The sequence below is a fragment of the Bradyrhizobium canariense genome (assembly GCF_019402665.1).
Lineage (GTDB): Bacteria > Pseudomonadota > Alphaproteobacteria > Rhizobiales > Xanthobacteraceae > Bradyrhizobium > Bradyrhizobium canariense.
Map to the genome: position 1 here is coordinate 1 of NZ_VSST01000007.1, position 54,573 is coordinate 54,573.

Here is a 54,573-nt window from a genome sequence, read left to right on the forward strand (position 1 = left end):
TCGTCGATCTCGACGTCGATAGCGAGCGCAGTGGAGCAGCAGGGCGCGGCGACGCAGGAAATCGCGCGCAGCGTCCAGACCGTCGCGCAGGGCACTCAGACCGCTGCCACCGACATCGGCCAGGTCAACCGCGGTGCCGCCGAAACCGGCTCGGCTTCGGAAGAGGTGCTGCATTCGGCCAAGACGCTGTCGTCCGAAAGCACCCGCCTGCGCGCCGAGCTCGACCGCTTCATGGGGAATATCCGCGCGGCGTAAGGCCCGAAGCGCGCCACGCACTCCGCCGTCGTCCTGGCGAAAGCCAGGACCCATTACCCCAAGGAGGAGTTGTCGGGCGAACTGCTAACCCCGAGTCATCGCCAACTGCTCACTGGGGTAATAGGTCCTGGATCGGCGCTGCGCTTGTCCAGGATGACCTGGCGCTCACTCCCTCCCGAACGCCCGCTTCAGCTCCACCTTTGCCCGCTCCAGCCGGGTGCGCTGCGTCTGCGGCAGCGTCTTGCCGGCGCGGTTGATGTAGAACGTCAGCATCGACAGCGCCGAGCGGTAGGCGCCGGTCTTGCGGCGCGCGCTGTGCTCGGCCGAGCGCTTCAACGAAGTCGCGATTTTCTTCGCGCTGGTCAGCTTGAACACGCCTTGTTTGAGGTCGAGCGCGTCGCTCTCCTTCGTCACGCGCTGTGACCAGCGCTTCGGTGCGGCGCGTCTGGTGCTCTTGCGCGCCGATGTTTTGCGAGAATGTGTCGTCTTTCTGGCATGAGCCATGCGTCAACTCCTTGCGGCTCCACCGAAAACCAGCGGCGCCAACGGTCGTTCCACCGGGAACCTGCCCTCGCCGCAGACGTTGTCGCAGGTGGCAGGCGGAATGCCGCACCCCCTTGATCGGATCGCCCCTGTCCACGCCATGTGAACCGGGGCCATGTCCATTGGTCAGATGCAACAACGCGATGGAATTGCAGCGAAGCCTAGCGCCGGACGATGGACCTGTGGTCTCCAAGGCGGTCGCGAAGGCGGCCGCGGGCGACCGCATCATCGAAACCAGCATTCCCGCGCGACTTGACGTGCTGCCGTGGAGCGGGTTTCACACCCGCGTCGTGCTCGCGCTCGGCATCACCTGGATTCTGGATGGCCTCGAGGTGACGTTGGCCGGCGCGCTCTCCGGCGCGCTGAAGCAGAGTCCCTCGCTGCATTTCTCCAATCTCGATCTCGGCATTGCCAATTCCGCCTATCTCGCAGGCGCGGTGCTCGGCGCGCTCGGCTTCGGCTGGCTCACCGACCGCATCGGTCGCAAGAAGCTGTTCTTCATCACACTCGCGCTCTATCTCTCGGCGACGGCCGCGACGGCTCTGTCATGGAATGTCGCGAGCTACGCACTGTTTCGCTTTCTCACCGGCGCCGGCATCGGCGGCGAATATACCGCGATCAACTCGACCATCCAGGAACTGGTGCCGGCGCGCTATCGCGGCTGGACTGATCTCGTCATCAACGGCAGCTTCTGGATCGGTGCCGCGATGGGTGCCGTAGCGGCCATTGTGCTGCTCGATCCCGCAGTGATCGGCCCTGATCTCGGCTGGCGCCTCGCTTATCTCATCGGCGCGGCCATCGGCCTCGTCGTGCTCTTGATGCGGATGTGGATTCCGGAGAGTCCGCGCTGGCTGATGATCCACGGCCGTCCCGACCAGGCCCACGCCATCGTCGACGAGATCGAACGCTCGGTGCTCGGACACGACCAGGATACGACCGACGGCCGCTTCGCCAGGATCCGCCTGAAAATGCGGAGCCACACGCCGATCCGCGAGGTCGTGCACACGCTGTTCTCGGTCTATCGCCAGCGGGCGATGGTCGGCCTCGTGCTGATGATCGCGCAGGCCTTCTTCTACAACGCCATCTTCTTCACCTTTGCGCTGGTGTTGACCGATTTTTACGGCATCAGCGCCGATCATGTCGGCTGGTATCTGCTCCCCTTCGCCGCCGGCAATTTCCTCGGCCCGCTGCTGCTCGGCCGCCTGTTCGATACGCTCGGCCGCCGGACCATGATCATGTTCACCTATGGCGCGTCGGGCCTGTTGCTGGCGCTGTCGGGCTATCTGTTCTCGATTGGCGCCTTGAGCGCGCAGGGGCAGACCATCGCCTGGATGGTGATCTTCTTCTTTGCCTCGCCCGCCGCGAGCGCCGCCTATCTCACCGTCAGCGAGACGTTTCCCTTGGAAGTCCGCGCGCTCGCGATCGCCGTGTTCTACGCGGTCGGCACCGGTATCGGCGGCGTGATCGGCCCCGCGCTGTTCGGTGCGCTGATCGACACAGGGTCACGCACCAGCGTGTTCGCAGGCTATTTGCTGGGGGCCTTCCTGATGATCGCAGCCGCGATCGTGGCGTGGCGCTATGCCATCTCGGCGGAACGCAGATCGCTCGAAGAAATCGCGCGGCCGCTTGCTTCCATGGAGTAGACTATGAAATCGGAACTGGCTGAATTGGATCAAGAGCGCACCATGGTCGACGATGAAGCGCCCGATGCGGTGCCGGTGCCCCACGCGCTCGTGCCGCATCTCAATGAAACAGCGATCCTGCTCGACATCGACGGGACGCTGCTCGACCTGATGCCGACGCCGCGCGAGGTGTGGGTGCCGCCCGGCCTGTCGGAAACGCTGAACCGGTTGACGGAGCGCACCTCGGGCGCACTGGCGATGGTCAGCGGCCGTTCGCTCAACGACATCGACCTGATCTTCGCGCCCGATGTCTTTCGCGCCGTCGCCGGCCACGGCGCGGAGATGCGGCTTTCGGTGGACAACGAAGCCGATGCCGTCAGCGCGCCGCCGCTGGACAAGGAATTGAAGCGGCGGCTCGCGGCGGTCGCCAAGCTCAGTCCAGGCATTCTGCTTGAGGACAAGGGCTATTCGCTGGCGCTGCACTACCGTCTTGCGCCGCATGCGGAGAAAGCGATCTATGAATCCGTCTCGTTGATCCGCGCCGACCTGCCCAATGCACCGATCGAGGTGCTGCCGGGCAAGTTCGTTTGCGAGATCAAGCATTCCGGTTTCACCAAGGCGACCGGCGTGCGCGAGTTGATGAAGCACGAACCTTTCAAGGGACGCCGTCCGATTTTCATCGGCGATGACGTCACCGACGAGACCGTATTCGCGATCATGCCCGACATGAACGGGCTCGCTTTCTCGGTCGGCCGCCGCGCTATGGGTGTCAACGGGCACTTCGACGCGCCGAACGACGTGCGCACGTTCCTCGCGCGGCTGCTCGACGACTCAAGGTTGGAATAAGGCACCGACATCTCGGAGCCACATATCGCGCGCGTAATTCCCCAGCGCGCCCGTTTCATGCTGTGCGCGCCACGGTAACCCAAACCGACTTTGTGTAGCGAAATCGTCGGGTTCCCTGGAGGTAAACCGGTTCCAACGCGCACGCCCGATTTTGGTTTCAATTGGTGCAAAGGATGATCAGGAACCATATTGATGAACGGCAGTTAAACGGGTGGAATGAAACAGGAGGGGACGACCTGTGAACTTAGTCGTCGTTTCGAATCGCGTCGCACGCGGCAAACCCAACGAGCCCATGACGGGCGGTCTCGCGGCGGCCTTGTTACCCGTCGTGGAACATTCGGGCGCGATCTGGGTGGGTTCCTCGGGCCGTGTGCGTGACGGTCATCAAAAGGAGCCGTTCGCCGAAATCGAAGCATTAGGTTCGGGCGCGATCGCGACGCTGGATCTGCCGGCGGCACACTATGGCGGGTATTACGAGGGTTTTGCCAATTCGGCGCTGTGGCCGGCGCTGCACTCGCGCAGCGATCTGATCCGCGTCTCGCGTGACGACTATGTCAGCTATCGCGAGGTCAACGCCTTCATGGCGCGCGCCTTGATGCGCTTCCGGAAAGCACAAACCGCGTTCTGGGTGCAGGATTATCATTTCCTCGCACTCGGCGCGGAGCTGCGGGATCTGGGCGTCGACGATCCGATCGGCTTCTTCCTCCATACGCCATGGCCTGTCGCCGCGGTGATGCAGGGCGTGCCCAATCATCGCGAGCTGATCACGGCGATGCTGGCCTACGATCTGATCGGCTTCCAGACCCATGACGACTGCCAGAATTTTCTCGGCTATGTCGCGGGCGAACTCGGCCTCGCCGTCGAAGACGGCGTTGCGATCTCGCAGCATGGCCGAACGCGCTGCGAGGTGTTTCCGATCGGCATCGACGCCGAGAAGTTCGCGCAATACGCGGCGAAGTCGGCGTCGCATCCGGACGTGTCGCGGCTGCGCCGCAGCCTCAACGGTGAGCGACTCGCGATCGGCGTCGACCGGCTCGACTATTCCAAGGGCCTCGTCAACCGCATCAGCGCGTTCGATCGACTCTGGACCGAGCATCCGCAGTTCTCGCGCAGCATTTCGCTGTTGCAGATCGCAAATCCCTCGCGCGGCGCCATCGAAGCCTATGGCAATTTGCAGAACGAGGTCGCGCGGCTCGTGTCCGATGTCAACGGCCGCCACGGTGAGGCCGACTGGACACCGATCCGCTATCTCAACAAGGGCTTTAGCCAGGCCGTGCTCGCGGGACTCTACCGCACCGCGCAGATCGGCGTGGTGACGCCGCTGCACGACGGCATGAACCTGGTCGCCAAGGAATATGTCGCCGCACAAAACCCGGCCGATCCCGGCGTGCTGGTGTTGTCGAAATTCGCCGGCGCGGCCAACGAACTCGACGCCGCGCTGCTGGTCAATCCGCACGACATCGACGGCATGGCGCGCGCGATCGCGGTCGCGGCCGCGATGCCGCTCACCGAGCGCAAGATGCGCTGGGATGCGATGATGAAGAAGCTGCGCGGCCACACCATCCAGCAATGGTCGGCGGATTTCGTCGCAGAACTGGAGAAGTGCCGGACGGAGAAGGCCGCGGTTGCGCCGCTCGCCAACCAGCCGCCGCAAGCGCTGCGCTGGCTCAAGTCGGCGATATCGGGCGTGCGGCTGATCTAGTCTCCTTCCCCGTTCATTTCGGGGAGGGCAGGGGCGAAGACGAGAGCCTCAATAGCAATACGACACGCCTTCCAGAATCGCGCACTGCCGCTTGTTCGGCGCGTTCGGATCGTCGAGCGGCACCATGCCCTTGCCCTGGCCGACGAACACGCCGGGCCCGACATGCACCGAGCTCTTGTTACCGATGATGACGCTCTGATGCGGCGTCGCGCTCGAACGCGTGCCGTCCGGCCAGAGGATGGCATCGCCCGAAAGCATCCCGCGCCGTCCGTCGTCACAGCTGACGTCGCCCCCTTGCCGGGTGCAGACCTGTGCGGCGGCGGGCCCCGCGAAGGCGGCGGCAAGGGCCGAAACCAGGCTCAGCACGGCGATGGTGTTGCGGACGGTCATGGTGCCCCCGGACGTGTTTGACGGTCTTGAGTGAATCGTCGCACCAAACCCGCCGCCGGTTCAGCCAGCAGGCGGTTCCGAGCGTTAGCGTTGCGCCTGATATTGTCTATAAAATACAATATCTTACGGAAAAATCACCCGATTTCCCCGCGATCCCTTGCAAAATCATCGGCGCCCCTTCAAGAGAGTGCGCTCCGGAGAGATGGCCGAGTGGCTTAAGGCGCACGCTTGGAAAGCGTGTGTGCGGGAAACCGTACCGTGGGTTCGAATCCCACTCTCTCCGCCATTGCACGATTTTGTACGCCAATCTTCGATATTGGACTTTTCTGCGCACCATCGTGCGCTGTTGCCCCGGTCAGGCGCCCCAGAGTAGCTGACAATTACATTAGCCGGCGCAGATTTGCGGTGATGACAACAACGGCTAAGTAATTTCTCGCCGTCTTTCCTAGACGACAAAACCGGAATCGCGCACGCCCTTGCGGTGGCCTGTCCGGTGCCGGACGAGGTTTCCGTGACGATCGCGGTCCTGCGAATGTCTCCCGTTTGCTGGCTTGTCACAGACACTCTCTGTTTCATGTCGGCCGACCCGCGTGCTTGTCGGCGCGTGGCGTCTGACATCCGTGTGGAGTCCCGTTGCTGCACCAAGCAACCCCGCCCAAGCCCGCAGGCCGCCTCCGCGAGCGGCATTACCGCTCGATGTCCTGATCGCTTAACGCGCATGACGTCCGTCCCTTTGATCCGCCAGTATCATCGCTGCCAGCGGTGCTGCGACGTAGTGGCCAAGTTCGATCACCTTGACACCCGCGAGTGGACGATCGGTCGTCCCGGTGATGCGAAACCTCGTAAGGTCCTTTGAAGGCAGCAATTTGGTAAATGCAGCGACTGCTAGTCTTGTTTTCGCGGAGCGAAAATCACGCAAGTCGTTGTGCCGTGCGCAAGAAGCTTGCCCGTGTCATCGACGATGCGACCCTCGGCAGTAGCGCCTTGTCTGCCGCGGTGAACTACGACGCCCGAGGCGATAACAGGGCCCGGTCCCGGCTTTAGCGGACGGGTGAGATTCACAGTAAAGTTCGTTGTCGTATAACCCTCGCCTTCATCAAGTGTCGTATGGACGGCACAGGACATCGCCGAGCTCAAAATCACGGCGAGGTAACCACCGTGCACAACCCCTCCTGGGTTTGCGAACTGTGGTCCGGGCCAACCAGTAAACTCTGTGCTGCCGTGCTCTGCCGCGGACAACTGGAAATTCAGTGGCATGCAGATGGGAGCGGCTGGCGCGCCTGTGCGCAAAAGCTCGCGGAAGAGCGCTAGCCCTCCATTCTCTCGCGATGCGGGACGCTCGTCGCTCATCGTCATGGTTTCCTCCCTTTTCAAGACAGCCGGCCTGCCATCTTCGGTTCCGACATATCGGCGGCGTGCTGCGTGCCGCCGTTGATACATGGCGCTGCTTAGCTCAAGGGGCGGTCAGCGACGGCTTGAGCACGTATTTTCCCGTCGCCTGCCGCGCTTCCATGATGCGGTGAGCTTCGGTGGCCCCTTCGAGTGGCAGCCGCCCGGCAACCTCCACATGAAGGCGCTGTTCGATCACGAATCCTGCAACGGTGTCGAAGGCCTTCTGCGCTTGATCCGGCCGAGCCTTGAACCAGTGGCTGACGTAGTAGCCAATCACGGCTTGGTTCATCGGCATCAGGCGTTGGGCGATGAAAGAAGAGGGCTTCCTGCTGGCGGTCCCATAGACGACGAGGCGCCCGAATGGTGCGAGCGCGGCCAGAGCCTGGTCGAAAAATGCGCCTCCGACCATATCGAGAACCACATCGGCCCCGCGTCCGCCGGTGAGCCGCTTCACCTCGCGCGGCCAATCATCGGTGGTAGAGTCGATGGCGTGGTCGGCGCCCCGCGCCAAGGCTTGCTGCCGGCGTTCGGGTGTGCTGGCGCCGGCAATGACGCAGCCGGCGCCCAAAATCTTGGCGAGCTGAATTGCGTAGTTGCCAACGCCTCCGGCGCCGCCGGGAATGAAGACAGATTCGCCGGGCTTGAGCCGTCCAGCGTCCTTGAGCATTTGAAAAGCAGTCACGCCGGCAACGACAAGCGTGGAAGCGACGTCAAAATCGAGTCTTGGGTCCAGTTTGATGACGTTGTCGACGCCGGCGAGGGCGTACTCAGCGTAGCCGCCAAGACCGTCTCCGCCGAAAAACGCGAACACCCGATCACCGGGATGCAGCGTTGTGACACCCTCGCCAACGGCGTCGACGACACCGGCGGCTTCGCTGCCGAGGATCGCCGGCAAAGGTGTCCGCAGTGGATAGGGATCACCGCGCCGACGCACGATGTCGGCGTAGTTGACGCTCGCCGCTTCGATCCGGATGAGCACTTCGTCAGCCCCGGGCTGCGGTTTCAAAACCTCTTCCACCCGAAGCGCCTCAGCATCGCCGTAGGCATGCAACAATACCGCCTTCATAGATCCCCACCCTCTATTATGACACTTGTCCTAACGTCTCTACGTCTATAGATAAGACGATCGTCCTAGTCAAACGCCCATGACAGCCCATTCACCGCGCGAACAGATGATTTTGGCCGCCATGTCTCTCTTTCAGAGAGAGGGCTATGCCGCGGCCTCATGGCGGCGGCTGGTCCAGGAGTCGGGAGCGCCCTGGGGTTCCGCCTATCACTATTTTCCGGATGGTAAGGAGCAGGTTGGAGTCGCCGCTCTCGAATGGGCTGCACAAAATGTCGCTGGGGGCATCGCGCAGTGCTTCCCCGAAGGCGGCCGCGCTGCGGAGGGTGTCCGCAAGTTGTTTGCGGGGAGCGCGGCACAGTTGGCAAAGTCCGGGTTCACCGCTGGCTGCCCCGTGTGCACCGTTGCATTGGAAACTGCACCCCAATCTCAGGCGCTCACCAAGGCATGCAAGAACGCTTTCGGTCTCTGGCACCAAACGATTGCTGATGGTTTGATCCGATGCGGAATGGCCCCGAAGAATGCGGAGACGCTCGCGCCAGTAATCTTGGCCGCCTTTGAAGGTGCTCTCATTCAGGCGCGCGTGGCGCAATCGCAGGAGCCTATGCGCGCGTGTGGAGCTCAGATTGCCCGGCTTTGCAATTGAGAGCTTCGACTGAAGCTCTACGTCCGTCGAGGGTCACGGCCGGGGAGGGCTGCTTCTTGCGCGAAGGGGAGACGAGTGCTCTGATGGCAAAGTTTTCCGATGTATTTCCAGTGTTGACGCACGGGACCGTTTGACCTTCTGGTCTCGATTAGGGCTTTCTCCAACTCTTCTGCCCGTCTCCAGCCCTTGGTAAGGCAATTGGTCCGTGGTAGCGCTCCCGCTACCACCTCCCGTCCCTCGCGCACGCCCGCGACGCCCCCTTCCATCGGCGATCGCCACCGACATGGGATGCTGTGTGGCTGTAGGCAAACGTCCCAATTTGTCACTCTCCAAACGGCGACGTCAAAAACCCGCTCGCGATGCCGCAATCTGGCGGCAGTTCATTCCATCATTCAACCGATACATGCGTCACGGGAGACGACCTCATGAGCGTCTCGCGCGCCTTCGGCCGCCACAACGCGCCCCGACGCCGCGCCATGCAGAAACGCGCCTGCACACGGTCGTGTGAGCTCCATAACTTCGGCAGCGCAATTTGAGGAGATGCGACGTGGCGAAGAAGACGGCGACCAGGAAGAAAAGTGCTGCAAAGAAAGCAGCGAAGACCTCCAGCAAGAAAAGCGCCGTTCGCAAGAGCAAGGTCGCGAAGGCTGCAACGAAGCCGGTGAAGCGGGCCCCCCAGCGCAAATCATCAGCACCACGCCGCCCAAAAGGCCCGGCCTGGCAATGGTCGGCGGTCGAGACCGCAGCCGCAATCCGCTCCGGCGCCATCTCCGCGGTCGAGACTGCCGAGGCGCATCTGGAGCGCATGCGTGCAGTCAACCCGAGGCTGAACGCCGTCGTCGTCGATCTCTCGGAGGAGGCGCTGGCTGCGGCCCATGCGGCCGACAAGCGGCGCGCCAAGGGCGGCGAGCTCGGCCTTCTGCACGGCGTACCGATCACGATCAAGGAGAATGTCGATTACGAAGGCCGTCCCAATTTCAACGGCGTGCCGGCCAACAAGGATCTCATCGCGCCGTCGGATTCGCCCGTGGTGCGCAACCTGAAGAAGGCCGGCGCGATCGTTATCGGCCTCACCAACACGCCGGAATTCTCCTTCCGCGGCTTCACCGACAATCCCTTGCACGGGCTGACGCTCAATCCCTGGGATCCTGATATCACCTGCGGCGGCTCCTCGGGCGGTGCGGGTTCGGCCGTCGCGGCTGGCATCGGCACCATCGCGCACGGCAACGACATCGGCGGCTCGCTGCGCTGGCCGGCGCATTGCAACGGTGTTGCAACCATCAAGCCGACGCAGGGGCGTATTCCTGCGTTCAACGCGAGCGCAACCGCCGAGCGGCCGATGCTGGCGCATCTGATGTCGGCGCAGGGGCCGCTCGCCCGCCACGTCGCCGACGTCAGGCTCGCGCTCGAGGTGATGAGCCAGCGCGATCCGCGCGATCCCTGGTGGGTGCCGGCGCCGCTGGTCGGGCCGAAGCCGAAGGGGCCGATCAAGGTCGCGCTCGCCAGGATTCCTGAAGACATGGACGTCGATCCGCACGTCGCGGCGGCGTTGCGCCAGGCCGCCGATCATCTGGAGCGTTCCGGCTATCGTGTCAGCGAGGTCGACGTGCCCGACATCGACGGCGTCTGGCAGACCTGGTGCGACATCATCACCAACGAGACGATGGTGATGCAGGAAGCCGGCATGCTGAAGGTGACGTCCGAAGACTTCCACAAGGCGTGGGGCGGCATGAAAGCCAAGGCCAACGTGCTCGACCTCAAGGCCTGGATGCAGGCGACCGCCGCGCGCAACGGCCACATCCGCGCCTGGCAATTGTTCTTCGAGGAATATCCGGTGGTACTGGCACCGACCACGGTGAAGTCGATTCCAGGCCCGCGCGAGGACACGGTTAGCCCCGAGCGCGTGCGCGAGATTTTCTGGGGCGAGATCCGCTTCATCTCCGCGATCAACGTGCTGGGCCTGCCTGGCGCCGTGGTGCCGGTGATGCTGCACGATGGCAAGCCGATCGGCGTGCAGCTCATTGCCGGGCGCTATCGCGAGGACCTCGCGCTCGATGCAGCGGCTGCGATCGAGAAGCGGGCTGGTGTGCTCGCTCGTCGGCTATGGGAACAGATGGACTGATAGGGCAGCGAAGTTTGTTTCCCTCTCCCTTTGTGGGAGAGGGTGGCGCGCCGCGCAGCGGCGAGACGGGTGAGGAGTCTCTCTCCGCTAACGCAAGCTTGGCCGTATGGATAGAGACCCCTCATCCGGCGCTTCGCGCCACCTTCTCCCACAAGGGGGAAGGGAGTGCAGCGTGGTTGCCGCCGCAAACCACAAAACTTCATTAATCCAATTTGACTTGAATTTTAGCCAATTCCCCAACAAGCGTTAGGGTTACTTCCTCGATCTCTAGACGAATTATTGTCCGCTTTACCACCCGCCTCTAACAGAGGGACGGCGGACAACGCACATGCCTCATACAGGCCAATAAGTGCGGCCCGCTCCACGCGGAGGTGGCACGATGCGCAACGAGACGATCGCTATTCACGCCGGCTACGAGCCCGAAGCCACCACGCACGCTGTTGCCGTGCCGATCTACCAGACCGCGGCCTACGCCTTCGACAGCGCCGATCACGGCGCGGCGCTCTTCAATCTCGAGACCGAAGGCTATCGCTACAGCCGCATCGCCAATCCGACCAGCGCGGTGTTGGAGAAACGTATCGCCGAGCTCGAGGGCGGCGTCGGCGCGCTTGCGGTCGCGACCGGGCAGGCCGCGCTGCATTTCGCCTTCGTCAACGTCGCCGATCACGGCGGCAACATCGTTTCCGTGCCGCAGCTCTACGGCACCACGCATACGCTGCTCTCGCACATCCTGCCGCGGCAGGGCATCACCGGCCGCTTCGCCGAGAGCGACAAGCCCGAGGCGATCGAAAAGCTGATCGACGAGAACACCCGCGCCGTGTTCGCCGAAACCATCGGCAATCCCGCCGGCAATGTCTGCGACATCGAGGCACTGGCGAAGATCGCCCATGCCCATGGCGTGCCGCTGATCGTCGACAATACCGTTGCAACCCCCATCCTGCTCAAGCCGTTCGATTACGGCGCCGACATCGCCGTGCATTCGCTGACGAAATTCCTGGGTGGCCATGGTACCACGCTCGGCGGCGCCATCGTCGATTCCGGAAATTTCCCCTGGGCCAAGCACGTCGATCGCTTCCCCGGCTACAACAAGCCGGACGCCTCCTATCACGGCCTCGTCTATGCCGAGCGCTTCGGCAAGACGGCGTACATTGAGCGCGCGCGCAGCATCTATCAGCGCACCATGGGTTCGGTGCTGTCGCCGTTCAACGCCTTCCTGCTGCTCCAGGGCATCGAGACCGTCGCGCTGCGCATGGAGCGCCACTGCGAGAATGCCCGCAAGGTCGCCGAATTCCTGCGCAAGGATCCGCGCGTGGCCTGGGTCAATTACACCGGTTTCCCGGACAGTCCTTATTATCCGCTGGTCCAGAAATATCTCGACGGCAACGCCTCGTCGCTGTTCACCTTCGGCATCAAGGGCGGCATGGAAGCCGGCAAGTCCTTCTACGATGCGTTGAAGCTGATCACGCGCCTCGTCAATATCGGCGATGCCAAGTCGCTGGCCTGCCATCCGGCCTCGACGACGCACCGGCAGATGTCTGCCGAGCAGCAGCGGGTCGCCGGCGTTTTGCCGGAAACGATCCGCTTGTCGATCGGCATCGAGCATTGCCAGGACATCATCGAGGACCTCGACCAGGCCCTGGAAAAGGCCTGCCGGTCCGCGCGCCTCCAGGCCGCGGAGTAGGCGGCGGCGCCGATGACGATCCTGATCGACAGGGATCAAGGCATATCGAGCCCGGCGCTGGTGCCGGGGGCGGGCGATCTGGCGCGCGAGCACGGCGACACAGAGCTCACCATCGGATTGATCAACAACATGCCGGATCCGGCGCTGAAGGCGACCGAGCGGCAGTTCATGAAGCTGCTGCAAGCCGCAGCAGGTCCGCGCCGCATCCGCTTTCACTGCTTCTCGCTGCCCTCGGTCAAGCGCTCGCCGGAAGCGAAGTGGCATGTCGAGAGCGAATATTCGGAACTCACCGAGCTCAGGCGCCACAGGTTCGACGGCCTGATCGTGACCGGCGCCGAGCCGATCGCGCCCGAGCTCGACCAGGAACCGTACTGGCGCGACCTCACCGAGCTGATCGACTGGGCCAAGGTCAACACGCGCTCGACGATCTGGTCGTGCCTCGCTGCGCACGCCGCGGTGCTGCATCTCGACCGCATCGAACGGCGGCCGCTCGCCGCCAAATGTCACGGCATTTTCGACTGCGAAGCCGTGACCGGCGATCCGCTGACGCGGGCCGCGCCTGCGCCGCTCAAGGTCTCGCATTCGCGCCTGAACGAGATCGCCGAGAGCGACCTCGCGCAGGCCGGCTACCAGGTGCTGACGCGTTCGGCAAAGGCCGGCGTCGACATCTTCGTCCGGCAATATGCCAGCCGCTTCGTGTTCTTCCAGGGCCATCCGGAATATGACGCGCTGTCGCTTCAGCGTGAATATCTGCGCGACATCGGCCGTTATCTCGCGCGTGAGCGCGACAATTATCCGCATTTGCCCGTGAGCTATTTTGACGCTGCGACGGAAGAGAAGCTGGTCCGCTTCGAGAAGCAGGCAAGGCACCAGCGCCACCCCGCGCTCAGCAACGAGCTGCCCGCGCTGAATTTGCGCACCGATATCGCCGCTGGCAGCGCCGCGGCGGCATTGTTCCGGAACTGGCTGCAATATCTCGGCGCGGGGACCGATGCGTCGGTGCTTGCGCGTTAGGTCGGGACGACGAGCTCGACGTTAGGACTAACGAAGTGTGAAGCTTGCCTCGAGCAGCGTACGAATGCTTCAGTGAGGGGCGGGACAGACAGGAAATGCGAGTCGTGTGGTCGGCACTCCAGGGACGCGTGAGCAATCGGCTGGCCCGGCATTTCCGCGTCGCGCCGCATCGGCTGCCCGCGAATGCGCCCATGGTGAGCTTCACCTTCGACGATGCCCCCGATAGCGCCGCAGGCGAGGGCGCCGGGCTTCTGGAGCAGCATGGCGGTCGCGGTACCTTCTATCTCGCCGGCAGCCTGGTCGATCGTCCCTCGGACCACTGGCACGGCCTGTCGAACGACGCCATCGTGCGGCTTCACCGGGCCGGACACGAGATTGCCTGCCACACCTTCTCGCACCAGAGCGCGGTCGGTCTCGACGAGACCGCCATGGCCCGGGAGATCGAGCGAAACCGCAGCCATTTTCGCGGCATTGATTCCTCGATCACGCTGGAAAATTTCGCTTACCCCTACGGCATCGCGTCGGTGTGGCGCAAGCCGCAGCTCGCCAAGACCTTCCGCTCGGCGCGCGGCATCCTTCCCGGAGTCAATCGCGACGTCATCGACCTCCAGTTCCTGCGCGCCTCGCCCCTGGTCGATCGCGAGATCAATACGACGGGTGTCGATCGCTATTTCGACGAGGCGGTCGAGAGCGGCGGATGGCTGATCTTCTACGGTCATGACGTCGCCGACGCGCCGAGCCCATATGGCTGCACGCCGCACCTGATGCGCCATGCGCTGCAGGCCGCCGGGAAGCGCGACATGCCGATCGTGACGGTCGCGGAAGCGCTGCGACGGATCGGCGCGTAAGAAAGTTTTCTTCCCACAAAGGGTGGGGGAAGGCGGCGTCCGGCGGAGCAAACGGTCTTGCCACGCCTGCGCGGTCATGCGACTGGCCTTGGGACGAATCTCACGGCCTCACCCCGACATGCCCATGTCCTCTCCTTCCACCGCTCCGCTGTCCGCGCCGGCCCAGGGCCGCGATGCGTTGTCGGTGCTGCGTTCGGTGTTCGGCCTGCCCGGGTTCCGCGGCGCGCAGGGTGAGATCATCCGGCACGTCACGGACGGCGGCAATTGCCTGGTGTTGATGCCGACCGGCGGCGGCAAGTCGCTGTGCTATCAATTGCCGGCACTGCTGCGCGAAGGCTGCGGTGTCGTGGTGTCGCCCTTGATTGCGCTGATGCGCGATCAGGTCGCCGCCATGCTCGAAGCAGGAGTCAACGCCGCCGCGCTGAACTCGTCGCTGACCCCGCAGGAAGCGTCCGACATCGAGCGGCGCCTGATCGCGGGTGATCTCGACCTGCTCTATGTCGCGCCGGAACGGCTGCTGACGCCGCGCTGCCTGGCGCTGCTGGCGCGGGCGAAGGTGGCGCTGTTCGCTATCGACGAGGCGCATTGCGTCTCGCAATGGGGCCATGATTTCCGCCCCGAATATGTCGGCCTGTCGGTCATCGCCGAGCGTTTTCCCGACGTTCCCCGCATCGCGCTGACCGCGACTGCCGACGAATTGACCCGCAAGGAGATCGTCGAGCGGCTTGCGCTTGCAGACAGTCCGCACTTCGTCTCCAGCTTCGATCGTCCCAACATCCGTTACGAGATCGTCGACAAGCGCAACGCGGTGTCGCAGCTCAAGGATTTCATCCGGGAGCGTCACGCGGGAGATGCGGGCGTCGTCTATTGCCTGTCCCGCAAACGGGTCGAGGAGGTCGCCGCCGCGTTCGACGACGCCGGCATTGCCGCGTTGCCTTATCACGCCGGGCTCGACAGCAGCGTGCGCTCGCGCAACCAGGACCGCTTCCTCAACGAGGACGGCATCGTCATCGTCGCGACCATCGCTTTTGGCATGGGCATCGACAAGGCCGACGTGCGCTTCGTCGCGCATCTCGATCTGCCCAAGAGCATCGAGGCCTATTACCAGGAGACAGGACGCGCCGGCCGTGACGGCAAGCCGTCGGCGGCCTGGATGGCCTACGGTCTCTCGGACATCGTGCAGCAGCGCCGTATGATCGACGAGTCGAGCGGCTCCGACGAATTCAAGCGGGTCTCGATCGGCAAGCTCGATGCGCTTGTTGGCCTGGCCGAAACGCCGCACTGCCGGCGCCGGCGGCTGCTCGCCTATTTCGGCGAGATCGTGATGGGCGAGGGCTGCGGCAATTGCGACAATTGCCTGATGCCGCCGAAAATGCGCGACGGCAAGGTGCTGGCGCAAAAACTGCTATCCTGTGCCTATCGCACCGGGCAGCGCTTCGGCGCGATGCACCTCATCGACGTGCTGATCGGACGGCTCACCGAGAAGGTGACGCAGTTCGGTCACGACAAGCTCACCGTCTTCGGCATCGGACGCGAGCTCAACGAGAAGCAGTGGCGCACGGTGCTGCGGCAGCTCGTGGCGATGGGACATTTGCTGAGTGACAGCGAAGCGTTCGGCGCGCTTAAGCTGACGGATTCGTCGCGCGGCGTGCTGCGGGGCGAAACGGAAGTGTGGCTGCGCGAAGAAGCGCCCGGCGCCCGGATCCGTTCAAGCCGCGCCAAGTCCCGCCGCGGTGATCTTGCGCCTGCGGCCGGCGCGGCGCAGGGCGATGTCGATCCTGAATTGCGCGCGCGGCTACGAGCATGGCGCTCGGAGATTGCCCGCGCACGTGGCGTGCCGGCCTACGTCGTGCTGCACGACGCCACCATCGACGGCATCGTTCGCGCATGGCCGACCACGCTGGACGAGCTGCGCAATGTGCCCGGCATCGGCGACAAGAAGCTCGAGCATTACGGCGACGAGCTGCTGCAGATTGTCAGGACGCGGTAGGGCGCGCCACACCCCCGCCGTCATCCCGGACAAGCGCAGCGAAGCGGAGCGCCGATCCGGGATCCATAGCCACAGGCCGTAGGAAAAGGCACGCTGACTGCCTCAGCGTGTTTCAACAATTGGCAGTCGGGGTAATGGGTCCTGGCTTTCGCCAGGACGACACTCGTGGGGAGGTGCGCGCCGCCTCACATCACCGACGCGCTAGCCGTTCCGGAACGCATACCCATAGCCGTTCAGCGCCGGCGCGCCGCCGAGATGGGCGTAGAGGATCTTCGCGCCTTTCTCGAAATAGCCCTTTTGCGTAAGGTCGATCAGGCCCTGCATCGACTTGCCCTCGTAGACGGGATCGGTGATCATGGCTTCGAGACGCGCGCTGAGGCGGATCGCCTCCTTGGTCTCTTCCGACGGCACGCCGTAGGCTGGATAAGCGTAATCCTCGATCAGCACGACGTCGTCGGCGACGAGATCCTGGCCGAGTTCGACAAGCTTGGCCGTGTTCTGCGCGATCGAGAGCACCTGCGCCTTGGTCTGCGCCGGGGTGAACGACGCGTCGATGCCGATCACCTTTCGCGCGCGGCCATCGGCGGCGAAGCCGACCAGCATGCCGGCATGGGTGGAGCCGGTGACGGTGCAGACCACGATGTAGTCGAACTTGAAGCCGAGCTCGGCTTCCTGCTTGCGCACTTCTTCGGCGAAGCCGACATAGCCGAGCCCGCCGAATTTGTGCACGGAGGCGCCGGCGGGAATCGCGTAGGGCTTGCCGCCCGCCGCCTTCACCTCCTCGATCGCTTCCTCCCAGCTCTTGCGGATGCCGATGTCGAAGCCGTCGTCCACCAGGCGCACGTCGGCGCCCATGATGCGCGACAGCATGATGTTGCCGACGCGGTCATAGACGGCGTCCTCGTGCGGCACCCAGGCTTCCTGCACCAGGCGGCACTTCATGCCGATCTTGGCAGCGACCGCCGCGATCATGCGGGTGTGGTTGGACTGCACGCCGCCGATCGAGACCAGCGTGTCGGCGTTCGAGGCGATCGCGTCGGGGATGATGTATTCGAGCTTGCGCAGCTTGTTGCCGCCATAGGCGAGCCCGGAATTGCAGTCCTCGCGCTTGGCGTAGACCTCGACATTGCCGCCGAGATGCTTCGAGAGCCGCTCCAGCTTCTCGATGGGCGTCGGACCAAAGGTCAGCGGATAGCGCGCGAATTTTTCGAGCATCGTCAGGTCATCCCGATTGGCGTTAAATGTCTGCGAAAACACTAACATCGCGCCGCAAAAAGGTGCTTTCAAATATTGCGCGTTTATTGCGCTCGATCTTGCGATAAGGGCGCCAATATGTGCTATTCCTTCCGGAATAGACGCTCGCAACGGAAGCTTCTTCCATGTCCGCCCGCCTCGACCGTATCGACCTTAAGATGTTGCGATTGCTGCAAAATAACGGCCGGCTCAGCAACGCCGAGCTGGCCGAAACCGTCGCCATCAGTCCCGCCACCTGTCATCGCCGCACCCAACGCCTGTTCGAGCACGGCTTCATCGCCGCCGTCCGCGCCATGGTCGCGCCGAAGAAGGTGGCAAAGGGCACGCTGGTGATGGTCGGCGTCGTGCTCGACCGTTCGACGCCGGAGAGCTTTGCGATCTTCGAGCAGGCGATCACCAGGCTGAAATTCGTGCTCGACTGCCACCTCGTCGCCGGCGACTTCGACTATTTCCTCAAGATCCGCGTCGGCGACATGGAGGACTTCAACCGTATCCATGGCGAGCAGCTGATCGCGCTGCCCGGCGTGCGCCAGACCCGCACCTTTTTCGTGATGAAGGAAGTCGTCGACAACGCACCGCTGGAGTTTTGAACGGCCTCACAACGCCTGTTCGACGATGCCGTCCGCGACCTGCTCCCGTCCGGCGTCCTCCGGTCGCATCGCGATCACCGCGATCAGCCCGAGGCCGACGCCGATCATCACATAGAAGATCGGCGCCAGCGGGGAGCCGGTGAGCGCGATCAGCCATGTCACGAAGAACTGGGCAAAGCCGCCGAATACCAGCACCGCGACATTGTTGACGATGGCAAGCGCGGTCGAGCGGACGCGGATCGGGAACAGCTCGACCAGCGTGGTGCAGTAGACGCCGAGGAAGAAGGCGCTGAAGAAGCCGATGACGACCTGGGCGACCAGGAGCCTTGCGATCGACGGCTCGGAGATCACCCAGCTATAGAGCGGATACAGCGAGACGAAATAGCCAATGAGCGAGACCAGCAGCAGCGGCCTGCGCGGGTAGCGGTCGGAGACGGCGCCGGCAACGGGAACGACGATCACCATCACGATCGCCGCGATCATCTGAACCAGGAAGCTCTGCATCAGCGGCAGCTTCAGCACCTCCTTGGCGTAGGTCACGGTGTAGCCGAAGGTGACGTAGAACGACACGGCGCTTGCCACCACCATGCCCATGCCGATCAGGAAATTGCGGCCGGGATTCTTCAGCGCGGCGATGAAATCTTCCTTGTGCACCGTCGCCATGCTGCGCCGGGACGCTTCGGGCTCGATGACGCTGGCGCGCATATAAAGCAGGATCGGAACGATCACGAGGCCGACGAAGAAGGGGATACGCCAGGCGCCGGCGGCAAGCTGCTCCTGCGTGAAGGTCAGCGTCAGGGCGGCGCCCAGCACTGCGCCGAGCACGTTGGCCATGAGCTGGCCGGCGATTTGCCACGAGCCATAGAAGCCGGTGCGGCCGGGAGGCGCCGCTTCGATCAGATAGGCGGTCGAGGTACCGAACTCGCCGCCGACCGAAAAGCCCTGTAACAGCCGCGCCAGCAGCACGATCAGGGGTGCCCCAATGCCGGCTGTCGCGTAGGTCGGCGTCAATGCCAACAGCGCGACCGACAGCGCCATGATGCCCATGCCGAGCGTCATCGCCGCCTTCCGCCCCTTGCGATCGCCGAAATAGCCGAGCACGAGGCCGCCGATCGGCCGCATGAAGAAACCGGTGCCGAACAGCGCGGTCGTCAGCAGCAGCGCGTTGATCTCACTGCCCGGAATTTTGGGGTCGACCGGAAAGAACAGGTTCTTGATGACCGGTGTCATCAGCGCGAACACGGTGAAGTCGTACCACTCCATTGCGTTGCCGGCGACCGCGGCCACGATGGCCTTCCTGTTCGTCTGCATCTCTCGCTTGCCTGTCCGGTTGTGCCTATTCGGCGGGTTGATGGGTGGCGTCGGCATCCTGCCATTCGTCGCCGGCGAGTTCCGGCGTTGCGAAGGCCTTGAGGTTGGCGAAATGAATCTCGCGATCCTCGACGAAGAGGCGGCGGACGATGCCGCGCGCGAGCCGGTCGGCGCCCTCGCTGATCGCGGGAATATCGCCGGAAAGCTTTCCGTGGCTCAGCGTCGCCGGATAGTTGAAACAGTGCAGCCGTGCCAGCATCGGGCAGGCGCCTGACTGCTTCTCCAGGAACTGAAAGCTGTCGCCGAGGTCGGGCGAGTTTTCCAGCTCTGCATTGTTCATGCCGTCAGGCGTCGGGAAGCGGTCGCTCCAGAAGCGGATATGCGGCGCGAACGCGGCAAGCTCGTCGCGCAACGCGAGGTCGACCTTGAAGCCGGTGCCGAAGATGATGAAGTCGGTCGCATAGCGGCCCTTCGGTGTCGTCACCATGAGATGATCCTCTTTGACGACGAGATCATCGATCGGGCTTGCGAGATGGAAATGAGCCTGCGGATAGGCGGAGACGCGCAGCACGCTCTGCCGCGGCGGCGGCGTCTGCGCTTTCAGCGTGTGATCGAGGAAGCGCCATTTCCAGTCGTCCGTCAGGCCGGCAAAGCCGTGCACGACCCCCTGGCTGCCGATGCCGGTGAATTTGTTGACGCGCGGGATGTCTGCGCGCCGGATGAAGAGATCGAGGCGCGCGGCGCCCGCCTCCAGCGCCATCGCCGCGTTGTCCATCGCGGATGCGCCCGCGCCGACGACGGCCACGCGCCTGCCGCGAATCTTTTCGAAGTCGATCGGGTCGGAGGAATGGGCCCAGAAGCGCCGGTCGATGCCGTCGGCGAGCGGCGGCACGTAAGCGCCGCCGAGGCCGTCGCGCCCCGTCGCCAGCACGACATGCCGCGCGAGAATGTGTCGCGACGTGCCACCTTCGCTGATTTCGAGCGCGAACAATTCATCGGGGCGCGCGTGGATACGCTCAACCGAGACCCCGTTGCGGACTGGAAGGCCCAGCACTTTGCGGTACCATATCAAGTAATCCATCCATACCGTGCGCGGCGCGCGGTCGAGCGCCTGCCAGGCTGGCTCGCCATATTGCGCCTCGTAGAAGGCGCGGAAGGTCAGCGCCGGCATGCCCATCGCGGGGCCGGTCAATTCCTTGGGTGAGCGCAGCGTCCGCATCCGCGCGAACGTGACCCAGGGACCTTCCTCGCCTGCGCACGCGCGGTCGAGCACGAGCTGGTTGTCGACGCCGAGACGCTTGAGCATGGCGGAGGCGACGAGGCCGGCCATGCCGGCACCGACGATGACGACGTCGACGACGCCCTCGCCATCGACGACGCGGCGGGGCACCCATGACTTGGCCGGCAGTTCGAGCCAGGCCAGATCCTGCTTCAGGCGCGCTTCAAGTGCCCCGAGGCCCGCCGCACCAGGTGTCATCGTCATGAGGAAGCTTTCTCGAATTTAGTGGTTTCGTCGCCGGCCTCGGCTAGCGCGGTGGCGCCGCTATGGAGCCTTGCGCCAGGCATCAGCGCGACCGCGGCGCGCAGAGCGCCGTTGAGCGCGGCAACCGTCGGCGTCAGCTCGCGCCCGGTCGGCGCAATCGCGGCGAACAGGAACGAAATGGACACATCCAACGGCCGGGTGACGACGCCTTCAACCGGCAGGCTGGAAGTCAGCACCGGCTCGACCACGGCGATGCCGAGCGTCTGCTTGGCCATGGCAATCGCCGTCAGTGAAGCGTTGGTGTCGATGACCTCAGCGGGCACGACACCTTCACGCTCCAGCGCCTCCTCCACGCGGCGGCGAAGCCGGTAGGGGTTGGCCATCGTCAGCAGCCGGACGCCACTAAGATCCTTCAGGCGAATGACCTTCTTCTTCGCCAGCGGGTGATCCATCGCGAGGCACGCAACGCACGGCACCTCGCAGACCCACTGCACATCGAGTCCGGGATGCTGGATCGGCAGGCTCGCAAGACCGAAATCGACCGACTGCGACAGCACCGATTGAACCACATTCTCGGCCGAGAGCGCCTGCACGTGGATCTGGCTTGGTAGCAACTCGCGTTCGAGCGCTGCGAGCGCAGCCGGGACGAAGCCGGCCGCCAGCGCCGGGATCGCCGCCAGGCTGAGCACGGGAAGCGCACCCGCGCCGATCGCGTTGGCACGCTGGCGGATGTGCTTCAGGCCCATCAGAAGCCGCTCGACCTCAGCATGAAACAGGAGGCCTTTCGGTGTCGGGCTGATGCGCGGGCCATTCCGGGTGAACAGGAGATAGCCGACGTCAGCCTCGAGATCCTGGATCTGACGCGTCGTGACCGGCTGCGAACGGCCGAGCAACCGCGCCGCACCGGTGATGCTGCCGGCCGACATCACGGCGGCGAAGGCCTCGAGAAGGCGAATGTCGATAACGTCCTGGTTCATGGTCTGGTTGTCCGAATTATGCGAATATAGAATGAACAATATTTCTTGATGTGCAATAGGTATTATGAGAAGTTGAGGTCATGTCGATGGAGCCAAACCCCTTGCGCCACCACAATCCGGCCGGACCGGCTTATCGGCGCGGCTGGGTCGATGAGGCCGTGGCGGCGATCGAAGCCGACCAGTGCCGCACGGCCGACACGCATCTGATCCGGCTGATCGTGCCGGCGCTATCAGGCATCGACATCTATCTGAAGGACGAGTCCACGCATCCGACCGGCAGCCTGAAGCACCGGCTCGCGCGCTCGCTCTTCCTTTACGCGCTCTGCAACGGCCACATCCGCGAAGGCACGCCCGTCGTCGAAGCCTCGTCGGGATCGACCGCGGTGTCGGAAGCCTATTTCGCACAGATGATCGGCGTGCCCTTCTATGCCGTGATGCCGCGCACGACCTCGGCAGAGAAGATCGCCGCGATCGAGCATTACGGCGGCAACTGCCATCTGATCGATGACGGCCGTGCACTCTATGCGGAAGCGGCGGCGCTCGCCGCCCGGCTGAACGGCCACTATATGGACCAGTTCACTTTCGCCGAGCGCGCCACCGACTGGCGCGGCAACAACAACATCGCCGAATCGATCTTTACGCAATTGAAGGGCGAGACGCGTCCGTTGCCGGACTGGATCGTGATGGGGGCGGGCACCGGTGGCACCTCGGCCACGCTCGGACGCTATCTGCGCTATCGCCAGTACCCGACGCGGCTGTGCGTTGCCGATGTCGAGCATTCCGCCTTCTTCGACTGCTTCCGCTCGCAGGACCGCTCCCATGTCTGCGAGCGGCCTTCGCTGATCGAAGGCGTCGGTCGGCCCCGCTGCGAACCCTCCTTCGTGCCGGGCGTCGTCGATCGCATGATGAAGATCCCGGATGTCGCAACGATCGCAGCGATGAACGTGCTGTCGCGCCGGCTGCGCCGGCCAGTTGGCGGCTCGACCGGCACCAATTTCCTGGCGCTCTGCCGCATTGCCTCGGAGATGAGCACCGCCGGCAAAACCGGATCGTTGGTCACGCTGATCTGCGATTCCGGCGAGCGCTACCGGCAGACCTATTATGATCCCACGTGGCTAAAAGCTCGCGGCCTTGATCCGATGCCGATCGAGGCTGCCCTGTCGGCGTTTCTCGATACGGCGCAGCCGCCGGCGCTCGCCGTCGAGGACGTCGCCAATCCACAGAGCTTGCGGAGCAGTGCTTGACCACGCTGATCGAAACCATTGTCGGGGTGCCCGCGGCGTCGCGGCTCGGCCACGCTCTGAACGCCCGCACCGAGATTTTGCGCCTCAGCGAAGCAGCCCATGACGCGGTGCTGCTGCCGCGCGAGCCCGGCGGTCTGAGCCACGGCTTGCGGGCGGCACTCGCGGCGCGGATGTGCCGGCATGTCGGCGACGAGGCGCTGACCGCGCACTACGACTCCTATCTGGCGCATTCGAGCGATCTTGACTTCGCCGTGCTCGCCCGGCCCGGCGGTGTGTGTGGCGATCCCCTGCACGATGCCATGGCCCGCCACGCCGATCTGCTGACGCTTTCGCCGCGCGAGTCGACGCGACAGGACATCGCGGCGCTGAAGGCGGCCGGCGTCAGCGAGGCCGATATCGTGCGGCTGTCCGAGCTTGGCGCCTTCGTGAACTACCAGCTGCGGGTCCTTGCCGGCCTCAGGCTCCTGAAAGAGATCGAAGCCTGATGAGCGAGGTCGTCCACAACTTCACTAGCACGATCCCGACCTGGTCGCCTTATGTCACGCCGGTCGAGCTCGCCTCGGCGACGCCCGAGCAGCTCGCGGCGATGAAGGTCACCCCCTCCAACAAGGGCGTCTCGCCTTACGTGCTGACGCTGGCGCATGACCCGGAGTCGCTCGCGGTGCGCTCGCCGCTGTTCAACCTCATTATGTATGGCAAGGACGGACTGTCCCCGGCGGAGCGCGAGCTCGGCGCGCTGAGTGCCTCGGTCGTCAACCGCTGCATCTATTGCGCCGCCGTGCACGCCTCACGCTTCATCAATTACTCCGGGCGCAAAGAGGTCGTCGAGGAGATCTTTACCGACGAGCGCGATTCCACGCTGGAGGCACGCGAGCAGGCCCTGTTCAATTTCGCTACAAAACTCTCGACGACTCCGATCGAAGCGAGCGCAGACGATGCGCGCGCACTTGGCGAGGCCGGGCTCAGCGAGCTTGAGCAGCTCGACCTGGTGCTGTCGGCCGCGATCTTCGGCTGGGCCAACCGGCTGATGCATACGCTGGGCGAGCCGCTGGTGCGGCCGGAGGCATCGTAACCGACGCCATCGGGTCGCTCGCCCCGAACCGAATGTCACGGCAACTTCACTTGCCTTGCGCGTGCGTGCGGGCGAGTTTCGCGGCTTCTCAACGAGGAGACCTGCCGTGCGCCTTCCCATTCTCGATCCGAAAGACCTGAGTGCCGAACAGAAGCCGCTCTACGACGACATGCGAGCCGGCATCAAGGACCACTTCAAGGGCTTTGTGAACATGCGCGACGATGGCGCGCTGCTCGGGCCCTGGAATCCATGGATCCGCGAGCCGCGGTTCGGCAAGCCAGTGTGGGAGCTGGTCAAGGCGATCGCGGCGAACCCGCTGCTGCCGGCGCCGGTGCGTGAGGTCGCGATCCTTGTCACCGGCTCGCATTTCCGCTCCGGCTACGAGCTCTATGCGCATGTGCTGGTCGCCGAGCAGCGCGGCCTCTCCGACGAGAAGCTCGCGACCATCGTCGCCGGACAGCGGCCGGTCGATCTCACCAAGCAGGAGGCGGTCGCCTACGATGTGGCGTCCGCATTGGTCAGCGGCGGCGTGCTGCCGGAACTGACTTATCGGGCCGCCGTCAAGGAATTCGGCGAGCACGGCGCGGCCGAACTGTCCTATCTCGTCGGCATTTACTGCATGGTGTCGGTGACGCTCAACACGTTCGACGTGCCGGTGCCAGACTGACCACGCTGGCCCAGCTGCTGGACTGGACGGAGGCGTCACGGTACCCTGCCGCCGCCATGGCGACGCATCGCCGGTCACGATCGAAGTGCAATGAAGAGGGAACGACAGCCATGGACACGTCACGCCGCATCCTGCTCGCCGGACTGGCGGGACTCGCCGTTGCGCCGACCGCCGCAGGAGCCGCGTCCTCGGCCGCGTCCGACGACGTGACGGTCGCCGAAGAGCGCTTTGCGCGCATGATCGCGGCTGCGCATGCGCCCGACGTCACCTGCGCGCGACAGGCCGAGCGTTATGCGGATGCGCATTGGCCAAACTACGTCGCGGCGGCGCGTTCCGTCATCGAGGCGAGAGCGTGAGGCATTCTCTTTCCTCTTCCGTTGCGGGAGACGGCAACACGAGGTGCTTCACGTCCCCACCGCCCGCCTGACCTGCTCACCGATCTGCGACAGCACAAGCTGCGCCTGCGGCAGGATTGCGCCCATGGCGTGGAAATTGTGGACCATGCCCTCGTGGCAGACGTGCTCGACCGTGACGCCCGCAGCGAGCAGCTTGCGGGCATAGGCATTGCCCTCGTCGCGCATCGGGTCGAACTCGGCGGTGTGGATGATGGCGGTCGGCAGGCCCGCAAGCCGTGTCGCGCGCAAGGGCGAGATGCGCGGATCGGCAGCATCAAGGTCCTCGGGCAGATAATCGGCGAGATCGGCTTCGATCGTGACGCGGTCGATCAGGTGCCCCTCGGCGAACGCCTGCCGCGACGGCGAGGCCTCCTCGAAATCCAGCACCGGGCAGATCAGGCATTGCGCGACGATGGAAAGGCCAGCTGTCTGCGCCGCCTCCTGACACACGATCGCGGCGAGCGTTGCACCGGCGGAATCGCCGCCGAGCACCAGACGTCCGGCGTCGATGCCGAGCGATGCGGCCTCGCGCGCCACCCATTCGGTGGCAGCAACCGCATCGTCCACGGCGGCGGGGAATTTGTGCTCGGGCGCCAGCCGGTAATCGACCGAGACGAGGCGGCAGCCGGTCGCATGTGCCAGCGCCGCCGCGATGCGGTCATGCGTGGCAATGCTGCCGGCAACGAGCCCGCCGCCGTGAAAGAACACGAAGCCGGGCGCGCGATCATCGGCGCCTGCCGGTGAATAGAGGCGATAGGGCAGCGCGCCGCCGGGACCAGGCAGCATGCCGTCGGACGTCGTCACGTCAGGCGCATCGGCGCGCGCAAACTGCATCAGCTTTGCCAATGATTGCCGCCGTGCCTCCACGCTGGGCCGGCTCCGTGCCTGCGGCGCAGCCGCAGCCATCATGGTCAACAAACGCTTTGCGAGCGGATCGAGCGGCATGGTGCTTCCTTTCCCCGTCCGGGAGGGTAACTCACCATTTTCCCGCAGGGAATCATTTAGAAATTGCGCCCAATAGTGGCGCTATAATGCGGCACCACGCCAAGGGAGAGGCCGGTCATGGCCGAGATCAAAAAGCCCATTGCATATTCGCCAAGTTGGACCTTCTTCGAGGGCAAATGGCATGACGGCAATGTGCCGATCATGGGTCCGCGCACGCATGCGGCCTGGCTCGGCTCGGTCGTGTTCGACGGCGCGCGGGTGTTCGAAGGCGTCGCGCCCGATCTCGACCGCCACGTTGCCCGCGCCAATCAGTCCGCCATCAACTTTGGGCTGAAGCCGGTGGTCGATACCGGAACCTGGATGACACTCGCAAATGAGGGCATCGCGCGCTTCGCGCCGAATGCCGAGCTCTACGTCCGTCCGATGTATTGGGCGCAGAACGGCTCGGGCGGCGGCGTGCTGTTCGATCCCGAGACCACTGATTGGTGCCTATGCATCTACGAGGCGCCAATGCCGAAACCCGTCGGCAATGCGATCACGCTGTCGCCGTTCCGCAGGCCCACCGCCGAGTGCGCGCCGGTCGAGGCCAAGGCCGCCTGTCTCTATCCGAACAATTCGCGCGCGCTTGCCGAGGCCGCCTCGCGCGGCTTCCAGAACGCGCTGATGCTCGACATGCTCGGCAACGTCGCGGAGTTCGGCAATTCCAACGTGTTCATGGCCAAGGACGGCGTGGTCTACACACCGGCGCCGAACGGCACTTTTCTCAACGGCGTCACCCGCCAGCGCGTCATCAGCCTGCTTCGCGCCGACGGCGTCACCGTGGTCGAGAAGACGCTGCGCTATGCCGACTTCCTCGCCGCCGACGAGATCTTTTCCACCGGCAATTTCGCAAAAGTCGCGCCGGTGATCCGCATTGACGATCGCGAGCTGCAGCCGGGCCCGCTCTACATTCGCGCGCGCAAGCTCTATTGGGACTTTGCCCATGCCGTGAAGCTGGCGGCTTGAATAGCACTGTCCTAGCTGCGTCGCTTGAACCGGCTGAACTGAAACGCCTGCATCGAATTCCACGGCGTCTGGTGCGCCTCGTTGCGCGTTTCGACGAGCTCGAATCCCGGCCCGAGCTCCGCCGCAAGACTCGCGCTGTCATGACGCTGCACCGGCAGGCCGCTGCATTTCTCGGGGCCGTCGAGTGCAAACGTCGCAATGATGACGTGGCCGCCGGGCGCAACCGCCGACCGCAGCCGCTCGATGTATGCGGTCCTGTCGCGGGAGTCGGTCAGGAAGTGAAACGCCGCCCGATCGTGCCATAGATCGTAGGTCTTTGCCGGGCGCCATGTCGTGGCGTCGGCAACGATCCAGTCGACCGTCGACGCGGCTGCGCCGATTCGCTTCTTTGCAGCGTCAAGCGCATTGGCAGAGAGATCCAGCACGGCGACGTCGCGATATCCGTCCAGCAGGAGAGCATCGACAAGTCGCGATGCGCCGCCGCCGATGTCGAGGATGGCGGCCGCGCGGTCCGGATTGGCCGCCCGGATCATTGCAAGCGAAGTCGCCGGACTGCTCTGAAACCAGCTGACCTCGGCTTCGCCCCTGGTGGCGTAAACATTGTCCCAATGGGTGCTTCGGTCGGACATGCGCGTCCTCCGGCTTGCCGGGAGCCGGCGCAGAGGGACGATCTACTCGTCCTTCTTCGACATCCGCTCGAGGCGTTCCTGCATGTCCTTCATCTGCTGGCGCAGATCGTCGATGTTGCTGTCCTTCGGCGCTTCGGCAGTCGCCTCGGGGGCCGGCTCCGCGGAGCCCGCGGGGCGGGCTGCGCCGGGCGCGAAAGGCTTGAACATCGAGAAGGTCTGCTGGAACAGCTCCATGTTGCGGCGGACCTGTTCCTCCAGCGGCGCAAACGGGGTTCCGGACAGGGAGGTGGCGATCTGTTTGCGGAACTTCTCCTGCTCCTGCGTCAGCGACGCGATGGCCTGCTCCAGATATTTCGGCACCACCATCTGCATGCTGTCGCCGTAGAAGCGGATCAGCTGGCGCAGGAAGGTGGTCGGGAGCAGGTTCTGGCCGGCCTTGTTCTCCTGCTCGAAGATGATCTGGGCAAGCACGGAGCGGGTGATGTCGTCGCCGGTCTTGGCGTCGTAGACCAGGAAATCTTCGCCGTCCTTGACCATGGAGGCGAGGTCTTCCAGCGTCACGTAAGTGCTCGTTCCGGTGTTATAGAGCCGGCGGTTCGCGTATTTCTTGATGGTGGTGGGTTGGTCTGATTTCGCCATGGGCTCTCACTTGCAAGCGCGGAGAACGGGAACCTGTCGGGCTATGCCGCAGGGCGGGAAGAGTACGCAACGCAACAAAATAAGCATTTTCAAAGGGGTCACGCTACCGTTTTGTGCGCCACGGTTAATCGGGCAGCAAAAACGTGCTTGCGAAAGCGCCAAGAACGCTATTTTGAATGCGCTGCGGGATGAATTCGGCCGCCGGCCGATTGACATGCCTCAACGACGTTAACAGGATGCCGTCCGAGACTGGCGAGCCGTTTCCCCAGCCCCCTCTGCCCCCATTCAACCCAGGAGATGCCCATGTCAGACGATGTCGTCATCGTCAGCGCCGCCCGCACCCCGGTCGGAAGCTTCAACGGAGCGTTCGCAACCCTTCCCGCCCATGATCTCGGGGCCATCGCCATCAAGGCCGCGCTGGAGCGCGGCGGCATCGAGCCCGGCCGGGTCTCCGAAGTCATCATGGGCCAGATCCTGACCGCCGCCCAAGGCCAGAACCCGGCTCGCCAGGCTTCGATCAATGCCGGCATTCCGGTCGAGAGCCCGGCCTGGGGCGTCAACCAGCTCTGCGGTTCGGGCCTGCGCACTGTTGCGCTCGGCTATCAGGCGCTGCTCAACGGCGATTCCGAGATCGTGGTGGCCGGCGGCCAGGAATCCATGAGCATGGCTCCGCACGCCCAGTATCTGCGCGGCGGCGTCAAGATGGGCGCGGTCGAATTCATCGACACCATGATCAAGGACGGCCTGTGGGACGCCTTCAACGGCTATCACATGGGCAACACCGCCGAGAACGTCGCGCGGCAGTGGCAGATCACCCGCGCCCAGCAGGACGAGTTCGCGGTCGCCTCGCAGCAGAAGGCCGAGGCCGCGCAGAAGGCCGGTAGATTCAACGACGAAATCGTTCCCGTCACCATCAAGGGACGCAAGGGCGATGTCGTCGTCAGCGCCGACGAATATCCGCGCCATGGCGCAACGGTCGACGCGATGGCGAAGCTCCGTCCCGCCTTCGAGAAGGACGGCACGGTCACCGCGGGTTCGGCCTCCGGCATCAATGACGGCGCCGCCGTCGTGGTGCTGATGACCGCCAAACAGGCCGCCAAGGAAGGCAAGACGCCGCTCGCGCGCATCGTGTCCTGGGCGCAGGCGGGCGTCGATCCGAAGATCATGGGCTCGGGCCCGATCCCGGCCTCGCGCGCCGCGCTGAAGAAGGCCGGCTGGAACGTCGGCGATCTCGACCTGATCGAAGCTAACGAAGCCTTCGCGGCGCAGGCTTGTGCCGTCAACAAGGATCTCGGCTGGGATACCTCGAAGGTCAATGTCAACGGCGGCGCGATCGCGATCGGCCATCCGGTCGGTGCCTCCGGCGCCCGCGTGCTGGTGACGCTGCTCCACGAAATGCAGAAGCGGGATTCGAAGAAGGGTCTCGCCACGCTGTGCATCGGCGGCGGCATGGGTATCGCGATGTGTGTGGCGCGCGACTGAGATAGTTGACGCGTCATTTGCGCGTGCGTTGCACACGTGACTGAGTGCGTTGCACGCGATTAAAAAAGCAGCGGTTGCAAATCAAATATTCTTCGCAACCGTACAAGCCTCGACTAAAGAGAAACGCCCGGCTCGATGCCGGGCGTTTTGTTCTTGATGTCCGTCAAACCAACCGCATAATCCACCGTTAAAAACGATCACACAGAAACGTCCGAAGAGTCCAAGGGAAGGAAATACGATATGGCACGTGTTGCATTGGTGACGGGTGGTACGCGGGGCATCGGAGCTGCCATCGGCAAGGCGCTGAAGGCGGCCGGCTACAAGGTTGCGGCGAGCTATGCCGGCAACGACGCGGCGGCGGAGAAGTTCAAGGCCGAGACCGGCATCGCCGTCTACAAATGGGACGTCAGCAGTTTCGATGCCTGCGCCGAGGGCGTGAAGAAGGTCGAGGCCGAGGTTGGCCCAATCGACGTGCTCGTCAACAATGCCGGCATTACCAAGGACGGCGCCTTCCACAAGATGAGCCTCGAGCAATGGAACGCCGTGATCGGCACCAATCTCGGCTCGCTGTTCAACATGTCGCGCCAGGTCATCGAGGGCATGCGTGGACGCAAGTTCGGCCGCATCATCAACATCTCCTCGATCAACGGGCAGAAGGGTCAGTTCGGTCAGGTGAACTATTCGGCGGCGAAGGCGGGCGAGATCGGCTTCACCAAGGCGCTGGCGATCGAGAACGCCAAGGGCGGTATCACCGTGAATGCGATCTGCCCCGGCTACATCAACACCGAGATGGTGCAGGCGGTGCCGAAGGACGTGCTGGAAAAGGCCATCTTGCCGCTGATCCCGATCGGCCGTCTCGGTGAGCCCGAGGAAATCGCGCGCGCGGTCGTGTTCCTTGCCGCCGACGAGGCCGGCGCCATCACCGGCTCGACGCTGACCGTCAACGGCGGCCAATACATGGTGTGATGCGCAGGCATCACGTTCGATCATATCGGTAACTTCGGCATGCCCGGGCTTGTCCCGGGCATCCACGGCCTTACAACATCCGTCGCCACGAAAGAACGTGGATGGCCGGGACAAGCCCGCCATGACGAGAGTATGTGGCCGATGACTCCCCGCACTGCGACGCTGATCGGATTGACCGCGATCCTGATGTGGTCGTTACTGTCGGTGATGACGGTGGCGACCGGAAAGATCCCGGCGTTCCAGCTGGCCGCGATGACGTTCGCGATCGGCGGTCTCGTCGGCCTGCTCACCTGGATCGGCCGCGGCTCGGCGGCCAAAAGCCTGCGTCAGCCGCTGGCCGTGTGGATCGTCGGTGTCGGCGGACTGTTTGGCTATCACGCGCTTTATTTCCTCGCGCTGCGCTTCGCGCCGCCGGCTGAAGCCGGCTTGCTGAATTATCTGTGGCCGCTTCTGATCGTGCTGTTCTCGTCGTTTCTGCCGGGCGAGCGGCTGGCCGTGCATCACGTCGTCGGCGCCGTGCTCGGTCTCGTCGGCACCGTGCTGCTGTTCGCCGGGAACACCTCGGGCTTCACGCAGGGACAATTGCCGGGTCTGGCCGCGGCCTTCATCGCAGCCTTCGTGTGGGCGATCTATTCGGTGTTGTCGCGGCGATTGAAGGCGGTGCCGACCGATGCGGTCGCGGGATTCTGCCTCGCCACGGCGTTGCTTGCCGCGCTGATGCATGGCCTGCTTGAAGCCACGGTATGGCCGGACACGACGCTGCAATGGCTCTCCGTCATCGCGCTCGGCATCGGTCCGGTCGGTGCTGCGTTCTACGCCTGGGACATCGGCATGAAGCGCGGCGACATCCGCGTGCTCGGCGCCGCATCCTACGCGACGCCGCTACTCTCGACTGGCTTCCTCATCGCCGCTGGCTTTGCGAAGGCGAGCGCCAACATCGCCATCGCCGCGATCCTGATCGCCGGCGGCGGCTTGATCGCGGCCAGGGACATGGTGTCGAGGAAACGGTGAGGGCGCCGCTAAAGCGCCGGCTGCCAACCCGGCGGCCGATACATCGCCTCCGGAATCTGTCCGAGTTCGGAGCGCTGCAAGCGTTGCGGCGTCAGGCCGTAGAATTCCTGAAAACTGAGAATCAGCGGCCGCCATTTGTCCGGATCGATGCGGTTGCTTGCACCGTCCATCATGATGTTGGGATGCGCATGCACGCGGGTGATGCGGACCTCGATCGCAGCGAGATTGCCGCGCCAAACCGCGTCGTCTTGTGCCATCTCATGGACATGGGCGACCTTGGCTTCCATCTGCACGGGACACTCGGCCGCACGCGGTGCGGCGACTGTTTCGCCCGGCAGCACGGTTAGTCCGCCACGACCGAACTTGTCCTTCTCGTGCCGATAGCCGCGATAGAGTTTGCCGGGCGGCACCGGATCCGATCCTGTGGTCCGTGCGAGGCGATCGACCACGGCGACGAGATCGGCGGACGGCAGATTGAGCACGCATTCGCCGGTGCGAATCATGTTCTCGGTGGTCTTGGAATTCCGGGCCAGTCCCAGCATGCAGCGCCACCCGACCCACCATGCCGACGACATCGGCGCGAGATTGGAAGTGCCGTCTTCATTGGTTGAGCCGATGAGGACGACGGGCGTGCCGAAATACAAAATGGCCGGGTCGATCTGGACGGCGGTGGGGCCGAGTGTTCCGTGCATCGTGCGCTCCTGTTCGCTGGAAGCGCTGTCCTAAGGCGTGACGCGAACCGAACCCACCCGATTCCAGATTAAGATTCAGGGCTCCCATCCCTTCGGCGCGAGCTCGAATTTTGCGAACTCGAAGGCCGGCGCCACGGTGCAGCCGACCAGGGTCCACTCGCCGGTGGTCTCCGCCGTCTGCCACGCATCCGCCGGCACGATCGCCTGTGGCCGCTCGCCGTTCAACAGGTCCGTACCGAGCCGTACCTCGTGCTGGGAGCAGCCGTCATGGGCGATACGCAGCGTCAGCGGGCTGCCGGCGTAATAGTGCCAGCTTTCGACAGCATCGATGCGATGCCAGTGCGAACGCTCGCCGCGCGCCAGCAGGAAATAGATCAGGGTCGAACGTGACCGGCCGTTGGCGTCCGTGGTCTGGTCGCGAAACGTCTCGCGGTAATGCCCGCCCTCGGGATGCGGGCGGAGTTCGAGGCGCGCGATGATCTCGGCTGCGGTCGGCATCGATTCCCGTCAGGGTTTGATCGTCAGGATTTGTTCTTCAAGATTTATTCTTGCGCTCGCGCAGCTCGCCGAACACCGCGGTGGCATCCGCGCCCTTCATGTGCAGCCTGGCTGCGACCGATGGTTCGTCGGCGCGCAGGAACACGTTTGTGCGCTTCTCGTCACCAAGTAGCGAGGGAATGGTCGGCTTGTTCTCGGCCCGCAGCTTCGCCACCTCCGCCGCGCGCGCCTGCAGCGCCGCATTGTCGGGATCGACGGTCAGCGCGAACTTGACGTTGGAAGCCGTGTATTCATGGCCGCAATAGAGCTTGAAGTCGTCGGGCAGGGCGCGCAGCTTCAGAAGCGAATCCCACATCATCGGATAGGTGCCCTCGAACACGCGGCCGCAGCCGATCGAGAACAGCGTGTCGGCGGCGAACAGCGCTTTCTCGGTGTCGAACACGTAGGAGATGTGGTCGAGCGTGTGGCCCGGCGTCTCCAATACGCGCCCCAGCAAGCTGCCGACCTTGACGATTTCGGCATTGGCGACGCGCAGGTCGACGTCTGCGATTTTGGTCGTCTTGTCATGCGGCGCGACGACGCGGCAATTGTATTTCTGCTTGAGTTCGGCGACCCCGCCGACATGATCGCCATGATGATGGGTGATCAGGATATCGGTGAGCTGCCAACCCTCGCGCTCGAGCGCCCTCACGATGGGGCCGGCCTCCGGCGCGTCGATCGACGCCGTCGCCTTGGTTTCCACATCATGGATCAGATAACCGAAATTGTCGTTTAAACAGGTGAAAGTACGAATTTCGGCGGCCATGTCATCTCCGATCGCGCTCAGCTCCGTCAGACAAATATGGCGTTAACGTTGCGCAGGCAATGCAATATTCCGCGCGCGGGGGCCACCTCGTGCATGTTACATTGCGATCATGACCATTGATGTCGTCGACCTCCGCGAGTTCTACTCCCGTCGCCTCGGGATTGTGGCGCGGCAAATGATCAATCGCGGCATTCGGGAGCGCTGGCCGCGCGTCGACGGCCAGCGGGTGCTCGGCTTCGGCTATCCCACGCCCTATCTCGGGTTGTTCCGCGAGGATGCGGAGCGCTGCATCGCCTTCATGCCGTCGGCCCAGGGCGTCCTGAAATGGCCGACGGGACGGCCGGCGCTCGCCTCGCTGGTGGATGAGTTCTCGCTGCCGCTTCCCGACGCCGCGGTGGATCGCATCCTGCTGGTCCACGCACTGGAAATGTCGGACGATCCGGCCGCGCTGCTGCGCGAGGCGTGGCGCGTGCTGTCGCCGTCCGGTCGTGTGATTGCGGTCATCCCGAACCGGCGCGGGGTCTGGACCCGCACCGACAGCACGCCGTTCGGTCACGGTCGGCCCTATTCGCGCTCGCAGATCACCGACCTGTTGCGCCAGACCTGGTTCACGCCGACCGCCTGGGGCGAGGCGCTGTTCATGCCGCCTTATGCCGGCGGCTGGGTGCTGAAATCCGCACAGATGTGGGAGCGGGCCGGCGCGGCGCTGTCGCTGCCTTTCGCCGGCGTGCACATCGTCGAGGCGACCAAGCAGGTCTACCGCGCGATCCCCGCCAAGCGCGAGCGGGCGCGACTGATTCCCTCGCTGGCGAAGCCGGTGCTGGTGCCGTCCTCGACGACGGCGACGCGCGGCTAAAAACAATCGTCCCGGACATGCCGGGACGATTCAGGTCAGGGTATCTGGCGCAAGATAACGTGTGAATGCGGCTTACTCGCCGGGAGCCACTTCGTCGCTCGAGGCGGCCGGCGCGGCTTCGCGCTCGGGGCGCGGGCCATTCGGCCGGCGGCGTCGTCGCGGAAAGCGCTCGCCACCACCACCCTCGAAGCCGGCCTGGCCGGGCGCGCCACCGCTCACCTGCGGCTGCGGGCCGGTGATGAAGGAGGGCAGACGATCGACGCTGACGGCCTCGGTGACGACGGGCTGGGGCTGGTTCAGCGGCAGCGGTTGCGGCTGGGGCTGGGGCTGATATTGCGGCTGCGGACGATGGTCGCGTTCGCGATGCTCGCGCGGCTGCTGGTTGTCGCGCTGATAGTGGTTGTCGCGGGGCTGATGATCACGCGGTTGATGATCGCGCTGGCCGTCGCGGTCGCGCGTGAAGGGCGGCGGGGGCGGCTGTGGGACAAAACCCGGCTCCTGGCCGAAGTTCGAGAAATTCTCGCCATCGTCCTCGCCGTCGTCGCCGCTGCTGTTGCTGATGGGCTCGTCGCCGCGTGGCTGCTGGTTCTGCCGGAACTGTTCCTGAGCCGTCGCGATCAGGCGAAAATAATGCTCGGCATGCTGGTAGTAGTTCTCGGCCGCAACGGGGTCTCCGGAGGAGCGCGCGTCGCGCGCAAGCTGGAGATACTTTTCAGCAATATGCGAAGCCGTGCCGCGGATCTTGATGTCGGGTCCGTTGGACTCGTAGACCCGGGTCATCGGGTTCTGGCCGCGCCGGTTATTATTGTTGTTATTGTTATTATTATTGTTGTTGCGGTTGCGCATCCGCTGCTTGTTCTGACCGTTTCTCATGTCCTGCCTTTAATTCCAGCCCTAAAGGTTGCACGCATTACTGATTGCCGAGAGTGACCTGATGACAGCGGTTCACATCGCTTGCGCGCAACCGCACGCAAGAGCGGATTGATCCCTGCCGATGTTCGTCGACCGTCGCGTTCAACAAAAGACGCGTTCCCCACCGCCAGCATCCATCGCCAGCGAACCCATTCATATCGCCTGCCGAAACAAGCCCTGCTTTGTTGCGTAAGTCTTCAAGCGCAATATCAGGCTTTCGTTCACGTTGCGGTCGGTAAGCAGCGCAGCTCAAATGGCCATCGCGCTCAACAGGACCTGCGGCTTGGAACCATTATCAGTAAGCTCTCGCCCGAGAGCCCGGCTTTCGCCCGTAGGTCTACGGGGCCGGCACCGATGTGTTGATCGGAAGGTAGTCGTTCCCAAGGGATATTCCAAGAGGTTTTTTGCAGCCCAATCCGGCTTTTATGGGGGCATTTTCCGGGCCGAAACCGCCCGGGGAATGCCCGCCAGATCGGCCTTGGGCGGCCTGTCCACGACTAACGCGGCAGCAATCATCAAGGTTTCAATATTTCGGGCCTGGCCCTGTCCGGCCTCGACGATCAGTGCTCCGCCGGGGGCGAGACGTTCGCTCGCCTGCGGGATCAGGGCGCGATAGGCGTCGTAACCGTCATTGCCGCCGTCGAGCGCCAGATGCGGATCGTGCTCGCGCACCTCGATGCTCAGTTTCGGAATTTCCGCCGACGGGATGTAGGGCGGGTTCGACACGACGAGGTCGAACGGGCCGCGGAGCGCCGCTGCATAGGAGCAGGCGACGAAGCTGGCGCGGTCGGCGAGGCCCAGAGCCGCGGCGTTGTCTCTGGCGGTCTTGAGCGCGGTCAGACTGAGATCGGTGCCGACGCCGAAGGCGCCGGGAATTTCGTGCAGCAACGCGAGCAGGATGGCGCCGGATCCGGTGCCGATATCGGCGATGCGCATCTGATGGGAGGCTTGCCGCTCGCGAAAGATTTCGAGTGCCAGCTCGACGACGGTCTCGGTGTCCGGCCGCGGCACCAGGGTGGCCTCGGACAGCTGGAACGGCAGGCCCCAGAATTCCCGGGCGCCGAGAATGCGGGCGACCGGCTCATGCGCGAGCCGGCGTTGCGCATATGCTTCCAGCCGCGCAGCCTCTTCAGGTGCGAGTTGCCGGGCCGCCTGCGTCACCATGCCGGTCAGATCAAGCCTCAGCGCAGCCCCGACGAGCAGGCGCGCATCGAGGGCGGGCTGCTCGATGCCGGCCGATTGCAGCCGTGCCGCAAGCGCGCGCCGCGCACTCTCGATGCTATGTCCGGGATCGAAATCTGTCGCCAATGGAACCATCCTGCCTGGCATCGTGGATAGATCGGCTGGCTTGCTTGCGTCAACGGAAAGGAGCGCGTCAGATCCCGCCTCGCAATGAAGGAGGGTCCATGACGCCCTACGACGATCAGAACGTCTTCGCAAAGATCCTGCGCGGCGAGGTCCCCTGCTTCGAGGTTTTCCGGGACGACCACAGCCTCGCCTTCCTCGATATCATGCCGCGTTCGCCCGGGCACACGCTGGTCGTTCCCCGGGCGCCGGCCCGCGGCATCCTCGACATCGCGGATGACGACCTCGCCGCGGTCGCCCGAACCGCCAAGCGAATCGCGATTGCCGCGATGAAGGCGTTCGACGCCGAGGGCATCATCCTTCAGCAGTTCAGCGAGCCCGCCAGCGGTCAGGTGATCTTTCACCTGCACATGCACGTCATGCCTGTCAGGGCCGGAATCGAGCTGCTGCCAGCGCAGACGCACAAGGAGGACATGACGGTGCTCGCCGCTCACGCCAGGCGAATGATCGCCGCACTCTAGACGCCGAGATAGCGCTGGAGCAGCTCCGGCTGGGCCTTAAGCTCCCGCGCCGGCCCCTCGTGCACGATGTGTCCGTTGTTGATGATGTAGATCCGCGTCGCCAGCGCCAGCGTCGCCGCCAAATTCTGCTCGACCAGTACGATGGTCTGGCCGGCGGCGGCGAGCTCGCGGCAGGCCTTGACGAGATCGTGGACGATGACGGGCGCGAGTCCTTCGAACGGCTCGTCCAGCAGCACGATCTTGGGATCGCGCACCAGCGCCCGCGCGATAGCGAGCATCTGCTGTTCGCCGCCGGACAGCTCGGTGCCGCGGTTGCTGCGCCGCTCCTTTAGCCGCGGAAACATCTCGTAAATGCGGTCGAGCGGCCAGCGTTTCGGCGCAGTGATGCCGGCGAGCAGGATATTCTCTTCCACCGACAGGCTGCCGAAGATGCGGCGTTCCTCGTGCACGAGCTGCATGCCGGCCTGGGCGATTCTGTGGCTCTTTCGCCCGGCGATATCAATGCCGTCGAACTTCACGCTGCCGCTACGCGGCGTCACGACGCCCATCAGGCTCTTCAGCGTCGTGCTCTTGCCGGCGCCGTTGCGGCCGAGCAGCGCCACCACCTCATGACGCTCGACGCGCATAGCGACGTCGAACAGGATGTGGGAGTCGCCGTAATAGCTGTTCAGGCCGTTGACCTCGATCAGGCTCATGCGGCGATCTCTCCGTGAACTCCGCCGAGATAGGCTTCCTGCACGGCAGCGTTGGCCTTGATTTCCTCCGGCGTGCCGTCAAGTAGCACCTTGCCTTCCTGGAGCACCGTCACGCGCTCGACCAGCTCGAACAGCGAATCCATGTCGTGGTCGATGATGATCATGGTGCGCCCGCGCGCGATCGATTTGAGCAGCTTGACAGTCTCGACGCGCTCGCGTGGGCTCATGCCCGCAAGCGGTTCGTCGAGCAGCAGCAGGCGCGGCGAGGTGGCGAGCGCGAGCCCGATTTCCAGTCTGCGCTTCTCGCCATAGGCGAGCTCGGATACCGGCGTGTCGGCCCGGCGGCTCAAATTGACGAGGGCAAGCGTGTGCTCCACCTGCTCCGTCAAGCCTTTGACGCTGGAGAGCTTGCGGAACAGGTCGAGCCGGAATTTTCCACGCAGCTCGGCCAGCGCGGCGATCGTCAGGTTCTGCCGCACCGTCAACCCGGTGAAGAGCTGGTTGACCTGGTAGCTCTTGGTGAGGCCGAGCTGGCAGACCTCGGTGATCTTTAATCCCGTGATGTCGCGCCCCTCGAACACGATCTGGCCGGAGCTCGGCGCGATCTCGCAGGTCAGCATTTTGAAGAAGGTCGATTTGCCGGCGCCGTTGGGGCCGATAATCCCGCGCAGCTCGCCCTGATTGACGCTGAAATCGATGTCGCTGTTGGCGACGAGGCCGCCATAGCGTTTGGTCAGGCCGGTGGCCTTCAGGATCGGCCCGGAATAGGCGGGATGCTCGACTTCCTTGGCCTGCATCGGAGCCGGTGGGGGTTGCAGCGCGGCCGCGGCGTCAGCGGCCTCCTGGTCCATCTCCGCGTCCGTCTGCTTTCGCTTTCCCGAGACGAGGCGGTAGAGATCGGCAAGACCGCCGATGATGCCGCCGCGCAGGAAGCAGACCAGCAGCACGAAAACGACGCCGAGCACCAGCTTCCAGGCCGCGCCGAGGCCGAGCGCCGACTGGAGGAAGTCCTGAAGGAAGAGCCAAACGGTTGCGCCGACCAGCGGTCCGAACAACGTTCCCCTGCCGCCGATGGCCGTCTGCATCACGAGCTGGCCCGAGGTGTCGAAGGTGAAGGCGTCGGGCGGCATGAAAGCTTGGAGCACGCCGAGCAGTCCGCCGGCGAAGCCCGCATAAGCGGCTGCGATCACGAAGGCGGTCAGCTTGTAGCCATGGATGTTGTGGCCGACGGCCGTGGCGCGCAGCGGATTGTCGCGGATCGCACTCAGAATCGCGCCGACCGGCGAGCGCACGATCCTGAGGGCGATGACGACGCCGACGAAGTAGCACAGCGCGATGAACTGATAGAGCGACCAGCCATCGGTGAAGTGGATGGTGGTCAAGCCGAGATCGAAGCTCGGCGTCGGCACGCCGGGCAGGCCGTTTTCGCCGCCGGTGAAATCGGAAAGCGGATTGAACTCGACGAAGAAGAACACTTCCGCGATCGCCACGGTGATCATCGCGAAGTAGATGCCGGTGCGGCGCAACGCGATCAGGCCGATCAGATAGCCGGTCGCGGCGGCCGCGATCATGCCGATGACCAGCGCACCCAGCACGTTGCCGAAGCCCGCGCGCGTCAGCAGGTAGGCGGCGACGAAGCCGCCGGTGCCGTAGAAGGCGGACTGGCCGAACGAGAGCAGGCCGGTGAAACCGAACAGGATGTCGAAGCCGAGCCCGAACAGGCCCCAGACCAGGATCCTGTTCACGGTGTTCGGCGCGAAGCCGAGATGAGGCAGCACGAAGGGGGCTGCGATCAAGCCGATCGCAGTCAGGGCTTCGATCAGGAACGGGCGTTGCTTGAGCATCAGGTGATCGCTTACTCGCGGCCCTGGACGCCGAGCAGGCCATGCGGTCGTACCACGAGTACGAGCGTCATCGCCGCAAACAGCATCACATAGGCATAGCCGGGGTTGAACATGGAGGTGACGCTGATGATCTCGCCGGCGATCAGGCCGCCGAGAATTGCGCCCGGGAACGAACCGACGCCGCCGATCACCACCACCACGAAGGTCTGGACCAGGATGTCGTCACCGATGCCCGGTGTCAGCGACACCACCGGCGCGTTGACGATGCCGGCAAAACCGGCGGCCATTGCGCCGATGCCGAACACCACCATGAAGACGCGATAGACATTGATGCCGAGCGAATCGACCATCACCGAATCCTCGATGCCGGCGCGCACAATCATGCCCAGCCGGGTCCGGTAGAGGACGATGAACAGTGCGCCGAGCGCGACCGCGACGATGCCGACGACGGCCAGGCGGTAGGTCGGATAGAACATGAAGCCGAGATTGGTGATGCCCTGGAATAGCGCCGGCGGCGGCACCAGCTGCGACTGGCTCGAGAAGATCAGGCGCACGAGCTCGACGAAACAGATGCCGAGCCCGAACGTCACGAGCAGCTGATCCTCGTGCGGACGATGATAGAAATGGCGGATGATGACGCGTTCCATGAGAACGCCGAGCAGCATCACGAACAGCGAGCCCGCGATCACCGCAAGGATGAACGATTCCGTGTACTGATAAGCGACGAAGCCGGCATAGCCGCCGATCATGAACATCGCGCCGTGCGCGAGGTTGAGCACGCCGAGCGTGCCGTAAATGATGGTCAGGCCGGAGCTGATCAGCGCGAGCAGGGCGCCGAGCGCGAGCCCGTTGAAAAGCTGTGAAACGAGGTTGGGCCAACTTATCATGCGACAATCGCTGCTGTGGCGCGCGAGGGTGCGCGTCCAAAAAGGGTGACGCCGCAGGACCGGAGTGCAGTCCGCGGCGTCACAGGAATTAGCGAGGTCTCAGCTGTAGTCGCCGAGATGGCAGCCGAAGGCGTCGGGCTTCTGCATCAGGCCCTCACCCGGGACAATCTCGACGACATCGTACCAGTCTTCCTTGTTCTTCATGTCCTTTTGCTGCTTGCCCTTGACGATGATCACCGGGCGAACGCACTGATGGTCCTCGGGACGGTAATGCACGTCGCCGACGAGAGAGGGGATCGTCTCGCCTTTCTCGTAGGCCTTGATCACGTCGGGCGGACTGAAGCTGCCGGCCTGCTCGCACATGTGCGCCCAATGCGCGAAGCTGACATAGGCGTTCTCCGCGCCCCATTCGGGCTTGTAGCCGTACTTCTTCTCGAAGGCTTCGTTGAAAATCTTGGCCAGCGGGAATTTGTCTTCGATGGTCCACCAATAGTCGGTGGCGGCGTAGACGCCTTGCATCAGGCCGCCGGTCTCGCGCGCAATGAAAGGCACCTGGTAGGGGACGACCAGCTTCATCTTGTCGAGCACGCCGAACTGCTTGGCTTGCTGGGTCGACAGCACGGCGTCGTGGCCCCAGTTGACGTTGATGAGCACGTCGGCGCCGGAATTCGCGACGTTCAGCAGGTACGAGGAGTAGTCGGGGGCGCCGAGCGGGGCGACCTGGTTGGTCACGGTGGTCCAGCCGGCCGTCGCGAGGAAGTCCTGCATCGACTTGGTAACGGTGTGGCCGTAGGTGTAGTCGGGCGTCAGATACGCCGCCTTCTTGCCCTTGCCGAACTCACGTACCATCACCGGGCCGATCGCTGCAGCCGCAGTCTGGCCGTAGAAGTTCTGGCGAAAGCCGTAGCGGACGCAATCCTTGCCAGTGGTGTCGTTCGAGCCGGAAATGCCGCATACGAAAATCACATGTTCGCGCTGGGCGAGCTTGTTCAGCGCCACCGCAACGGCGCTCGACGTGCCGCCGGTGATCATGATCGCCTTGTTCTCGCTGATGAAGCGCTGCTGCGCCTGCACCGCCTCGTTCGGCTTGGCCGCGGAATCGGCGACGCCGAACTTCAGCTCCTTGCCGAGCACGCCCTTGCTGGTCTTGGGCGAGATCTTCTTGATCAGCTCATGGCCGTCATTGATGTGCTCGATCGCGAGCTGGTAGCCCTTGAGCTCGTCTTCACCCTGCACGGCATAGGTGCCGGTGCGCGGCACTGAGATGCCGATGAAGGCGGTGGAGCCCGAAACCCCCGCGGGGTAGGAGCCGATCGCCGGCTTGTCCTCGGCAAACGCCGGCATTCCCGGCAGTACCGCGCCGCCGATGAGGCCCGCGGTGGTCTGAAGCAGGCCACGGCGCGAGAGGCCGCGGCGGACGAGATTGTCAGTCATGATCGTTTCCTCCGAACATCGTTGTTGTTTGCAGGCAAAGCACGACCTGTCCGGCGGCGGCCGGCCTCGAGGGCCTGCCCGCGCCGGGCACGTCACATCCGCGTGTAGCTCCTGGGCGCAAGCATTGCTTGTGAACGCCTTCTGTCAATTTCGCCTTTGGTCGAACGCCGAAAATTATCTCGTGAAAACATATCGTATCACGATATATATTAGCCTTTGTGAGTACGAGGCTGGCGGGTTCGGCGAGAAAAATGGCGCGGCAGACGACAGTGGCGGGTACCCGGAAGCGACGGTCATGGCCGCAAGGTGCGGGGCGGCAGGAGGCGGCGTGGCCGGTGGAAGAGGCGAACGGGCAGCGGGCGACACCGCAATCCGGCGATGCGTCGCGCATGCCGGATCCGCGTAATTGGCCGGCCGGCCGGCGCGGGCCCGCCGTCGGCCCCGCTCAGGCGAAGCGCGCACCCGGTCCGATGCAGAAGCTGAGCGTGCGCGCCCAGAACGTCCTCAAGGAGCTCGCGGTCGAGCTCACTGCCGAGCAGCCGCCGAAGGGGAATTGGTCGCCCTCGCGCGAGTTGCTGCTTGCGCTGACGGCCGAACGCCTCGCGACCGCGCGCAATTGCGGTCCTCACACGATGAGGGAAATCATCGACTGGGCGCAGGGCTGTGGCGTGACGATCAAGCCGGTGATCCCGCCCGGAGGCTCGCTGTCGCAGATGTGGGCGAGTTGATTGGCAATGCATCCGCGGGTGCCTTGACCAGCGCCGAGATTGCCGGCGCGCTGCAGCGCTCGATCCGGCGGAAAAGCGTCCGCATCCCGATCGCGTTCCAGGTCATCCTGGTGAAGATCCTGCTGTCCAGCTTCGAATAGATCGACGGATAGCTGTGTATCCGGAGTTCCCGCTGGTTGGTCCCGGCGCTGCTGCTTGCTACTTTTGGCTGGGCTGCCCGCGTTGCCGAGTGGCAAGAACGGAGGGGCACGGCATGGTTCAGGCGAAGAAGGCGCAACGGTCGACGGCGGCGATACCTGCGCGGGCTTCACGCCGCCGCACGATGCGCGACTCCGACTATGCTGGGCTGGCGCAGTTCCGCTACCAGATCCGAAGCTTTCTGGCGTTCAGCGAGGCAGCCGCAGCACAGCAGGGATTGACGCCGACGCAACATCAGGCGCTGCTTGGGATCAAGGGCTTCGTGCGTCCGGGTCCCGCGAGCATCGGTGATGTCGCGCGGTTTCTGCTGATCCGGCATCACTCCGCCGTGGAACTGATCAACCGCCTCGCGAAGCTTGGGCTGGTCAGCCGCATTGCCGACCCTGAAGACGCCAGACGCGTTCATCTCAAGCTGACGAAAAAGGGTGAGCAAAAGCTCCAGGCGCTCTCGCGCAAGAACCTCGAGGAGCTCCGCCGCGCCGCGAGCCCGGCATTGAGCCGGCTCCTGAAGTCGTTCCGCGCCTCCAGCGGGGCCTGACGCGACGTCAGATCCTCACGCCGCCGCGCCCTGGGCGGCGAGCTGCGCGGCCTGGTGCTCGGTGGTCAGCGCGTCGGTCAATTCGCCCAGCGCTTCGCCCGCCATCACCTGCGGCAGCTTGTAGAGCGTCAAATTGATGCGGTGATCGGTGACGCGTCCTTGCGGGAAATTATAGGTGCGGATGCGCTCGCTGCGGTCGCCGGAGCCGACCTTCTCCTTGCGCTCGGCCGAGCGCGCCGCGTCGAGGCGTTGCTGCTCGGCGTCGTAGATGCGCGAACGCAGGATGTTCATGGCAGAAGCGCGATTCTTGTGCTGCGAGCGGCTGTCCTGCATCATCACCACGATGCCGGTCGGGATGTGGGTGATGCGGATCGCCGATTCGGTCTTGTTGACGTGCTGGCCGCCGGCGCCCCCGGCGCGCATGGTCTCGATACGCAAATCATCGTTCCGGATCTCGACATCGACCTCCTCGACCTCGGGCATTACGGCGACCGTGGCGGCGGATGTGTGGATGCGCCCCTGCGTCTCGGTGTCCGGCACGCGCTGCACCCGGTGCACGCCGGACTCGAACTTCAGCTTCGAGAACGCGCCGCGGCCCTGCACCTCGGCGATGATTTCCTTGTAGCCGCCGACGCTGCCTTCGCTCGCCGAGATCACCTCGACCTTCCAGCCCTGCAGGGCCGCGAAGCGCTCGTACATCCGGAACAAATCTCCGGCGAACAGCGAAGCCTCGTCGCCGCCGGTGCCGGCGCGGATTTCCAGCACCACGTTGCGGTCGTCCATGGCGTCCTTCGGCAGCAGCGCGACGCGGATTTTCTGGACCAGATCCTCGATCTTCGGCGTCAGCTCGTCGCGCTCGGCTTCCGCCATGGCGCGCATCTCGGCATCGGTCGCGGGATCGGCGATCAGCGCCTCGGTGTCGGCGAGCTCCTTGACGGCCGAACGATAGGTTTTGACCGCTTCGATCAATGGCGTGAGCTCGGCGAGCTCACGCGTGATCTGCACATAGCGTTCGGAGGCGAGCTGACCGAGCGATTCGGCTTCGAGCGAGGCGTGATGCGCGAGCAGGACGTCCAGTTTGGCTTCGGGGAGTGACGACATCGGTTCAGTCTCAAAATGCGGGAAAGGGCGAGGCGGCAGGAAGGGGCGACAGGCCCGCTACAACGCCAGGCCTTCAGCCTCGGCAAATTCCGTCAGCTTCTGCCGGATCGAGACGCTGCCGGCGGGCGCGTCCAGCAACGGGCCGAGCATCGCTTCGGCCTTCTTGGCGTCGAGATCGATCACCATCGCCTTGACCGGGCCGAGCGCGGTGGCCGAGAGCGACAGCGAGCGATAGCCCATCGCGATCAGGGCCAGTGCGCCGATCGGCTTCGAGGCCATCTCGCCGCAGAGTGACAGCGATTTCTTCGCCTCCTGCGACTTGCGCGCGATGTCGCGCAGCGCACGCAGGATCGGCGCCGACATGGTGTCGAAGCGTTCGGAGACCTTTGCATTGCCGCGGTCGACCGCGAACAGGAACTGGAACAGATCGTTGGAGCCGACCGAGATGAAGTCGACCTTCTTGAGAAGCTCGTCGAGCTGATAGAGCAGCGCCGGCACCTCGACCATGGTGCCGATGTCGATCCGCTCCGGCAGTGTGTGGCCGTGCTGGCGCAGATAGGTCAGCTCGCGTTCGACCAGCGCCTTCGCCGAATCGAATTCACCCACCTCCGAGATCATCGGGAACATGATGCGCAACGCGCGGCCGCCGCCGGCGCGCAGCAGGGCGCGGATCTGGCCGCGCAACAGCCCGGGACGGTCGAGCCCGAGCCGGATCGCGCGCCATCCGAGCGCGGGATTCTCCTCGATCACCGCCTCCATGTAAGGCAGCGCCTTGTCGCCGCCGATGTCGAGGGTGCGGAAGGTGACGGGCTTCGTGCCGGCGGCATCCAGCACGGTGCGATAGAGCGCGAGCTGGTCGCTGGTGCGCGGCAGGCTCTGGCCGACCATGAATTGCAGCTCTGTGCGGAACAGGCCGATGCCGGCGCTGCCGGTGTCCTCGATGTGCGGCAGGTCGATCGCGAGACCCGCATTGATCATCAGCTCGACCTTCTGGCCGTCTTTGGTGACGCAGGGCAGGTCGCGCAGCGCCAGATACTGCGCCTGGCGGCGGGCGCGGAAGCGCACGCGCTCCGCGAAGGCCGCTTCGACCTCCTGCGATGGGCGCACATAGATCATGCCGGAGGTACCGTCGACGATGACGGCGTCGCCGGGATCGGCGATACCAGGCGCGTTCGGGACTTCGCCGACCGCGGGAATGCCAAGCGCGCGCGCCACGATCGAGACGTGGGAATTGGCGGTGCCTTCTTCCAATATGATGCCGCGCAGGCGCTTGCGGTCGTAGTCGAGCAGCGCCGCCGGGCCCATCGCGCGCGCGATGACGATGGCATTGTCGGGCAATTGTTCGCGTGACGGCGCGTGATCCTGGCCGACCAGTTGCCGCATCAGGCGATAGCCGAGATCCTCGAGATCATGCAGCCGGTCGCGCAAATAGGGATCGGTCGAGCGCAGCATGCGCGCGCGGGTGTCGGATTGCACACGCTCGACGGCGGCTTCCGCCGTCAGGCCGGTGGCGACCGCCTCGTGCAGCTTGTGCGACCAGCCCTGGTCGTTGGCGAACATGCGGTAGGCTTCCAGCACCTCGCGATGCTCGCCGCCTTCCGCGACGTCGCCGCGCTCCAGCATGCGATCGAGATCGGCGCGCAGCTTGGCGAGCGCGGTGTCGAGCCGCTTGATCTCCTTCGGCAGGTCCTCGGCGATGTAGTCCTTGATGACGACGCGCGGCTCGTGCAGCACGACGTGGCCGAGCGCGATGCCTTCCGACAGGATGGCGCCGACCTTCTGCGCCGAATGGCGCGCGGCGGGCTCATGGCCCGGCTGGGCCAGCGCGGACAGCTCGCCTGAGGCGATCAGCTCCGCCAGCACCATCGCCGTGGTCTGAAGCGCCTCGAGTTCCTCCTCGACATAGTTGCGCTTGGCGCGGTTCTGCACCACCAGCACGCCGAGCGTGTTGCCGGCGCGCAGGATCGGCACGCCGAGGAAGGAGTGGTAGATCTCTTCGCCGGTCTCCGGGCGGAACGAGAAGGCCGGATGGCTCTGCGCGTCGTTCAAGTTGAGAGGGGTTGCCTCGCTGGCGACCAGGCCGACAAGGCCCTCATGGGCGCTGAGCACGGTGTGGTGCACCGCCTCGCGGTTGAGGCCTTCGGTGGCATAGAGCTCGAGCGTGTTGTCGACGCGCAGCACATAGACCGAGCACACCTCGGCCACCATGTTGGCGGCGATCAGCACCACGATCTTGTCCAGCCGCTCCTGGGCCGAGACCTGCTCCGCCATGGTTTCGCGGAGCCGTCTCAACAAGACGCGGGGACCTCCCGACGCGCTCCGCATGAACCGTCAATCTCCTTCGTCAGCCGGGGCCGAAAGGGCCCGCGGCGGCTCGCCCAGAAATCCAGAAAAACAACAAATTTGCTCGTCCGGCGCCGGCCCCGGCGGTTGCCTGGGCCGAATCAGCACCGCCTCAACTGGGGCACAGTTTCTGGCAGCCCACCCTGTTCGCCGTATAGCGAATTGGGGCTTGTTTTGCCAAGCAAAACGCCTGCCAAACGCGAAAGTGTGGAGACCTCAGCGTTTGCTGCGACCGCTAAGAGAAAATTAGCCTACGCCTGATCGAGACCGTAGAGCGTGTGCAGCGTGCGCACCGCAAGCTCGGTATAGGCGGTGTCGATCAGAACCGAGAACTTGATCTCGGAGGTTGTAATGGCCCGGATGTTGATATTCCGTCCTGCGAGGGCCGAGAACGCCTGGGCGGCGACGCCGGCATGGCTGCGCATTCCGCTGCCGATCACCGAGATCTTGGCAACGTCGGTCGCGGTGTCGAGCCGGGCATAATTGATCTGGCTTTTGGCCGCGGTGATCGTCTCCTTGGCCCTGGTATAGTCGGCGGCCGGGACCGTGAAGGTGAGGTCGGTGGTCTTGCCGTCTTCGGAGACGTTCTGCACGATCATGTCGACGTTGATGTTAGCATCGGCGAGCGGGCCGAAGATCGACGCGGCCACGCCGGGCTTGTCCTCGATCTGGCGTACCGAGATCTGGGCCTCGTCCTTCGAAAAGGCGATGCCGGTGACGACGTGGCTTTCCATGATCTCCTCCTCGCTGCAGATCAGCGTGCCGGGCGGCTGGTTGGCATGCGGGTCGATATCCTCGGGCTTGTCGAAGCTCGAGCGGACGAAAATCGGCATGTTGTGGACCATGCCGAGTTCCACTGAGCGGACCTGGAGCACCTTGGCGCCCTGGGAGGCCAGCTCCAGCATGTCTTCGAACGCGATCTTGTCGAGCCGGCGCGCCTTCGGCACGATTCGCGGATCGGTTGTGTAGACACCGTCGACGTCGGTGTAGATGTCGCAGCGGTCCGCCTTGACGGCGGCGGCGATCGCCACGGCCGAGGTGTCGGAGCCGCCGCGGCCAAGCGTGGTGATGCGGTTGGTCTCTGGGTTGATGCCCTGGAAGCCGGCGATCACGGCGACTTCCTTGCGCTCCCTGAAGCGCTTGATGATCTCGCTGCCGTCGATGCCCTCGATCCGGGCCGAAGCATGGGCGTCGCTGGTCGTGATCGGGATCTGCCAGCCCTGCCAGGAGCGGGCCTGGATACCCATGCCCTGAAGCACGATGGCAAGCAGGCCGGACGTCACCTGTTCGCCCGAGGCGACCACGGCGTCGTATTCGCGTGCGTCGTGCATCGGCGAGGCCTCGGTGCACCAGGCCACCAGCTCGTTGGTTTTACCGGACATCGCCGAGACGACCACGGCCACTTCATGGCCGGCGTCGACCTCACGCTTCACATGGCGTGCGACGTTGCGGATACGTTCGATGTTGGCGACGGATGTGCCGCCGAATTTCATCACGAGGCGGCTCATGACGACGCGTGCATTCCCTCATAAGGATAAGTATGGTGACCCGCGCTGGACGGGTGCCTGCGATACCGACCGCGCGTATACAGAGGGGCGGGGCCGGGGGCAAGCAGGTTCCTGCGCGGGCCAATCCGGGCAATGGGTTATTCGAGGTCATGGCGCGTTACATCGACGAGATCCTGCAACCGGGCGAGCGGGTGCTGTATTCGACCAATGCGCACTGGATCTTCTATTTTCCGGCGATCCTGGCCTGGATCGTGGCGCTGGTCCTGTTCGTCCTGTCCCGGCAAACCATCGTCGAGGGGCTCGTCCTGCTCTGTCTGGTCGCGGCCGGCCTAGTGGCTCTGGCGGCGCTGTACTGGACCGTGAAGGGCTGGTTCCATCGCTTTACCACCGAGACCGACGTGACCAATTTGCGGGTCGTGCACAAGACCGGCTTCATCAAGCGCCGCACCTTCGAGATGGCGCTGGATAAGGTCGAGAGCGTCGATGTGAATCAGACCATTCTCGGACGTATTCTCAACTATGGCGACGTGACCATCAATGGCGTTGGGGAAGGTCGCGAAACCATCCGGACCATCGCCTCGCCGCTCGCCTTCCGCAGTTCGATCACCACGCGGTAGGACCGCGCGCAACCCATGAGCATGCAGCAAAATACTTCCGCTACCGCAAGCCCGCAGCCGGGCTCGACCGTCGACGCCGCCGAGATCGCGAAATTCTCAAAACTTTCGGCCGAGTGGTGGGACCCCAACGGCAAGATGGCGCCGCTGCACCGGATCAACCCGCTGCGGCTCGGCTACATCCGCGATGCCGCCTGCCGCAAGTTCGAGCGCAATTTGCGCAGCCTCAACTGCCTCGGCGGTCTGCGCGTGCTCGATATCGGCTGCGGCGCCGGCCTGCTCTGCGAGCCGCTGTCGCGCCTGGGTGCGCAGGTCATCGGCGTCGATCCGTCGGTCAGCAACATCGCGGCCGCGAAGCTGCATGCCGACAAGGCGCATCTCGCGATCGACTATCGCTGCACCACGGTTGAGGAGATCGACCCGCGCGAGCGCTTTGACATCGTGCTGGCGATGGAGGTGGTCGAGCACGTGGTCGACGTCGGCGTTTTCCTGAAGCGCTGCGCCGCGATGCTGAAGCCGAACGGGTTGATGGTGGTCTCGACGCTGAACAGGAACTGGAAGAGTTTTGCGCTCGCCATCGTCGGCGCCGAATATGTGCTGCGATGGCTGCCGCGCGGCACCCACGAGTGGAACAAATTCGTCACCCCCGACGAACTGACGAAATACCTGCTCGACAACCGCCTGGTCATCACCGAGCAGACGGGCGTCGTCTACTCACCCTTCGCCGACAAATGGACCCTCTCGTCAGACATGGACGTGAACTACATGGTGGTGGCGGAAGGCATGGTGTGAGGCGTTGCTGCTTCCAAACATTCGGCGTCGTCCTGGCGAAAGCCAGGACCCATTACCCCTGGGAGAAGTTGTGGCGCGAGACAGATAATCTCGAGTCTTCGCCAAACCACTCCCAGGGGTAATGGGTCCTGGATCTGCGCTTCGCTTGTCCAGGACGACGATGAATTTGGCGATAGCATCGCTCCCATGACGTTCGTGTGGTTGACCCATTGAACAGCTAGCGGCAGGTTGGCCGCAATCATTGGCCCTCCCACCCATTTCCCCATGTTCACCATCGCCAGCCTCTGGATTCCCTTCACCGTCATTGCCGCGCTCGGCCAGGTCGCGCGCAATGCGATGCAGCGGTCACTGACAAAGCCGCTGGGGACTTGGGGCGCGACCAATATCCGCTTCCTATTCGGCTTTCCGTTCTCGCTCCTGTTCCTGGCAGTGGTGCTGGTTGCCACCGGCGATCATCTCGGCATGCCGCCCGGTGTGTTCTGGCCGTGGCTGCTGCTCGGCGCGCTCAGCCAGATCGTCGCGACCGGCCTGATGCTGCTCGCCATGAACGACCGCTCCTTCGTGGTGACGACGGCCTATCTGAAAACCGAGGCGATCCAGACCGCCATCTTCGGCTTCGTCTTCCTCGGCGATCATCTGACATGGCTCAAGGTTCTGGCGATCGTGATCGCGACAATCGGCGTCGTCATCACCGCGCTACGGCCCGGTGGCGAGAAGAGTTTTGCCGAATTGAAGCCGACCATCACCGGTCTCGTCGCGGCGGCGGCGTTCGCGTTGTCAGCGGTCGGCTTCCGCGGCGCCATCATCAACGTGCCTGATGTCTCGTTCGTGACGGCGGCATCGTTCACGCTGGTGCTCGGCCTGTTCGTGCAGACGTTGATCCTGACGATCTATCTGCTCTGGCGCGCGCCAAAGGTGCTTCAGGGCATCCTTTCAATGTGGCGGCCCTCAATGCTGGCCGGCTTCACCGGCGCCTTCGCCTCGCAGTTCTGGTTCCTGGCGTTCGCGCTGACCGCCGCCGCCAATGTCCGCACGCTGGCCTTGATCGAGGTGCTGTTCGCGCAAGGCGTGGCCTATTACTCGTTCAAGCAGCCGATCGCGCCGCGCGAAATTATCGGCATCGCGCTGATCGTGCTCGGCGTGGCGGTGCTGGTGGGAGTCTAATTCCGATCTTCCGGCAGCGTCGGCAGCGGCGACACCTCGATGCCTTCGTCGATCAGCGACTTGGCCTCGTCGGGCGAGGCTTCGCCGTAGATCGGACGGTGCTCCTTGTCGCCGTAATGCATCGCGCGGGCTTCATTGGCGAATCGCTCACCGACATTGTCGGCGTTCTTCACGATGTGATCGCGCAGCTCTTTGAGCTTGGCGCGCAGCTCGCGCTCCTGCGCCATCAACAGCGAGGTCGGTGCGGATTGCGCAGCCTCGGGCGCGGTCGTCGTGGCGGTGGGCTCAGGCGGCGGCGTGGCGCGTCCGCGGCCCTTCTTGCCGACGATGCGCGGCGCCATGATCGCCTTGTCGACCTTGGCCGAGCCGCAGATCGGACAAGTCACGAGCCTGCGCTTCACCTGAGAATCGTACGCGGCCGAGCTCTGGAACCAACTCTCGAAGTCGTGGCTCCGGTCGCAGCGGAGCGCGTAGCGGATCATGCCGATCCCCGCACCAGATGCAGGTGGTCCGGCCCGGCCTTGGGGTCGGCGACGCCGAAGCGGCGGCCGTGCTGGAGCGAGGGGATCGCGCGGCGCGCGGTCTCGACCTTGGCCGGATCGATTTGTGCCATGATGATGCCGGGCTCGACATCGCCTTCGGCGAGGATCTCGCCCCAGGGATCGATGATCAGCGAATGGCCATAGGTCTCCCGCTTGTTCTCATGCAGCCCTGCCTGCGCCGCGGCGAAGATGAAGCAACCGGTCTCGATCGCGCGCGCACGCAACAGCACGTGCCAATGCGCTTCACCGGTCTTGCGGGTGAAGGCCGAGGGCACCGTGATGAAGTACGCGCCGCTTTCGGCCAGCGCGCGGTAGAGCGCGGGGAAGCGGACATCGTAGCAAATCGTCAGCCCGACGCGGCCCCAGGGCAGGTCGGAGATCACGGCCGTCTCGCCCGGCTGGTAATTGGCGGATTCGCGATAGCTCTCGCCGTCAGGGAGCTCGATGTCGAACATGTGGATCTTGTCGTAGCTCGCGAGCACATTGCCCTCGGGCCCGATCAGGAACGAGCGGTTGACCGCTTTTTCGTCCGAAAAGCGCAGCGCCAGCGAGCCGACATGGATGTGGATCTTCAGTTCGGCCGCGAGCGCCCGGTACGCCCTCAGCGAGTTGTCGTCGTCTTGGCTCTGGAGGTGCTCGAACAGGGCCTTGCGGTTGAGCTGCATCATATTGCTGACTTCGGGCGTCTGCACGTAGTCGGCGCCATTGGCCGCAGCCTGGCGGATCAGCCTGGTGGCCTGCGCGAGGCTTGGCTCGGGCATCAGGCCGGTGCGCATCTGCACCATCGCTGCCGTGAAGGTCCTGTTGTCGCTCATGACTCCGCCTTGACGCTTTCGAGCATGGCGTCGAGCTTGCCTTCACGATCGAGCGCGTAGAGTTCGTCGCAGCCTCCGACATGGGTTCCGCCGATCCAGATCTGCGGGAAGGTCGAGCCCTCGCCGGAGCGATGGTACATCTCCTGGCGCCAGGACGGGTTCTTGGCGATATCCAACTCCGTGAACGTCGCCTTCTTGCGGGTCAGCAGCGACTTGGCGGCGGAACAATAGCCGCAGCCCGGCCTGGTGTAGATCTCGACAGCAGCGGTCATCTTGTCTGGCGCTTTCATGTCATGAATTCATTGAATTATATGGGACTTCACCGGCTCTCGACAACCCGGGCAAACACCAGCACGTCCACTTGCGCCGCCTTGGCCCGGAGCAGGGCTCGCGCGCAGGCATCCAGCGTCGCACCCGACGTCAGGACGTCGTCGATGAGGACAATGCGCCGACCCTGGACGTCCGCCTGACGGTCCGGGGATACCTGGAATGCGCCCTGCACATTGGTGGCGCGCTGGGCCCGCGACAGGCCGATCTGCTGCTCGGTGGCGCGTACCCGGCGCAGCACCTCAGCTTTCACTTTCACCCCGCTCTGCCGCTCGATGATGCGTGCCAGGGCGCCGGATTGGTTGTAGCGGCGGCGCCAGGCCCGCCGCCAATGCAGGGGCACCGGCACCAGCATGTCGGCGCCGGCGAGCAACTCGCCGCCCGCCCGCGCCATCCAGCGCCCCATGGCCGGCGCGAGATCAGTGCGGTCCTGGTATTTCAGCGCATGCACCAGGGTGCGCGCGACGTCGTCATAGCGCACCGCAGCGCGCGCCCGTTGGTAGGCCGGCGGGCTCGCAATGGCCTCCATCGATAGCATGTCGGGGCCGGGGTCATAGACGAAGGGAATGCCGAGCCGTGGGCAGTAGGGCCGTTCGATGAACGACAGCCGCGCCCAGCACGAAGCGCACACGCCCTCGCCATCGACCGGCTCGCGGCAGGACACGCACAGCGTCGGCAGCGCGATGTCGAGCGCGAGCCGTGGCAGATGGGCCAATACCCCGCGGCAGGCCTCGAGCGCGCCGCGCAGATGGCTGGAAATGGAGCGTGGTGGTGATGCCTCGGCGCCCATTGGGCAAGGCTAGCGCCGTCCTGCGCCACGCTCAAGCCAATGGGCTGTTCTCGTCCGCGCCCGGCCTACGGCTCTTTCGGCAGCACGGGCCGGAAGAACGATCGCTCATAACGGCGAAAGCAGCGCGTTTGCCTTGCGAATTCGATCGCTTTCTGGACGTCCGGATCTTCGGCGCTGTCCTTCCGATATTGTTCGTACGCCGCGAAGCTCGGGAAGCTGAACATTGCGAGGGCGACGTCGCTCGCGCCTTCCGATGGCAGGAAGTACCCGTGGTGGATGCCGCCGAATCTTGGCACCAGTTCCAGCCACATCCTGCCATAGGCTTCGAATTCGGCGAGCTTGTCCGGGGGGATCTCGTATCGCAGATAACAGGTGATCATCGTTTGACGCTCCGGCGCCGCGGACCTGGTGCGCATTGCTAGTTTGGAACACGGGGGCCGGCGTCGGCCTCCACGAGGCAAGGCTAGCGCCGCGCGCAGTGGATTGCCAGAACCAGCATGATCGGCGTAACCAGCGCCATGGCCACAACCCCGCAAACCGCGCCCGCTCTGTTCGACCGTGCTTTGCTGCACGCGCGACAGCGCCGCGCGCAGGCGCAAGGTGCCGTGAGCTTCCTGCTGGATCGGGTCGCCGAGGACATGTCCGACCGGCTGGCCGCAGTGATGCGGGAGTTTCGTACAGCGGCCGATCTCTGGACGCCCGGCGAGGGTCTCGCCGTGTTGCGCGCGCGACTGCCCTCGATCGAGCGCATTGAGCTCGATACGTCGGGTGCGGAGAAGCTGCCCTTTGCGCCCGAGGGCCTCGACCTCGTGGTCTCGGCGCTGGCGCTGCAATTCGTCAACGATCTGCCGGGGGTGCTCGCGCAAATCCGTCGCGCGCT

Annotated in this window: 55 protein-coding genes, 1 tRNA gene and 1 pseudogene (1 of these 57 only partly in view); 29 read left to right on the top strand and 28 right to left on the bottom strand. The window is 64.4% G+C overall.

Annotated elements, in window-relative coordinates; translation table 11 throughout:
- Positions 1-255, top strand: a pseudogene (locus FXB41_RS03025) (methyl-accepting chemotaxis protein); the annotation flags it as partial.
- A gap of 165 nt (positions 256-420) precedes the next feature.
- Here the strand turns inward: FXB41_RS03025 and FXB41_RS03030 are convergent.
- Positions 421-759 (bottom strand): DUF3175 domain-containing protein, encoded by a 339-nt coding sequence (locus FXB41_RS03030; RefSeq protein ID WP_219679400.1) that lies wholly within the window; start codon positions 757-759, stop codon positions 421-423.
- Between the two features lie 182 nt (positions 760-941).
- Here FXB41_RS03030 and FXB41_RS03035 point away from each other — a divergent pair, with 182 nt between their 5' ends.
- From FXB41_RS03035 to FXB41_RS03045, 3 genes are all read left to right on the top strand, one after another.
- On the top strand, positions 942-2,441 hold the full coding sequence (locus FXB41_RS03035) for an MFS transporter (protein WP_219679403.1): 1,500 nt from the start codon (positions 942-944) through the stop codon (positions 2,439-2,441).
- Between the two features lie 3 nt (positions 2,442-2,444).
- The gene (otsB, locus tag FXB41_RS03040) at positions 2,445-3,266 is read left to right on the top strand and encodes a trehalose-phosphatase (RefSeq protein WP_027515103.1); all 822 of its coding nucleotides are present in this window, start codon (positions 2,445-2,447) and stop codon (positions 3,264-3,266) included.
- 238 nt (positions 3,267-3,504) lie between these two features.
- A complete protein-coding gene (locus FXB41_RS03045) occupies positions 3,505-4,968 on the top strand; it encodes a trehalose-6-phosphate synthase (protein WP_219679405.1) in 1,464 nt (487 codons plus the stop codon).
- A 48-nt stretch (positions 4,969-5,016) separates the two neighbouring features.
- On the opposite strand, the gene FXB41_RS03050 is transcribed toward FXB41_RS03045, so the two are convergent.
- Complete coding sequence (locus FXB41_RS03050) at positions 5,017-5,358, bottom strand: hypothetical protein (RefSeq protein WP_219679407.1); 342 nt, start codon at positions 5,356-5,358, stop codon at positions 5,017-5,019.
- 196 nt (positions 5,359-5,554) lie between these two features.
- Here FXB41_RS03050 and FXB41_RS03055 point away from each other — a divergent pair.
- Positions 5,555-5,644 (top strand) — tRNA-Ser (locus tag FXB41_RS03055).
- A 599-nt stretch (positions 5,645-6,243) separates the two neighbouring features.
- Here FXB41_RS03055 and FXB41_RS41875 read toward each other — a convergent pair.
- Together FXB41_RS41875 and FXB41_RS03065 are read right to left on the bottom strand one after the other, a co-directional pair.
- A complete protein-coding gene (locus tag FXB41_RS41875; RefSeq protein WP_376707479.1) occupies positions 6,244-6,798 on the bottom strand; it encodes a PaaI family thioesterase in 555 nt (184 codons plus the stop codon).
- Positions 6,799-6,811: 13 nt separating this feature from the next.
- Positions 6,812-7,816, bottom strand: a complete 1,005-nt coding sequence (locus FXB41_RS03065) for a quinone oxidoreductase family protein (RefSeq protein ID WP_219679411.1) — start codon at positions 7,814-7,816, stop codon at positions 6,812-6,814.
- Positions 7,817-7,895: 79 nt separating this feature from the next.
- Here FXB41_RS03065 and FXB41_RS03070 point away from each other — a divergent pair, with 79 nt between their 5' ends.
- The 6 genes from FXB41_RS03070 to recQ all read left to right on the top strand — a co-directional run bounded on the left by FXB41_RS03070 (position 7,896) and on the right by recQ (position 16,114).
- Positions 7,896-8,459 carry a TetR/AcrR family transcriptional regulator gene (locus FXB41_RS03070; protein WP_007599128.1) on the top strand — a complete coding sequence of 188 codons (564 nt, stop codon included), beginning with the start codon at positions 7,896-7,898 and terminating at the stop codon, positions 8,457-8,459.
- A 547-nt stretch (positions 8,460-9,006) separates the two neighbouring features.
- Positions 9,007-10,581, top strand: a complete 1,575-nt coding sequence (locus FXB41_RS03075; RefSeq protein ID WP_219679412.1) for an amidase family protein — start codon at positions 9,007-9,009, stop codon at positions 10,579-10,581.
- Positions 10,582-10,960: 379 nt separating this feature from the next.
- Positions 10,961-12,262, top strand: a complete 1,302-nt coding sequence (locus tag FXB41_RS03080; protein WP_219679414.1) for an O-acetylhomoserine aminocarboxypropyltransferase/cysteine synthase family protein — start codon at positions 10,961-10,963, stop codon at positions 12,260-12,262.
- 12 nt (positions 12,263-12,274) lie between these two features.
- On the top strand, positions 12,275-13,276 hold the full coding sequence (gene metA, locus FXB41_RS03085; protein ID WP_219679416.1) for a homoserine O-succinyltransferase MetA: 1,002 nt from the start codon (positions 12,275-12,277) through the stop codon (positions 13,274-13,276).
- A 104-nt stretch (positions 13,277-13,380) separates the two neighbouring features.
- Positions 13,381-14,124: a polysaccharide deacetylase family protein gene (locus tag FXB41_RS03090; protein ID WP_219679471.1), complete on the top strand. Its 744-nt coding sequence runs from the start codon at positions 13,381-13,383 to the stop codon at positions 14,122-14,124.
- A gap of 124 nt (positions 14,125-14,248) precedes the next feature.
- Positions 14,249-16,114, top strand: a complete 1,866-nt coding sequence (gene recQ / locus FXB41_RS03095) for a DNA helicase RecQ (protein ID WP_219679418.1) — start codon at positions 14,249-14,251, stop codon at positions 16,112-16,114.
- 201 nt (positions 16,115-16,315) lie between these two features.
- Here recQ and FXB41_RS03100 read toward each other — a convergent pair whose 3' ends face one another.
- Positions 16,316-17,329, bottom strand: coding sequence for a 1-aminocyclopropane-1-carboxylate deaminase (locus tag FXB41_RS03100; RefSeq protein WP_219679422.1), 1,014 nt, complete (start codon positions 17,327-17,329; stop codon positions 16,316-16,318).
- A gap of 164 nt (positions 17,330-17,493) precedes the next feature.
- On the opposite strand from FXB41_RS03100, the gene FXB41_RS03105 reads away from it, so the two are divergent.
- The gene (locus FXB41_RS03105; protein WP_007599137.1) at positions 17,494-17,958 is read left to right on the top strand and encodes an Lrp/AsnC family transcriptional regulator; all 465 of its coding nucleotides are present in this window, start codon (positions 17,494-17,496) and stop codon (positions 17,956-17,958) included.
- A gap of 6 nt (positions 17,959-17,964) precedes the next feature.
- Here FXB41_RS03105 and FXB41_RS03110 read toward each other — a convergent pair whose 3' ends face one another.
- From FXB41_RS03110 to FXB41_RS03120, 3 genes are read right to left on the bottom strand one after another with little or no spacing between them, the layout of a single operon-like run.
- On the bottom strand, positions 17,965-19,269 hold the full coding sequence (locus FXB41_RS03110) for a citrate-proton symporter (protein ID WP_007599138.1): 1,305 nt from the start codon (positions 19,267-19,269) through the stop codon (positions 17,965-17,967).
- Positions 19,270-19,294: 25 nt separating this feature from the next.
- A complete protein-coding gene (locus tag FXB41_RS03115; RefSeq protein ID WP_219679425.1) occupies positions 19,295-20,752 on the bottom strand; it encodes an NAD(P)-binding domain-containing protein in 1,458 nt (485 codons plus the stop codon).
- The gene (locus tag FXB41_RS03120) at positions 20,749-21,729 is read right to left on the bottom strand and encodes a LysR family transcriptional regulator (RefSeq protein ID WP_007599140.1); all 981 of its coding nucleotides are present in this window, start codon (positions 21,727-21,729) and stop codon (positions 20,749-20,751) included. The genes FXB41_RS03115 and FXB41_RS03120 overlap by 4 nt, the downstream gene beginning before the upstream one ends.
- A gap of 86 nt (positions 21,730-21,815) precedes the next feature.
- Here FXB41_RS03120 and FXB41_RS03125 point away from each other — a divergent pair, with 86 nt between their 5' ends.
- From FXB41_RS03125 to FXB41_RS03145, 5 genes are all read left to right on the top strand, one after another.
- Complete coding sequence (locus FXB41_RS03125) at positions 21,816-22,973, top strand: PLP-dependent cysteine synthase family protein (protein ID WP_219679473.1); 1,158 nt, start codon at positions 21,816-21,818, stop codon at positions 22,971-22,973.
- On the top strand, positions 22,970-23,458 hold the full coding sequence (locus FXB41_RS03130) for a CMD domain-containing protein (RefSeq protein ID WP_007599142.1): 489 nt from the start codon (positions 22,970-22,972) through the stop codon (positions 23,456-23,458). The genes FXB41_RS03125 and FXB41_RS03130 overlap by 4 nt, the downstream gene beginning before the upstream one ends.
- Positions 23,458-24,045: a peroxidase-related enzyme gene (locus tag FXB41_RS03135; RefSeq protein WP_219679428.1), complete on the top strand. Its 588-nt coding sequence runs from the start codon at positions 23,458-23,460 to the stop codon at positions 24,043-24,045. The genes FXB41_RS03130 and FXB41_RS03135 overlap by 1 nt, the downstream gene beginning before the upstream one ends.
- A gap of 106 nt (positions 24,046-24,151) precedes the next feature.
- Positions 24,152-24,712, top strand: coding sequence for a carboxymuconolactone decarboxylase family protein (locus FXB41_RS03140; protein ID WP_007599144.1), 561 nt, complete (start codon positions 24,152-24,154; stop codon positions 24,710-24,712).
- Positions 24,713-24,822: 110 nt separating this feature from the next.
- The gene (locus tag FXB41_RS03145) at positions 24,823-25,068 is read left to right on the top strand and encodes a hypothetical protein (RefSeq protein WP_007599145.1); all 246 of its coding nucleotides are present in this window, start codon (positions 24,823-24,825) and stop codon (positions 25,066-25,068) included.
- Between the two features lie 48 nt (positions 25,069-25,116).
- On the opposite strand, the gene FXB41_RS03150 is transcribed toward FXB41_RS03145, so the two are convergent.
- Positions 25,117-26,052: an alpha/beta hydrolase gene (locus tag FXB41_RS03150; RefSeq protein ID WP_007599146.1), complete on the bottom strand. Its 936-nt coding sequence runs from the start codon at positions 26,050-26,052 to the stop codon at positions 25,117-25,119.
- A gap of 117 nt (positions 26,053-26,169) precedes the next feature.
- Here FXB41_RS03150 and FXB41_RS03155 point away from each other — a divergent pair, with 117 nt between their 5' ends.
- Positions 26,170-27,057 (top strand): branched-chain amino acid aminotransferase, encoded by an 888-nt coding sequence (locus tag FXB41_RS03155; RefSeq protein WP_007599147.1) that lies wholly within the window; start codon positions 26,170-26,172, stop codon positions 27,055-27,057.
- Positions 27,058-27,068: 11 nt separating this feature from the next.
- On the opposite strand, the gene FXB41_RS03160 is transcribed toward FXB41_RS03155, so the two are convergent.
- Together FXB41_RS03160 and phaR are read right to left on the bottom strand one after the other, a co-directional pair.
- A complete protein-coding gene (locus FXB41_RS03160; RefSeq protein ID WP_219679431.1) occupies positions 27,069-27,686 on the bottom strand; it encodes a class I SAM-dependent methyltransferase in 618 nt (205 codons plus the stop codon).
- Positions 27,687-27,728: 42 nt separating this feature from the next.
- Positions 27,729-28,325: a polyhydroxyalkanoate synthesis repressor PhaR gene (gene phaR / locus FXB41_RS03165; RefSeq protein WP_007599149.1), complete on the bottom strand. Its 597-nt coding sequence runs from the start codon at positions 28,323-28,325 to the stop codon at positions 27,729-27,731.
- Between the two features lie 303 nt (positions 28,326-28,628).
- Here phaR and FXB41_RS03170 point away from each other — a divergent pair, with 303 nt between their 5' ends.
- The 3 genes from FXB41_RS03170 (at position 28,629) to yddG (ending at position 31,784) form a co-directional block, all read left to right on the top strand.
- Entirely contained in the window at positions 28,629-29,807 is a 1,179-nt protein-coding gene (locus FXB41_RS03170; RefSeq protein WP_007599150.1) for an acetyl-CoA C-acetyltransferase, read from the top strand.
- A gap of 240 nt (positions 29,808-30,047) precedes the next feature.
- A complete protein-coding gene (phbB, locus tag FXB41_RS03175) occupies positions 30,048-30,773 on the top strand; it encodes an acetoacetyl-CoA reductase (RefSeq protein ID WP_007599151.1) in 726 nt (241 codons plus the stop codon).
- A 141-nt stretch (positions 30,774-30,914) separates the two neighbouring features.
- Positions 30,915-31,784: an aromatic amino acid exporter YddG gene (yddG, locus tag FXB41_RS03180; RefSeq protein ID WP_219679433.1), complete on the top strand. Its 870-nt coding sequence runs from the start codon at positions 30,915-30,917 to the stop codon at positions 31,782-31,784.
- 8 nt (positions 31,785-31,792) lie between these two features.
- Here yddG and FXB41_RS03185 read toward each other — a convergent pair whose 3' ends face one another.
- The 3 genes from FXB41_RS03185 to gloB all read right to left on the bottom strand — a co-directional run bounded on the left by FXB41_RS03185 (position 31,793) and on the right by gloB (position 33,779).
- Positions 31,793-32,476 (bottom strand): flavin reductase family protein, encoded by a 684-nt coding sequence (locus FXB41_RS03185; protein WP_007599153.1) that lies wholly within the window; start codon positions 32,474-32,476, stop codon positions 31,793-31,795.
- Between the two features lie 75 nt (positions 32,477-32,551).
- A complete protein-coding gene (locus FXB41_RS03190; protein WP_007599155.1) occupies positions 32,552-32,974 on the bottom strand; it encodes a cupin domain-containing protein in 423 nt (140 codons plus the stop codon).
- A gap of 37 nt (positions 32,975-33,011) precedes the next feature.
- The gene (gene gloB, locus FXB41_RS03195) at positions 33,012-33,779 is read right to left on the bottom strand and encodes a hydroxyacylglutathione hydrolase (protein ID WP_007599156.1); all 768 of its coding nucleotides are present in this window, start codon (positions 33,777-33,779) and stop codon (positions 33,012-33,014) included.
- Positions 33,780-33,888: 109 nt separating this feature from the next.
- Between gloB and FXB41_RS03200 the strand changes: the two genes are divergently transcribed.
- The gene (locus FXB41_RS03200; RefSeq protein WP_007599158.1) at positions 33,889-34,635 is read left to right on the top strand and encodes a class I SAM-dependent methyltransferase; all 747 of its coding nucleotides are present in this window, start codon (positions 33,889-33,891) and stop codon (positions 34,633-34,635) included.
- Between the two features lie 72 nt (positions 34,636-34,707).
- Here the strand turns inward: FXB41_RS03200 and FXB41_RS03205 are convergent, their stop codons facing one another.
- Together FXB41_RS03205 and prmC are read right to left on the bottom strand one after the other, a co-directional pair.
- Positions 34,708-35,508, bottom strand: coding sequence for a DUF4167 domain-containing protein (locus FXB41_RS03205; RefSeq protein WP_219679435.1), 801 nt, complete (start codon positions 35,506-35,508; stop codon positions 34,708-34,710).
- Between the two features lie 462 nt (positions 35,509-35,970).
- Positions 35,971-36,864 carry a peptide chain release factor N(5)-glutamine methyltransferase gene (gene prmC / locus FXB41_RS03210; RefSeq protein ID WP_219679437.1) on the bottom strand — a complete coding sequence of 298 codons (894 nt, stop codon included), beginning with the start codon at positions 36,862-36,864 and terminating at the stop codon, positions 35,971-35,973.
- Positions 36,865-36,953: 89 nt separating this feature from the next.
- Between prmC and FXB41_RS03215 the strand changes: the two genes are divergently transcribed.
- Positions 36,954-37,373, top strand: coding sequence for an HIT family protein (locus FXB41_RS03215; protein ID WP_219679439.1), 420 nt, complete (start codon positions 36,954-36,956; stop codon positions 37,371-37,373).
- On the opposite strand, the gene FXB41_RS03220 is transcribed toward FXB41_RS03215, so the two are convergent.
- From FXB41_RS03220 to FXB41_RS03235, 4 genes are all read right to left on the bottom strand, one after another.
- Positions 37,370-38,068, bottom strand: a complete 699-nt coding sequence (locus tag FXB41_RS03220) for an ABC transporter ATP-binding protein (RefSeq protein WP_219679441.1) — start codon at positions 38,066-38,068, stop codon at positions 37,370-37,372. The two genes, FXB41_RS03215 and FXB41_RS03220, sit on opposite strands and share 4 nt — an antisense overlap.
- Complete coding sequence (locus FXB41_RS03225; RefSeq protein ID WP_219679444.1) at positions 38,065-39,912, bottom strand: branched-chain amino acid ABC transporter ATP-binding protein/permease; 1,848 nt, start codon at positions 39,910-39,912, stop codon at positions 38,065-38,067. The genes FXB41_RS03220 and FXB41_RS03225 overlap by 4 nt, the downstream gene beginning before the upstream one ends.
- Before the next feature lie 11 nt (positions 39,913-39,923).
- Positions 39,924-40,799 carry a branched-chain amino acid ABC transporter permease gene (locus FXB41_RS03230; RefSeq protein WP_007599169.1) on the bottom strand — a complete coding sequence of 292 codons (876 nt, stop codon included), beginning with the start codon at positions 40,797-40,799 and terminating at the stop codon, positions 39,924-39,926.
- Positions 40,800-40,898: 99 nt separating this feature from the next.
- A complete protein-coding gene (locus FXB41_RS03235; RefSeq protein WP_219679445.1) occupies positions 40,899-42,233 on the bottom strand; it encodes a substrate-binding protein in 1,335 nt (444 codons plus the stop codon).
- A 251-nt stretch (positions 42,234-42,484) separates the two neighbouring features.
- Between FXB41_RS03235 and FXB41_RS03240 the strand changes: the two genes are divergently transcribed.
- Positions 42,485-42,961 carry a hypothetical protein gene (locus FXB41_RS03240; RefSeq protein ID WP_246648568.1) on the top strand — a complete coding sequence of 159 codons (477 nt, stop codon included), beginning with the start codon at positions 42,485-42,487 and terminating at the stop codon, positions 42,959-42,961.
- Positions 42,962-43,214: 253 nt separating this feature from the next.
- Positions 43,215-43,697, top strand: a complete 483-nt coding sequence (locus tag FXB41_RS03245; protein ID WP_007599174.1) for a MarR family winged helix-turn-helix transcriptional regulator — start codon at positions 43,215-43,217, stop codon at positions 43,695-43,697.
- Positions 43,698-43,712: 15 nt separating this feature from the next.
- Here the strand turns inward: FXB41_RS03245 and prfA are convergent, their stop codons facing one another.
- From prfA to FXB41_RS03260, 3 genes are all read right to left on the bottom strand, one after another.
- Positions 43,713-44,798: a peptide chain release factor 1 gene (gene prfA, locus FXB41_RS03250; RefSeq protein WP_007599175.1), complete on the bottom strand. Its 1,086-nt coding sequence runs from the start codon at positions 44,796-44,798 to the stop codon at positions 43,713-43,715.
- 57 nt (positions 44,799-44,855) lie between these two features.
- Positions 44,856-47,123, bottom strand: coding sequence for a phosphoenolpyruvate--protein phosphotransferase (ptsP, locus tag FXB41_RS03255; RefSeq protein ID WP_007599176.1), 2,268 nt, complete (start codon positions 47,121-47,123; stop codon positions 44,856-44,858).
- A 269-nt stretch (positions 47,124-47,392) separates the two neighbouring features.
- Complete coding sequence (locus FXB41_RS03260; RefSeq protein WP_027515136.1) at positions 47,393-48,649, bottom strand: aspartate kinase; 1,257 nt, start codon at positions 48,647-48,649, stop codon at positions 47,393-47,395.
- A 149-nt stretch (positions 48,650-48,798) separates the two neighbouring features.
- Here FXB41_RS03260 and FXB41_RS03265 point away from each other — a divergent pair, with 149 nt between their 5' ends.
- The 3 genes from FXB41_RS03265 to FXB41_RS03275 all read left to right on the top strand — a co-directional run bounded on the left by FXB41_RS03265 (position 48,799) and on the right by FXB41_RS03275 (position 51,219).
- Positions 48,799-49,266 (top strand): PH domain-containing protein, encoded by a 468-nt coding sequence (locus FXB41_RS03265; RefSeq protein WP_007599178.1) that lies wholly within the window; start codon positions 48,799-48,801, stop codon positions 49,264-49,266.
- A gap of 15 nt (positions 49,267-49,281) precedes the next feature.
- Positions 49,282-50,055 (top strand): bifunctional 2-polyprenyl-6-hydroxyphenol methylase/3-demethylubiquinol 3-O-methyltransferase UbiG, encoded by a 774-nt coding sequence (gene ubiG / locus FXB41_RS03270; protein WP_007599179.1) that lies wholly within the window; start codon positions 49,282-49,284, stop codon positions 50,053-50,055.
- Positions 50,056-50,319: 264 nt separating this feature from the next.
- Positions 50,320-51,219 carry an EamA family transporter gene (locus FXB41_RS03275; protein ID WP_007599180.1) on the top strand — a complete coding sequence of 300 codons (900 nt, stop codon included), beginning with the start codon at positions 50,320-50,322 and terminating at the stop codon, positions 51,217-51,219.
- Here FXB41_RS03275 and FXB41_RS03280 read toward each other — a convergent pair.
- The 5 genes from FXB41_RS03280 to FXB41_RS03300 all read right to left on the bottom strand — a co-directional run bounded on the left by FXB41_RS03280 (position 51,216) and on the right by FXB41_RS03300 (position 54,073).
- Positions 51,216-51,701: a DUF1178 family protein gene (locus tag FXB41_RS03280; RefSeq protein ID WP_219679447.1), complete on the bottom strand. Its 486-nt coding sequence runs from the start codon at positions 51,699-51,701 to the stop codon at positions 51,216-51,218. The two genes, FXB41_RS03275 and FXB41_RS03280, sit on opposite strands and share 4 nt — an antisense overlap.
- Positions 51,698-52,576, bottom strand: coding sequence for a carbon-nitrogen hydrolase family protein (locus FXB41_RS03285; protein WP_007599182.1), 879 nt, complete (start codon positions 52,574-52,576; stop codon positions 51,698-51,700). The genes FXB41_RS03280 and FXB41_RS03285 overlap by 4 nt, the downstream gene beginning before the upstream one ends.
- Complete coding sequence (gene grxC, locus FXB41_RS03290) at positions 52,573-52,848, bottom strand: glutaredoxin 3 (RefSeq protein ID WP_219679549.1); 276 nt, start codon at positions 52,846-52,848, stop codon at positions 52,573-52,575. The genes FXB41_RS03285 and grxC overlap by 4 nt, the downstream gene beginning before the upstream one ends.
- 47 nt (positions 52,849-52,895) lie before the next feature.
- The gene (locus FXB41_RS03295) at positions 52,896-53,693 is read right to left on the bottom strand and encodes a ComF family protein (RefSeq protein ID WP_007599185.1); all 798 of its coding nucleotides are present in this window, start codon (positions 53,691-53,693) and stop codon (positions 52,896-52,898) included.
- A gap of 65 nt (positions 53,694-53,758) precedes the next feature.
- The gene (locus FXB41_RS03300) at positions 53,759-54,073 is read right to left on the bottom strand and encodes an NIPSNAP family protein (protein WP_007599187.1); all 315 of its coding nucleotides are present in this window, start codon (positions 54,071-54,073) and stop codon (positions 53,759-53,761) included.
- A gap of 117 nt (positions 54,074-54,190) precedes the next feature.
- On the opposite strand from FXB41_RS03300, the gene FXB41_RS03305 reads away from it, so the two are divergent.
- Positions 54,191-54,573, top strand: partial view of a methyltransferase domain-containing protein gene (locus tag FXB41_RS03305; RefSeq protein WP_007599189.1) — the beginning only. It continues 487 nt past the right edge of the window; 383 of the gene's 870 nt are visible here — the first part of the coding sequence; its start codon is at positions 54,191-54,193; its stop codon lies beyond the right edge, outside the window.

What these genes read in the sequence shown, in the direction of transcription:
- FXB41_RS03030 (WP_219679400.1), bottom strand. Translation starts at nt 759, where the DNA reads ATGGCTCATGCCAGAAAGACGACACATTCTCGCAAAACATCGGCGCGC.
- FXB41_RS03035 (WP_219679403.1), top strand. Translation starts at nt 942, where the DNA reads ATGGAATTGCAGCGAAGCCTAGCGCCGGACGATGGACCTGTGGTCTCC.
- otsB (WP_027515103.1), top strand. Translation starts at nt 2,445, where the DNA reads ATGAAATCGGAACTGGCTGAATTGGATCAAGAGCGCACCATGGTCGAC.
- FXB41_RS03050 (WP_219679407.1), bottom strand. Translation starts at nt 5,358, where the DNA reads ATGACCGTCCGCAACACCATCGCCGTGCTGAGCCTGGTTTCGGCCCTT.
- FXB41_RS41875 (WP_376707479.1), bottom strand. Translation starts at nt 6,798, where the DNA reads ATGTATCAACGGCGGCACGCAGCACGCCGCCGATATGTCGGAACCGAA.
- FXB41_RS03065 (WP_219679411.1), bottom strand. Translation starts at nt 7,816, where the DNA reads ATGAAGGCGGTATTGTTGCATGCCTACGGCGATGCTGAGGCGCTTCGG.
- FXB41_RS03070 (WP_007599128.1), top strand. Translation starts at nt 7,896, where the DNA reads ATGACAGCCCATTCACCGCGCGAACAGATGATTTTGGCCGCCATGTCT.
- FXB41_RS03080 (WP_219679414.1), top strand. Translation starts at nt 10,961, where the DNA reads ATGCGCAACGAGACGATCGCTATTCACGCCGGCTACGAGCCCGAAGCC.
- metA (WP_219679416.1), top strand. Translation starts at nt 12,275, where the DNA reads ATGACGATCCTGATCGACAGGGATCAAGGCATATCGAGCCCGGCGCTG.
- recQ (WP_219679418.1), top strand. Translation starts at nt 14,249, where the DNA reads ATGTCCTCTCCTTCCACCGCTCCGCTGTCCGCGCCGGCCCAGGGCCGC.
- FXB41_RS03100 (WP_219679422.1), bottom strand. Translation starts at nt 17,329, where the DNA reads ATGCTCGAAAAATTCGCGCGCTATCCGCTGACCTTTGGTCCGACGCCC.
- FXB41_RS03105 (WP_007599137.1), top strand. Translation starts at nt 17,494, where the DNA reads ATGTCCGCCCGCCTCGACCGTATCGACCTTAAGATGTTGCGATTGCTG.
- FXB41_RS03110 (WP_007599138.1), bottom strand. Translation starts at nt 19,269, where the DNA reads ATGCAGACGAACAGGAAGGCCATCGTGGCCGCGGTCGCCGGCAACGCA.
- FXB41_RS03115 (WP_219679425.1), bottom strand. Translation starts at nt 20,752, where the DNA reads ATGACGATGACACCTGGTGCGGCGGGCCTCGGGGCACTTGAAGCGCGC.
- FXB41_RS03120 (WP_007599140.1), bottom strand. Translation starts at nt 21,729, where the DNA reads ATGAACCAGGACGTTATCGACATTCGCCTTCTCGAGGCCTTCGCCGCC.
- FXB41_RS03125 (WP_219679473.1), top strand. Translation starts at nt 21,816, where the DNA reads ATGGAGCCAAACCCCTTGCGCCACCACAATCCGGCCGGACCGGCTTAT.
- FXB41_RS03135 (WP_219679428.1), top strand. Translation starts at nt 23,458, where the DNA reads ATGAGCGAGGTCGTCCACAACTTCACTAGCACGATCCCGACCTGGTCG.
- FXB41_RS03145 (WP_007599145.1), top strand. Translation starts at nt 24,823, where the DNA reads ATGGACACGTCACGCCGCATCCTGCTCGCCGGACTGGCGGGACTCGCC.
- FXB41_RS03150 (WP_007599146.1), bottom strand. Translation starts at nt 26,052, where the DNA reads ATGCCGCTCGATCCGCTCGCAAAGCGTTTGTTGACCATGATGGCTGCG.
- FXB41_RS03155 (WP_007599147.1), top strand. Translation starts at nt 26,170, where the DNA reads ATGGCCGAGATCAAAAAGCCCATTGCATATTCGCCAAGTTGGACCTTC.
- FXB41_RS03160 (WP_219679431.1), bottom strand. Translation starts at nt 27,686, where the DNA reads ATGTCCGACCGAAGCACCCATTGGGACAATGTTTACGCCACCAGGGGC.
- phaR (WP_007599149.1), bottom strand. Translation starts at nt 28,325, where the DNA reads ATGGCGAAATCAGACCAACCCACCACCATCAAGAAATACGCGAACCGC.
- FXB41_RS03170 (WP_007599150.1), top strand. Translation starts at nt 28,629, where the DNA reads ATGTCAGACGATGTCGTCATCGTCAGCGCCGCCCGCACCCCGGTCGGA.
- phbB (WP_007599151.1), top strand. Translation starts at nt 30,048, where the DNA reads ATGGCACGTGTTGCATTGGTGACGGGTGGTACGCGGGGCATCGGAGCT.
- yddG (WP_219679433.1), top strand. Translation starts at nt 30,915, where the DNA reads ATGACTCCCCGCACTGCGACGCTGATCGGATTGACCGCGATCCTGATG.
- FXB41_RS03185 (WP_007599153.1), bottom strand. Translation starts at nt 32,476, where the DNA reads ATGCACGGAACACTCGGCCCCACCGCCGTCCAGATCGACCCGGCCATT.
- FXB41_RS03190 (WP_007599155.1), bottom strand. Translation starts at nt 32,974, where the DNA reads ATGCCGACCGCAGCCGAGATCATCGCGCGCCTCGAACTCCGCCCGCAT.
- gloB (WP_007599156.1), bottom strand. Translation starts at nt 33,779, where the DNA reads ATGGCCGCCGAAATTCGTACTTTCACCTGTTTAAACGACAATTTCGGT.
- FXB41_RS03200 (WP_007599158.1), top strand. Translation starts at nt 33,889, where the DNA reads ATGACCATTGATGTCGTCGACCTCCGCGAGTTCTACTCCCGTCGCCTC.
- FXB41_RS03205 (WP_219679435.1), bottom strand. Translation starts at nt 35,508, where the DNA reads ATGAGAAACGGTCAGAACAAGCAGCGGATGCGCAACCGCAACAACAAT.
- prmC (WP_219679437.1), bottom strand. Translation starts at nt 36,864, where the DNA reads ATGGTTCCATTGGCGACAGATTTCGATCCCGGACATAGCATCGAGAGT.
- FXB41_RS03215 (WP_219679439.1), top strand. Translation starts at nt 36,954, where the DNA reads ATGACGCCCTACGACGATCAGAACGTCTTCGCAAAGATCCTGCGCGGC.
- FXB41_RS03220 (WP_219679441.1), bottom strand. Translation starts at nt 38,068, where the DNA reads ATGAGCCTGATCGAGGTCAACGGCCTGAACAGCTATTACGGCGACTCC.
- FXB41_RS03225 (WP_219679444.1), bottom strand. Translation starts at nt 39,912, where the DNA reads ATGCTCAAGCAACGCCCGTTCCTGATCGAAGCCCTGACTGCGATCGGC.
- FXB41_RS03230 (WP_007599169.1), bottom strand. Translation starts at nt 40,799, where the DNA reads ATGATAAGTTGGCCCAACCTCGTTTCACAGCTTTTCAACGGGCTCGCG.
- FXB41_RS03235 (WP_219679445.1), bottom strand. Translation starts at nt 42,233, where the DNA reads ATGACTGACAATCTCGTCCGCCGCGGCCTCTCGCGCCGTGGCCTGCTT.
- FXB41_RS03240 (WP_246648568.1), top strand. Translation starts at nt 42,485, where the DNA reads ATGGCGCGGCAGACGACAGTGGCGGGTACCCGGAAGCGACGGTCATGG.
- FXB41_RS03245 (WP_007599174.1), top strand. Translation starts at nt 43,215, where the DNA reads ATGGTTCAGGCGAAGAAGGCGCAACGGTCGACGGCGGCGATACCTGCG.
- prfA (WP_007599175.1), bottom strand. Translation starts at nt 44,798, where the DNA reads ATGTCGTCACTCCCCGAAGCCAAACTGGACGTCCTGCTCGCGCATCAC.
- ptsP (WP_007599176.1), bottom strand. Translation starts at nt 47,123, where the DNA reads ATGCGGAGCGCGTCGGGAGGTCCCCGCGTCTTGTTGAGACGGCTCCGC.
- FXB41_RS03260 (WP_027515136.1), bottom strand. Translation starts at nt 48,649, where the DNA reads ATGAGCCGCCTCGTGATGAAATTCGGCGGCACATCCGTCGCCAACATC.
- FXB41_RS03265 (WP_007599178.1), top strand. Translation starts at nt 48,799, where the DNA reads ATGGCGCGTTACATCGACGAGATCCTGCAACCGGGCGAGCGGGTGCTG.
- ubiG (WP_007599179.1), top strand. Translation starts at nt 49,282, where the DNA reads ATGAGCATGCAGCAAAATACTTCCGCTACCGCAAGCCCGCAGCCGGGC.
- FXB41_RS03275 (WP_007599180.1), top strand. Translation starts at nt 50,320, where the DNA reads ATGTTCACCATCGCCAGCCTCTGGATTCCCTTCACCGTCATTGCCGCG.
- FXB41_RS03280 (WP_219679447.1), bottom strand. Translation starts at nt 51,701, where the DNA reads ATGATCCGCTACGCGCTCCGCTGCGACCGGAGCCACGACTTCGAGAGT.
- FXB41_RS03285 (WP_007599182.1), bottom strand. Translation starts at nt 52,576, where the DNA reads ATGAGCGACAACAGGACCTTCACGGCAGCGATGGTGCAGATGCGCACC.
- grxC (WP_219679549.1), bottom strand. Translation starts at nt 52,848, where the DNA reads ATGACCGCTGCTGTCGAGATCTACACCAGGCCGGGCTGCGGCTATTGT.
- FXB41_RS03295 (WP_007599185.1), bottom strand. Translation starts at nt 53,693, where the DNA reads ATGGGCGCCGAGGCATCACCACCACGCTCCATTTCCAGCCATCTGCGC.
- FXB41_RS03300 (WP_007599187.1), bottom strand. Translation starts at nt 54,073, where the DNA reads ATGATCACCTGTTATCTGCGATACGAGATCCCCCCGGACAAGCTCGCC.